The following is a 44,817-nucleotide window of genomic DNA, read 5'->3' on the forward strand; positions in this document are numbered from 1 at the left end:
GTGACGCTCAAAGACGGCGTGGGAACCAGCAACGGACGCGGCGTCGAACAGGTCGTCTTCGCCGACGGAACCGTCTGGTCCCAGGCCGACCTGCGAGGCAAGGTCCTCACGGCGGCCTCGACGAGCGGCAACGACACGATCAGCGGCTTCCTCAACGCCGACACGATCCGGGGCGGTGGTGGCAATGACATGATCAGCGGTGGCGACGGCACCGACACCTACCTCTACGCTCGCGGCGATGGTCACGATACGATCATCGAGGCCATGTCCTACGACAGCACCGTCGACAAGCTCGTGCTCGAAGGCATCAATCCCGACGCCATCAGTCTCACCCGCAGCGGCGAGGCCGTCACACTGGTGATCGCCGAAAGCGCACCAGGCGCCGGAAACGGCGGGTCGGTGACGCTCAAAGACGGCGTGGGAACCAGCAACGGACGCGGCGTCGAACAGGTCGTCTTCGCCGACGGAACCGTCTGGTCCCAGGCCGACCTGCGAATGAAGATCGCAAATGTACCTGTCGATCAAACGCTGCGCGGCACGGCGGGCAGCGACACTCTCAGCGGAACCCTGGGTAACGACGTGTTCGAGACAGGAACCGGCAACGATACCCTTCAAGGCGGAACCGGGTCTGACACCTATGTCTACAGCCGCGGCGACGGAAGCGACTACATCGATGACGCGTCGGGATCGACGACCGAAGTCGACACCCTGCGCTTCAAGAACCTCAACGCGTCCGACATCAGTCTCGCCCGGACCGGCGTCCATCTCTACGTGACCGTTATCGCCACCGGTGAGGTGATCACACTGGATGACCAGTTCTACAGCGCTACCGCCAACTGGGGTATCGACCGGTTCGAGTTCGCAGACGGTTCCAGCTGGAACCGCACCGAGATACAGGCGGCGGTTGGTCGGCAACCTGCTCTTGCAGGAACGGACGGTGACGACACGCTGACGGGCACCAGCGGGGCCGACGTCATCAACGGCCTGGCCGGCAACGACGCCCTGAAGGGTCTGGGCGGGGTAGACACGATCGATGGTGGTGCGGGCACCGACACGGCCGACTACTCCGACAAGACCACGGCGGTCGTGGCGACGCTGAACGGGGCGACCAACGCCAACGTCACCGTCGGAGGCGCCGCCGAAGACACGATCCGCAACATCGAGAACCTCACGGGCGGATCGGCTGCCGATACCCTCGCCGGTGACGGCCTCGCCAACGTCCTCACCGGCAATGCCGGCAACGACAGTCTCTCGGGCGGCTCGGGGAACGACACGCTCCTCGGAGGCGCGGGAGCCGATCGGCTGGATGGCGGCGCGGGAACCGACGTCGTCTCCTATGCCGGCTCCTCTGCTGGCATCACGGTGCGGCTCTGGGACACCGGAGCGGGCGGTCATGCGCAGGGCGACACGTATATCGACGTCGAAGGTGCGATCGGTTCGTCCTACGACGATCTGATCTCGGGTCAGGACCATATCGGCGAGGCGATCAGGGGCGGCGCGGGGAACGACCAGCTCTACGGCTTCGGCGGGAACGACACGCTCGAGGGCGAAGCCGGCGACGACTTCCTGCAGGGTGGCTTCGGCGACGACAGCCTGCTCGGCGGCGACGGAGACGATGCACTGAATGCCTATGACGGCAACGACGTGCAGACCGGCGGTGCGGGCAACGACACGTTCGCGTTCGACCCCGACTTCGGAAAGGACGTCGTCACCGACTTCGTGGCCGGCGCCGGGTCCGTCGACGTCATCCAGTTCGACAGCTCGATCCTCGCGACCTATGCGGCGGTCGCGGCGGCGGCGACGCAGGTCGGATCCGACACGCTGATCACGGTCGACGCGGCCAACACGCTGACCCTGAAGAACGTCGCCCTCGCCAGCCTCCACGCAGACGACTTCCGCTTCGTCTGATCACGACGGCGGAGAGCCGGCACGATGAACCTTTGGATCTGAATCCCCCATGACACCCGCTTCCAACGGCTCGTCGTCCGAGCTCTCCGCTGCCCTTCGCTCCTGCCGCGGCGCCTTCATCGGCGTCGGGGCGATGAGCGGCATGCTGAACGTCCTCGCCCTCACCGGGTCGTTCTACATGCTGCAGGTCTACGACCGCGTCATTCCCAGCCGCAGCGTCTCGACGCTCATCGGCCTGTCGATCATCGTCGGCTTTCTCTTCGTCTTCCAGGGCGTCCTGGATGCGCTGCGCATGCGGGTCCTCAGCTGGAGCGCCGCGGTGGTCGACGAACGCGTCGGTCGCCGCGTCTTCGACATCTCGAGCCAGCTTCCGCTGAAGATGCGCGCCTCCGGCGACGGGTCGCAGGCCCAGCGCGACCTCGACCAGATCCGCGGCTATCTCTCGAGCGTCGGGCCCACCGCCTTCTTCGACATGCCCTGGATGCCCCTCTATCTCGGCATCTGCTTTCTCTTCCATTTCTGGATCGGCATGCTGGCGACCGTCGGCGCCCTCGTCCTCTGCGCCCTGACGTTTCTCACCGAGCGTCTGACCGTCGGTCCGGCCAAGGAGGCCTCGAAGGCCGCGGTGGAGCGCAACATCCTCTCCGAGGCCAGTCGCCGCAATGCCGAGGTCCTTCAGGCGATGGGCTTCGCGGGACGCGTCGCCAACCGCTGGGAGACGGCCAACGCCCGTCTCCTCGGCAGCCAGCGCCGCGTCGGCAACGTCGCGGGCAGCCTCGGCAGCGCCTCGAAGATCTGCCGCATGATCCTCCAGTCCGCCATCCTCGCGCTCGGCGCCTGGCTGGTCATCCACGGCGAGGCCTCCGGCGGCATCATGATCGCCAGCTCGATCATGATGTCTCGCGCCCTTGCCCCCGTGGAACTCGCGATCGGCAGCTGGAAGGGCTTCGTCGGGGCCCGCCAGAGCTGGTCCCGCCTGAACAGGCTGATGGCCGCCATGCCCGAGCGCAGCGAGACGCTCACCCTTCCCGCCCCGAAGGCGAAGCTCACGGTCGAGGCGGTCAGTGTGGCGCCGCCCGGCGAGCAGCGTCTGTCCGTCACCGACGCCACCTTCGAGCTCACCGCCGGCCAGGCGCTCGGCGTCATCGGCCCGAGCGCCTCCGGCAAATCCTCGCTCGCCCGCGCCCTGGTCGGCGTCTGGCCGACCCTGCGCGGCAAGGTGCGCCTCGACGGCGCGCCGCTCGACCGCTGGTCGCCCGAAGCCCTCGGTCCCCATATCGGCTACCTGCCGCAGGACATCGAACTCTTCGCCGGTACGATCTCGGAGAACATCGGGCGCTTCGAGGAGAGCCCGGACGCCTCCGCCATCATCGCGGCGGCCCAGGCCGCCGGCGTCCACGAGATGATCCTGCGTCTTTCCGACGGCTACGAGACGCAGGTCGGCGAGAGCGGCACCGTTCTCTCGGCGGGACAGCGCCAGCGCATCGCGCTCGCGCGCGCCCTCTACCGCGATCCCTTCCTCGTCGTGCTCGACGAGCCGAACTCCAACCTCGATGCCGAGGGCGAGGCGGCGCTGACGGAAGCCATTCTCTCGATCCGGGCCCGGGGCGGCATCGCCGTGGTGGTCGCCCATCGACCAAGTGCGCTCTCGGGCGTCGATCACGTCCTCGCCATGGCCAACGGCCGGGTCCAGGCCTTCGGCCCGAAGGAGGAGGTGCTCGGCAAGGTTCTCCAGCGCCCGGCCGTCGCCGGCGGGCTTCGCGTCATGCCGTCCCTCGAAGGAAAGGCCTCCTGACATGGCGAACCCGTCCCCCGCCCATCGCGCCATCCGCCGCAACCTTCTCGCCGGCCTCACCATGGTCGGTGTCCTCAGCGTCGGTGCCGGCGGCTGGGCCGCCACGACCTCGCTGTCCGGCGCCGTCATCGCCAGCGGCACGCTCGTCGTGAACAGCTACGTGAAGAAGGTCCAGCATCCGACGGGCGGCATCGTCGCCGAGGTCCGCGTCCTCAACGGCAGCCATGTCGAGGCCGGCGACGTCCTCGTGCGTCTCGACGCGACGCAGACACAGGCGAACCTTGCGATCGTCGACAAGCGGCTGAACGAGCTGCAGGCGCGCGAGGCGCGGCTCGTCACCGAGCGCGACGCCGGATCGCAGATCGCCTTCGGACAGAGCTTCACGGCAGGGGCGGCGGATCCGGCGATCGTGAGGATCGTCTCGGGCGAGCGGCGCCTCTTCGAGGCCCGCCGGAGCTTCCGGGCGGGACAGATCGCCCAGCTCGGCGAGCGCGCCGCGCAGCTCTCGCAGGAGATCGAGGGGCTGGAGGCGCAGGTCGTCGGCAAGGACCGCGAGACCACCCTGATCCAGCAGGAGCTCGCCGGCGTCCAGCAGCTTCTGGCGCAGGGCCTGATGCAGGTGACCCGGGTCAACAGCCTCGAGCGCGAGGCGGCGCGCCTCACCAGCGAGCGCGGGGCGCTCATCGCCTCCATCGCACAGGCAAGGGGCCGCATCGCCGAGACGCGGCTGCAGGTGATCCAGGTCGACGAGACCCTGCAGCAGGAGGTCGCCAACGAGCTCCGGGAGGTCGAGGGATCGATCGGCGAGTTCGAGGAACGGCGCGTCGCCGCGCTCGACCAGTTGAAGCGCATCGACATCCGGGCGCCGCAGGCCGGGATCGTGCACGAACTTGCCGTCCACACTGCGGACGCGGTGATCGCGCCCGGCGAGGCGGTCATGCTGATCGTGCCGGCGGCCGACAAGCTGGAGGCCGAGATCCGGATCGCGCCGCAGGACATCGATCAGCTCACGATCGGCCAGGGCGTTCGCCTGCGCTTCTCGGCCTTCGACCAGGGAACGACGCCGGAGGTGACGGGCACCATCGAGCGCATCGGCGCCGATCTCACCCACGAGCCGCAGACCGGCCTGTCCTACTACACGGTGCGCGCCGCGATCGGCGCCGACGAGGCGGCCAGGCTCGGTGCCGTGAAGCTCGTCCCCGGCATGCCGGTCGAGGCCTTCGTCAAGACCGGAGATCGCACGGCCCTGTCCTACGTCATCAAACCGCTTCGCGACCAGTTCGAACGGGCGTTCCGCGAGGGGTGACCCTTCGGCACGAGAGAACGAGGTGATAGGCTGCGGTTGCGTCGAGCGGACCGGCGCGAGAACCGGAGGGCTCGGCGATGGCGTCAGGCGATCCCGAGATCGAGGTGTCGCCCCTGTCGGGGACCGTGACGCGCGATGGGGTGACGGTGGAGCTCGCCATCTACCGGATGGCGGGAGCGAACGAGGGCTGGACGCTCGAGGTCGTCGACGCCACGAACACGTCCACCGTCTGGGACGATCGCTTCGAGACGGACGACGAGGCCTCTGCCGAGTTCCAGCGCTGTCTCGACGAGGAGGGGATCGAGCTGCTTCTCGCCGGCGACGTCGCGCCCTCCTTGCACTGATCGGGCCCCGGACAGGCTAACGATCGCTCAGGGCCGACCCGCGAAGCAGGAAGCCAGCTGCGGTCTCGTCGCCTTCGCGATGGCGTCACGATCGGCAAAGCCCGGCTGCAGAAGGTGGCAACCGCTCGGCGATGCACGTCCCCACGCGACGGCGGCTCAGAACGGCAAGTCCCACTTCCAGCGGTCCTCGAGAGGAAGCTTCCTGCGAAGCGCGAGCCGACGTTCCTGCCAACCCGGAGCCGTCGGGGTTGAACGCGTCGTCGGCGGTTCAGCCACGGACGTGGCAGCACCGGACCGGTGCGTCCCAGCCTTGCTCCCGTCGTCGCCCCGCTCTGCAGTCCCGGCGTTCGAAGCCTTCCTCGATCCCGGTCCGGCAGGGCCCGATGCGCCAGGCTTCGAACGGCCAGACACGCCGGACCGGCTGATCGCGTCCGCAAGTTCGACATCCGGGGAAGCCGCTCTCGGCTCGACGCGTGCCTCGAGGATCCGTCCCCGTAAGCCGCTTTCGGAAACGGTTTCGATCTCGCTGGCACGTGACGGCCCGGCGGTGTGGTTCGCCGGCGCCTCCGCCCGTTCACGGGCCAGGGCGAGCTCTCGCATCTGTCGGCCTGCGGTGCCCGTCCAGATCGAGGGCGGGGTCGCGGTGGATGGCCGCGAGCGGCGCTTGTGCTCGACGACAAAAGTGTTCGGAGGGCGCTTCATGGAGGTCCGTCAGGAAGGGAATGGTACGCAGGCTGCAGCACCGGAGCAATCTCGGGCCAACGCTGCCAGCACTGTGCCACCGCGCCCATGCCCTCGCAACCGCGGTTGCAGGGCCTGACGCAATTGCCGGTTGGCTTCCCCGCATTCCTGTGCGAACCCCGGGCTCAGTTTGAAGCGGAGAGCCATTGAATGAGATCGCAGACGGCCGAGACGGTAGAGATCCTGGAGCAGACGGCGGAGATCACGGCTGCCTATGTCAGCAACAATCATCTGCCCCGCGAGGAGATCGCAGGTCTGATCGCTGTCATCCATGCCACGCTGGGCACGCTCGGGAAGCAGCCCGAGGCGGCGCCCGCACCCGACGAGCCGCTCGTTCCCGCCGTGCCGATCCGCAAATCGGTGACCCCCGACTACTTGATCTGCCTGGAAGACGGAAAGTCGTTCAAGTCGCTGAAGCGCCACCTGATGACGCATTACGACCTGACGCCGGACGCCTATCGCCGGAAATGGGGTCTCCCGGCCGACTATCCGATGGTGGCCGCCAGCTATGCCGCCAGGCGCTCGGAACTCGCACGATCCATCGGCCTTGGCCGCAAGGCAATGACGATCGAGGACGGCTCGACGGACGAAGGCTAGGTAGACGTCACCCAGCTCCGGGACGGCGAGCGCCGCCCGGTTTCGTCCGGATGGTTCACAACGGTTCGGTCTGGCTTGGTTCGTCCGAAACCCCTGACTGCACCAGTGGAAGGGTGGTTTCGAACGGCATACTCAAAACAAACCACACACCGATCGGCTCGACCGGGTGGATTCCGGTTTGTCGGCTTCGGGCTTGGACTTGCGAGAAGCGGACCCTCCTGAACCCTAGTTCGCACTCTCTCGAACTCTGGCAAAAGTGTTGCATCATTCCCTTCACCGAGCGGTCAACGTCCTTCCAACGGCTTCTCGCCAGCGATTGACCCGATCGAGCCGCTCCGTCATCTCCATGGAGGGCTCGAACCTCGTGTCGAGCCGCCATCGCTCGCTGAACTCCCGTTGGCCGGGCCAGACGCCCGCGCGGTAGCCTGCCAGCCACGCCGCGCCCAGGGCCGTCGTCTCCATGACGACGGGACGCTCGACCGTCACGTCGAGGAGGTCCGCCAGCCTCTGCATGGTCCAGTCGCTCGCGACCATTCCACCGTCCACCCTGAGGCTCCGCGGCGCCCCGGATGGCCAGTCCTTGGCTATGGCGTCGATGAGGTCGACAGTCTGGTAGCAGACCGACTCCAGGGCGGCCCGCGCAATCTCGCGTGCCGTCGTGCCGCGCGTGATCCCGAAGATCGCCCCGCGGGCGTCAGGATCCCACCAAGGAGCTCCGAGCCCGGTGAAGGCCGGGACGAAAAAGACGCCCTGGTCCTGATCGGCGGCAGCGGCGAGCGTTCCGGACTGCTCCGAACGGTCGATGATGCCGAGACCGTCCCGAAGCCACTGCACGACGGCGCCCGCGATGAAGATCGATCCTTCGAGCGCGTATGTCGGACGGCCGTCGATCTGGTAGGCGATCGTCGTCAGGAGACGGTTCTGCGAGGCGACGAACCGATCGCCCGTGTTCACCATCGCGAAGCAGCCGGTCCCGTAGGTGGACTTGATCATGCCCGGCTCGAAGCAGGCCTGCCCGACCGTTGCAGCCTGCTGGTCGCCTGCCACCCCGCGGATCGCGATCGGGGCGCCGAACAGGTCGGGATCCGTCTCGCCGAAGTCGGCGGCACTGTCCCTGACCTCGGGCAGGAGCGACCGAGGAACGTCGAAGAGCCGGAGAAGGTCGTCGTCCCACGAACCCTTCCGGATGTCGTAGAGCAGGGTGCGGGAAGCGTTGGTGGCGTCGGTCGCGTGCACGCGACCACCCGTCAGCCGCCACAGCAGGAAAGTGTCGACCGTTCCGAATGCGAGCCTTCCTTCCTTGGCGCGGGCTCGCGCACCCTCGACGTTGTCCAGGATCCACGCGATCTTCGTCGCCGAGAAATAGGGGTCGAGCAACAGGCCGGTCTTCTCCGAGACCATCGGCTCCAGCCCGTCGTCGTTCAGCGCCCGGCACCGTTCGGCGGTCCGGCGGTCCTGCCAGACGATCGCGGCATGGATCGGGACACCGCTCTGCCGGTCCCAGACGATCGTGGTCTCCCGCTGATTGGTGATCCCGATGGCCGCTATGTCCGACGCCGAAAGACCGGACGTTGCAATCGCGTAGCGACAGGCCTCGACCACCGTGCGCCAGAGGTCCTCGGGGTCGTGCTCGACCCATCCGGACTTCGGAAAACTCTGCGCGAACTCCTGCTGGCCGAGTCCGATGACGCCGCACGAAGCGTCGAAGACGACCGCCCGGGACGACGTGGTGCCCTGATCGATGGCGAGGATGTAAGACGACACGCGGCGCCTCCTTTCGAACTCGGGACTAGGGTCGGGGCCGGACGGGAGCCGTCGCGAGATGGGCGACGAGGAAGTCGTCCAAATCGGCGGCGGCGTTCGCGGTGATCCTCAGGCCCATCTTCGTGCGCCGCCACAGGACGTCGTCTGCACTCCGCGCCCACTCGTGATCGGCGAGGTAGCGGACCTCCGCCTCGGTGAGGCCATGACCGAAGTCCCGGCCGAGGTCCTGCTCGATCAAGGCCGAACCGAGGATGGCCCTGGCCCTCGAGCCGTAGAGGCGAACCAGCCGTCTGGCCGCCGGGGCCGGCATGAACGGGTACTCGGAGCGGATCGCCCGCACCAGTTCGTCGAACCCCTCGGGAGGGAAGTCGCCGCCGGGAAGGGACGACGCCGCAGTCCATCGGGGGCCTCGCTTGCCAAGGGCTTCCTCGACTTTCTCCAGAACGCTCTCGGCAAGCCTGCGGTAGGTCGTGATCTTGCCGCCGAAGATGTTGACCACCTTCGCCTCGCCGCTGCCGCCTTCCATCTTGAGGACGTAGTCGCGCGTGGCCTCCTGGGCGCTTGATGCCCCGTCGTCGAAGAGCGGTCTCACGCCCGAGTAGGTCCAGACGATGTCGTCCCTACGGATCGGTCGCTCGAAGTACTCGCCGGCGGCGGAGAGAAGGTATTCGATCTCGTGGTCCGTGACTTTGACGGCGCCGGGATCACCCTCGTAGTCGCGGTCCGTCGTGCCGATGAGGGTGAAGTCATCCTCGTAGGGGATCGCGAAGATGATCCGCCCGTCGGCGTTCTGGAAAATGTAGCAGCGGTCGTGCTCGAAGAGCTTGTGGACGACGATGTGCGAGCCTTGGACGAGACGCACGTTCCGGGCGTCGTTCCGCCCGAGCGGGCCACGGATGACCTCGTCGACCCATGGCCCCGAGGCGTTCACGACCATGCGTGCGCGCACCTCCTCGGTGCTGTCTTCGCCCTTGAGGGTCGCGACCCAGTCGCCGCCGTCGCGGCACAGCGATGCGACGGCCGTCCGGGTGCGGACCTCGGCGCCGCGATCGGCGGCGTCGCGTGCGTTCAGGGCGACCAGGCGGGAGTCCATGACCCAGCAGTCAGAGTACTCGAAGGCCTTCGAGAAGCCTTCCTTCAGGGGTCGTCCCGCCTCATCCGACCGGAGGTCGAGGGTGCGGGTGGGCGGAAGGATCTTCCGGCCTCCGAGATGGTCGTAGAGGAACAGGCCGAGGCGCAGCAGCCACGCCGGGCGAAGGCCCCGATGATGCGGCAGCACGAACCGCAGGGGCCAAATGACGTGCGGGGCCATCCTAAGGAGGACCTCGCGCTCGGCCAAGGATTCGCGCACGAGGCGGAACTCGCGGTGCTCGAGGTACCGGAGCCCGCCGTGGATCAGCTTCGTCGACCACGAGGACGTGCCCGAGGCGAGATCGGCCTTCTCGGCGAGGAGCACCTTGAAGCCGCGGCCAGCGGCGTCGCGGGCAATGCCGCATCCGTTGATGCCGCCGCCCACCACCAGTATGTCGAAGGAGGTCATGTCTGCCTGTTTGCGAAGGCGCGGGGCGGCGCTCCGTCCGGCGCCCGACACCGACAAGCGGGTCGAGCCCTGGGCTCGGCGACAGGTCCCACATGGGAAGGAACGGAAAGAAGGGCGCCGGTTGCGCTGGGAGCCGGACCCCGTGGCTTCGGATCAGCCCCGGGGCAGGATCTCCGAGACCTTTGCGGCCAAGGCGCGCCCAAGGGACGCGTTGTTGTCGGCCGTGAAGTGGATGCCGTCCACGCCCGCCGTCGTGACGACGCTGCCCGCCTCGAAGAAGTCGACCTTCATGAAGTTGGCGAGGGCGCGGTACTGGCTTGCCAACGCTGCCGACTTCTCGTGCCCGCCCTCAAACATGCCTTGGAACCAGGGATCGGGCATGGCGGCGAACGGCGGGGGCGAGACAACGAGGACTTTCGGCGCGGGATAGACGGTCCCGACCCCGCCTCCGGAGGTCAGCACCTGCACAACAAGCTTCTGCATGCCGACCGCGATCTCGTAGGGCGTGCGGTGGTAGAAGCTCTTGGTGTCGTTCGTGCCGAGCATGATGGTCACGAGATCGAGCGGCAGGTGGCTGGCGAGGGCCGCTGGCAGGTAGGCAGAGCCGTTGAGGCGCGGGTCGACGGGATCGTCGATCGACGTGGTGCGGGCGCTGAGGCCCTCCTCGATGATCTCGTAGCCATCGCCGAGCTCAGCGGCCATGACGCCCGTGTAGCGTTCTGCCCAGGGAAAGCGGGTGGTCGGGGCGCCCTCGGGCGTCGCGACCCAACCCCAGGTCAGAGAGTCACCGAAACAAAGGATGCGCTTCTTGTCCATGGATGGATCTCCCTGTCAGTGGGTGCTGCTGCGCACGCCGTAGAAGACGGCGGCGAGAAGGATGATGAGGCCCTGCACGGCAAGCTTGCCGGGTTCCTGGACGCCGAGCGTCGTCAGGACGACGAAGAGGAGGGCGAAGGACAGGACGCCGAAGAACGGCCCCCACACGCCGGCGCCGCGTCCGAAGATCACGCCGCCGAGGATGGTCGCGGCGATCGAGTTCATGACGAGCTCGGGACCGAAGCGCACGCTGCCTACCGCGATCGACGCGGTCTGGACGAGGCCGGCCACGGCCGCGAGGAACCCCGCCATGACGTGCGCGATCACGACCGTGCGCTCGACGGGCACCCCCGCAAAGTGCGCCGAGACCGGATTGCTTCCGATGGAGGCGACGAAGCGGCCGAACACGGTCTTGGCCAGGAGCACGCTCATGCCAACGGCGAGGGCGAACCAGAAGACCAGCGGGGCCGGAACGCCGAGGACGCGGGCGTTGTAGACGTTGCGGAGCACCATGGGCACGTTGCCCGGCGGCTTGCCGTTGGCGAGGTATTCGACGAGGCCGATGAGGACGATGCTGACCGCGAGTGTGACGATCACGGCGGAGGCGCGGCGCTTGCCGATCAGAAGGCCGTTGACCGTGCCGACGACAAGCCCGACGCCGAGGCAGAGGGCGACGAGGAGGAGGGGGTTCCACGCCCCGAACGAGCCGGACGAGATCAGGTAGTTCACGAGGAGGATCACGCCGCCGGCGGACAGGTCGATCGAGCGCGTCGAGATGACGAGGAGCTGCCCGAGGACGACGATGCCGAGCGGCGCGACCTGCCGGGCGAAGGTCGCCAGGATGTTCGGGTTCATCATCGCCGGCTTCAGCACCCAGAGGGTCGCGAGGAGAACGGCGAAGACGACGTAGGAGGGCGGGATCCGGGTCAGGACGCGGAAGGAAGGGCGTGCTCGCGTCGTCATCTCAGAGACCGATGGACTTGCGAGGCTGGATGGAGATGACGGCAAGGAGGATCAGTCCCTTCACTGCGGTCTGGACGAAGGCCGAGAGGTTGAGGAGATTCATGCCGTTGGCGAGGAGCGCCAGGAGAACGGTGCCGATCACGGTGCCCTGGAGGCTGCCGACGCCGCCGGCGAGTTGGGTGCCGCCGAGCGCGACGGCGGTGATCGAGTCGACGGCGTATTGCGTGCCGATGTTCGGATCGCCCGACGCGATGCGTCCCGCGAGGAAGAGGCCGGCCAGCGCGGCGAAGACCGAGCAGGCGACGAAAGCGAGGATCGTGTTGCGGCGGTCCGGAATGCCGAACGAGTGCGCGGTGTCGCCGCCGCCGATGGCGAAGAGATGCAGGCCGAAGCGCGAGCCGTGGAGGAGCTTCCATCCAAGCCCGATCGCCAGCACCACCCAGAAGACGGGCATGGGCACGCCGAAGACCTCTTCCCTGACCAGCGTCGTCACGATCTCCGGGATCGTGCCGCCGGCGACGGGTCGGACGAACAGGGTGATGCCCTGGATGATGCCCGTCACCGACAGGGTCGCGATGATCGGGTGGACGTTCAGGCGAACGACCGTCACCCCGTTCACGAGGCCGACGAGGACGGCCGCGGCGAAGGCCCCGGGGATGGTCGCCCAGGGCGAGGCGTCCAAGGACACGATGGCCGTCGTCAGGCTGATCATCGAGCCGACGGACAGGTCGAGGCCCCTGACGAGCACCACGAGCATCTGACCGATCGAGACGAGGAGGAGCGGCGCGGCCTGGGCGGCCAGGTTGAAGAGGTTCTGGGGCGACAGGAAGTCGTCGGCCATGAGGGCGAGCCCGACGATCCCCGCCAGGCCGACGCCGAGCGGAAGGATCCAAAGGCCGTGGCGGGAGTAGCGTCCGGAGAGCCGGTCGGCGAGATGGGCCAAGGTCGTCGTTCCCTTATCGATCGGTGCGGTGTAGGGCCGCTTCGAGGATCGCGTGCTCGCTGGCCCCGGCCGCCGGCATCTCGCCGACGATCGTCTTGTCGTGGACGACGTAGAGACGGTCGCAGAGGCCGATGAGCTCGAGGGTCTCGCGGGAGAGGACCAGGGCCGCGCCACCCCGGTCGGTGAAGTCGCGCAGGAGCCGATACATCTCTGCCTTCGCGCCGACGTCGACGCCGCGTGTCGGCTCTTCCACGAGGAGGATGTCGGACCCGAGCGCGAGGTAGCGCCCGAACATCGCCTTCTGCTGGTTGCCGCCGGACAGCGAGCCGACGGCAGCCGCGGGCGAGGCGACCTTGATCGCCATCGACCGGATGGTCTCCGCGACCTTGTCCCGGTAGCCCTTCGCGACGTTCAGCCCCGACCTCTGTCCGTGCAGGCCGATCGCCACGTTGTGGGCGACGGACAGGTCGAGGAAGAGACCCTCGTCCTTGCGGTCCTCCGGCACGAAACCGACCCCGAGCGACTGCAAGTGGCGCACGCCCGAGTTCTTCGAGACAGGCAGGTCGATCCGTTGTCCCTTCACCTCGACGGCACCGGCGAACGGATGGTGCTGCCCGATGGTCGAACGGATGAGCTCGCGCTGGCCCTGCCCTTCGAGACCGGCGAGCGCGACGATCTCGCCACGGTGGAGCTTCAGGTTGACCGGCTGGGATGTCTCTGTCAGGCGGATGCCATCCAGCGTGAGGACGACGGTCGGATCCCGGCGCGTGGCCCGAGGCGGGAAGAGTTCGGACAGCTCGCGCCCGACCATCATCGCGATCAACTGCTTGGGCGATACCGACGCGATCGGCACGGTCTCGACGTTGCGGCCGTCCTTGAGGACGGAGACCGTATCGCAGACGCGGAAGATCTCCTCCATGCGGTGCGAGATGTAGACGATGCCTTTGCCCCGTGCCTTCAGGGCAAGGATGTGGCGGTTGAGGATCTTGACGTCGGCGGCGTTCAGGGCGGCCGTCGGCTCGTCGAGGATCACCACGTCGGCGTCGGCGGTGATGCCACGCCCGATCTCGACGAACTGGCGCTCGGCGATCGTCAGGCTGCCGACGAGGCGACGCGGGTCGAGATCGAGGTCAAGCTGCCGGAGCGTCTCGGTGGCCTTGCGCTCCATCAGCTTCTTGTCGACGCCGCCGAGCCTTCCCCGAGGTTCACGACCGAGAAAGAGGTTCTCTGCGATCGTAAGGTTCGGCAGGAGCGAAAGCTCCTGGAACACGGTGGAGATCCCAGCGTCGAGCGCCTCGCGTGGCGAGGCGAAGCTGATCGGAGTGCCGTTCCTCCGGATCTCGCCGGACGTCGGGTGCACCACGCCGGCGAGGATCTTCATGAGGGTCGACTTGCCGGCACCGTTCTCGCCCATCAGGGCGTGGACGGTGCCGGGACGAAGCTCGAACGACACGTCCCGCAGCGCATTGATGCTGCCGTAGGTCTTCGAGATCGACGTCATCGAGACGAGAGGAGCTGCGGTCATCGTGCGCTCGCGACTGTAGGGCAGGTGGTGAAGGGGACGGAGCATCAATGCCCCGTCCCCATGTCCCAGACCCAGGGAGGAACGGATCAGGGGTTGCCGTAGTAGGACTTCAGCTCTTCCTCGGTGAGGCTCGAGGGGAACCAAGCGTTCGCCGACAGATCCTTGCGATAGGCGGCCTTGGCCTTGTCGATGCCCCAGCCTTCCGGCTCGTAGACGTAGCGCTTGTGAAGCGGCTTGCCTTCGAGGAGCGCAACAGCGGCACGGACACCAGCCGCGCCCTGTTCAGGGCCGTACTCTGGAGCGATGGAGTCGATACCGGACTCGATCCACTGGCCGAAGAAGCCGTTGTTGCCCTCGCCGGTGATTGGCGGGATCGGCGTGCCGTACTGGGTGAACACGTCCATGCAGGCGCGGCTCATGTCGGCACCGGACGACCAGATGCCATCCACCTGGGGGTCGTTGAGGTAAAAGGCCTCGCAGACCTGCTTGCCAGTGTCGTACTGCCACTTGCCCGCGTCCTCGGCGACAATCTTGATGTCGGTGCCCTTGAGGGCTTCGAGGAGGCCGGCGTATCGGTTGATGTCCTCAGGATGGGCGGGATAGCCGCGCAGCACCCAGATGTTGCCCTTGCCGCCGAGCTTCTTGACGAGGAAGTCGCCCATCACCTTGCCGAAGTGCTGGCCGCCGCCCTGGATGTCGACGGTGTACTTGTCGGTCTCGGTCAGGCCCGTGTGGACGATGACGGGAATGCCGGCGGCGACCGCCTTGGCGATGCCGGCGTCTGCCGAGGTCGGGGTGACCGGGGTCACGATGATCGCGTCGACCTTCTGCGCGATGAGGTCCTCGATGTCGGCAATCTGCTTGGACTGGCTGAGGTTCGCGTCGAGGAGGATGAACTGTCCGACCCGGGAGTCCTTCTTGGCCGCGGACTCCGCCTCGTGCGACATCTGGACTGTCCAGGTGTTGGCGTTCACCCCGAAGTGGCTCATGCCGATTTTCCAGGGGCCGTCCTTCTTGAACGCATCCGCCGCAACCATCTGGTCGTCGCCCGGACGCGGCGTCACGCCGTTCATCAGGTTGACCTCCTGCGCACTCGCGGAGCTGACGACCGCGGTGGTCGCAAGCAGGAGGCCGAGGCCAAGGTTCATCAGTGTTCTGCGCATAGCTGTCCTCCCGACGGCGCCGCGATGGGTGCCGATGCCAAAAACCCGGTTCGAGACGGTGCAGGTGCAATCGGGCGCGTCTTCGCGGCCCTGCTCCGGCAGGCTCGACGTTTGATGCTGTTGATGTGGAAGACGCCCTCCAGCGCCTTCGAACTCCCAGGTCGGTTGCGTCCGACTTGGCGTGAAACTGCCCGTGAAGAAAAAGCTTGTCAACACTTATTCAGAATGAATGAATGTCTCGGGCTTGCGACGTGTTGTGGAGCGATCCAAAGACTGACGCACCCGGGCCCGGTCGGCTCCCCTACCAACGAGGCCAGCGATGAAGTCGGTACTCTGCTTCGGCGACTCCAACACGCATGCCCAGGTCCCCGGTGCCGGACCCCTCGAGCGCTACGCACGCGAGGCAAGGTGGCCCGGCGTGCTCCAACGTCAGCTCGGCCAGGAATGGTACGTGATCGAGGAGGGTCTGAGCGGACGGACAACCGTGCACGACGACCCCATCGAGGGCGCCCACAAGAACGGACGGACATACCTGAAGCCCTGCTTGCAGAGCCACGCCACGCTCAACCTCGTCATCCTCATGCTCGGGACCAACGACCTGAAGATCCGCTTTAACAAGCCCCCCTCCGAGGTCGCCATGGGCATCGGTTGCCTCGTCTACGACATCAGGGAACTGGCTCCGGGCCCCGGCGGCACTGTGCCTGAGATCATGATCGTAGCGCCGCCGCCCATGCTCGACGACATCGGGGAGTGGCAGCCGATCTTCGACGGCGCGCAGGCGAAGTCGCATCACCTCGCGCTTCAGTTCGAGATCATGGCGGACTCGCTCGGCGTCCACTTCTTCGACGCCGGGTCGGTCTGCGAATGCGATCCCGGAGATGGCTTCCACATCGGCGCCGAGGCACATGAGGCCCTTGGCCTTGCACTTGCCGATGAGGTCAAGGCGATCGGCTGGATCGAATGACACCACTCACGATGCCCATCGGCCGTGTGCCCTACTTCCTGCAATCGATGAGGTCCGACCGTGCCTGACATGAGGTTCGCTCCCCCCAACCCGCTGCGCATCGCCGATCGCGCCAGCGGCCTGAACGCGCCGAGCGTGCGGAGCTACAACGAGCGGCTCGTCCTGTCCCTGCTTCTCCAGAGCGAAGGGACGACGCGGCTCGAGATCGGCCAGAAGACGGGGCTGTCGGCGCAGACGGTCTCGGTGATCGTGCGATCACTCGAGCAGGAGAGCCTCGTCGCGAAGGGCGAGGCGCAGCGCGGGCGGATGGGCCCGCCGACGATCCCGATGATCCTCAACCCCGAAGGCGCTTTCTCAGTGGGCGTCAGCTTCGGGACGAGCGGTGCGGATGTGGTGGTCATCGATTTCGTCGGGAGCGTCCGGTTCCACAAGGCTCATCGCTACGAGGATCTGCGGGGCGAGGACGAGACGCCGATGCGCGCTGCCATCGAGGAAGCGATCCGCTCCGTCGATCCCGCCGTGCGCGGCCGCATCGCAGGCGTCGGACTCGCGGTGCCGGACGAGGCGCTCGTTGGGCCGGGAATCCGCAAGGCTCTTGGTGACGACCTGGCGGATGCGCAGGCTGACCTCGAGAGCGCTCTGGGGTTGCCCGTGTTCATGCAAAACGACGTCACGGCCGCGGCCGGGGGCGAAAGCCTCTTCGGCGTCACCCGGCACATCCCCGACTTCGCTTTCTTCTATCTTGGGTCCCGCCTCCACAGGCGGCTTGTCCTCAACCATCAGATCCACAGCGGCGTCGCCGCCGACGTGGAGGGAGGCCTCCTCGAACTCAGCGACGCGCTGTCTCGGTCGAATGGATCGTCTCCAGCCGACCGCGATGGCATCGAGAAGACTTGGCGAGACAGGTGCCGAAGCCGCATCGTCGACCAGGTCTCGGTGCTCTTGAACTTTGTCAGTGTCCCCTCGCTGGTCCTGTCGACCTACGCTCCGCCGCTGACTACGTCACCCTTGATCCTGGAACTCGCCGAGGCTCTTCCGGGAATCGCGGTTTTGGCGGGAAAGAACGCGGCGGCACCGAAAGCCTGGGGCGCCGCCAGCCTCCCCTATCACTCCCGCTTCATGGTCCAGTGAGGCAGACGAACGGCTGCTTTCAAGAACAACGAAAAATTCTCAGCAACGGCTCAGTTGGGTCGAGGCTGTGTCAAAACGGCTCTGTTGCAAAGTGGCGAAGGCAGTGTGAGCCTACCACGGTGAAGCCGGCAGTCAGCGAGGGCAAGGCATGAGTTTGGCGTTCAAGGGCCGGCACTTCACCCCCGACATCCTCCTCCTCTGCATGCGCTGGTACTGCCGCTACGCCCTGAGCTACCGCGACCTCGAGGAGATGATGGCCGAGCGCGGCCTCTCGGTCGATCACACCACGATCTACCGATGGGTTCAGCACTATGCGCCCGAGCTCGACCGGCGTGTCCAGTGGTGCCGGAACCGTAACGGCGGCAGCTGGTATGTCGACGAAACCTACGTGAAGGTGCGCGGCGAATGGATGTATCTCTACCGGGCCATCGGTGACCAAGGTGAGACGCTCGACTTCCAGCTATCGCAGAAGCGCACGACGAAAGCCGCCAAACGCTTCCTCGTCAAGGCTTTGAACCGGTCGCCGCACAACCGGCCCTCAGTGATCTCGACCGACAAGAACCCGGCCTACAACGAGGCGATCGCCTCGTTGCGGCGAGAGGGGCGGCTCGCCGCGACCTGCCATCACCGGCAGGTGAAATATCTGAACAACCGCCTCGAGTCCGACCATGGCAAGCTGAAGCAGCGGATCCGCCCCGTGCGTGGCTTCCAGTCGCAAAAGACAGCGCACAACGCCATTCGCGGCTTTGAGACGATGCGGATGTTTCGGAAGGGCCAGTTCCGCTCGATGGTCGACAGTCTGGCCGGTGGATCGGAAGCGCGCTTCATCGGACGGCTGTTCCAGGTGTTCGTCGCCTGAAAATGGAACAGAACGGGATCATTACGGCCCGGTCCGCTATTCGCAACGGAGCCCTCTGTGGTCTACCTGTTCCGGCTCATATCGAGGCGGCGGCGAAAATTCATCCCTACAACAAGCGAGTTTTCCTCGCCCCGTATTGGGACGCCATTTTCGCGCAGGACGCTGAGCGCAAGCAGGACCGGCAAGAGGCCGAGGCGACCGGCAGGGTTATGGCTGAAACTTACACCCGGCTTGGCTATCAGATTGTTGAGCTTCCGTTGGCGAGCATCGAGCAGCGCGCTGACTTCATGGCCGACAGCCTGCGAGCGGTGTGAAGCAGACTGGAGTCGTCGCCGAAATCCTAAAATGCACGACGTATCAAAGGGTGCAGACTATTCCTCAAACGCAGTCAGCCATTTTCCAAGCAGTCGATCGAGCTGGCTTCGTTCCGTCTCACTCAGCACTTCTGTCAAATGCTGTTGGTTGGCAACGTGCTCACCGACGATCCTATCAATCAAGGCGAACCCTTCGGCAGTCAGGCCAACGACCGAACCGCGCCCGTCGTCAGGATCACGCGCGCGACCAACGAGCCCGGCCATCTCCAGCCGATCAATCCGGTTGGTCATCGTGCCGGAGGTCACCATTGTCCATTCCATCAAGGCTGAAGGGCTCAGCGCGTAGGGTGGACCGGATCGGCGCAACGTCGCGAGCATGTCGAAACTCGCCGCATTGAGTCCGTGGGTCGTGATGACCTTATCCATGCCGAGGCCGAGATGGGCGGAGAGCCGCTTCAGCCGACCGATCGTGCCCATGGGGGCGACATCGAGGTCCGGGCGCTCGCGGCGCCATTGGTCGAGAATGCGGTCCACCTGATCCATGATGAGAGTCTAGCGTCCAGATATCTTGACATCAAGCTTTAATCAGATACCTTGACGTCAAGATAGATAGGGATGCGTAGCATGTGGAAAGATCGTGTTCTGACAGCCGCCGTGCCGATGATCTGGGGCAGCACCTACATCGTCACCACCGAAATGCTCCAGCCGGGTTACCCGCTCACGGTCGCCATGTTGCGGGCCCTTCCGGCCGGATTGATCCTGCTTCTCGTGGTACGGCGTCTGCCGCCCGCCGAATGGCTCGTGCGCATCGTCATCCTCGGCGGCCTCAACTTCACGCTGTTCTGGGCCGCGCTCTTCGTTGCCGCTTACCGGCTGCCTGGCGGGCTTGCAGCCACCCTCGGCGCATCCCAGCCTCTGATCGTGCTCTTTCTCGCACGATCCATGCTCGGAACACGCTTGCAGACGTCAGCCCTCGTTGCCGCGCTGGCCGGCATTGTCGGTGTCGCTCTCCTGATCCTTGGACAGCAAACCGACCTTGATCCCATCGGCGTCGCGGCTGCCTTGACGGGCGCTATTTCGATGGGTGCGGGCACGGTTCTGACGCGCAAATGGCAGCCGCCAGTCTCGGCGCTGACCTTCGCCGCCTGGCAGTTGACGGCGGGCGGACTGCTCCTTCTGCCGATTGCCCTGTTCTTCGAACCTGGCTTTCCCATGCCCTCCACGCTCAACCTCGCCGGCCTCGTGTGGCTAGGCCTTATCGGGGCGGCACTGACCTACTTCTACTGGTTTCGAGGGATCGCCCGGCTTGGCCCTGCGGCCGTCGCTGCCTTCGGCTTCCTCAGCCCGCTGACGGCCGTCCTGCTCGGCTGGGCCGTTCTCGGGCAGGCCCTGAGTCTGACCCAGATCCTCGGCGCGACAATTGTCATTCTCAGCGTGTGGCTGGCCCAGCGCGCCGGGCGGCACGAGCTGGTCTCTTCAGCACATCAAGCTGCCAGAGCGTGAAACCCATCATCGTCCGATCAACGTTGCTTAAAGCCTGAGCATGAATACGCCGCGAAAATCCTAACATTCGCGACAAAATTGGCGGTGCTGATTTCTCAAGGGAAATTCTGTCGCAAAAATCAGGCGCAAAAGTCAGATTTTTGCGCCTGATTTTTGCGACAAAGCGCGCTGATAGCAAGCGACCGTTACCGTCGCTCATGCACTTGATGGGTGATCACAGAGGTGGCCGCCAGCTTGAGGCGACCGAAGATAACGCTGGCGTGAGAGTTGCGATGTCGATAATTCGACCATGCTCTCCGCTGCCGGCGATATCGACCTTTCCCTCTACGTCCTCGTCGCGGTCGTGTCCTTCTTCGCCTCCTTCATCGGCGGCGTGACCGGATACGGCACGGGGCTGCTCCTGCCTCCCATTCTCCTGCCGATCGTCGGACCTCAATATGTCGTTCCGATCGTCAGCTTGTCGGCTCTTTTGACGAACGGCAGCCGGGTCGCGGCCTTCCGGGCGGATCTGGATGCCGGAAAGGCCGCGCTCGTCACGGCCGTCGCCCTGCCGACCTGCCTCGTCGGAGCCTACGGCTACACGCGCCTATCGGGCGCAGGCGTGTCGGTTCTCCTCGGAACGGTGCTCGTCCTTCTCGTTCCGCTACGGCGATGGCTGAAGCGCCGTCATGGTCATCTCGGCCGAAACGGATTGGCCGCAGTCGGTGCGGGATACGGCCTTCTGACGGGCGGAACGTCCGGCGCAGGCGTCGTCCTCCTCTCGCTGCTTCTGGCGGCGGGGTTGCAGGGCTCGGCCGTGATCGCGACGGATGCCGGCATCTCCCTCCTGCTCGGCATTGCCAAGGTGCTGGTGTTCCAATCCGCCGGAGCTTTGCCTCTCTCCGCCTGGCTCATGGCAGGCCTGATCGGGTTTGCCGCGCTGCCCGGACCCTTCCTTGCCAAGCGCATGACGCGGACACTGACCCATCGAACCCATGCCGTCATTCTCGATGGTGTCGTCGTCTTCGGAGGCGGCCTGCTCCTTCTCCAGGGGCTACGGTCGTTGCACTGACGGTATTGCCCCTTTATCGCCTCGACGCCCGGCACCGAAGTGGATTCAGGACCTCAATTGAAGATTGTGAGAGGCCCACAATCCCCATCGGCGACGAAGGTGGCGAGAAGGTTGGCGCTCTGCGTGGAACTGGCGTTCTCCGCAAAGTCGTGGACGATACCGGGCGGCTCGAACCATGTTTGTCCAGCCGAGTAGGTCTCAACTTTTGCTCCCGCGAGTTGCGAGCGGATGGCTCCGCTGAGAACATAGGCCGTCACCGAACCGGGATGCCGATGCTCAGGTGTGAAAGCACTCGGTGGGAAGTAGACGAGTGCCGTGGTAATCGACTTCCCCGCGACATCGGGCAGAGGGGTGCAGGCAACCGGCGTCACGACGGTCGCAGGACGCGCAAGCGGCCCCATCTCGGCGTGTTCCATCATTCGCACGGGTTCAGCCAACCAAGCGCGCAGCGGCATGCGAACCATTGCCGCGCCTGCCAGGAGAGCAACGCCGATCAATGCCCCCGCGACCAACGGAAGGCTCTGCGAGGCGCGTGCGCCAAGGCAAAACGGAGAGTTCATGTCCTCGTCTCCGCGGAGCGCCATGCGGCCGACCAACCCCATTGCCGTTTCGCCCTCTCGCTCGAAACAGCGCCGTCGTCCTCCGCAATATTGTAAAGGCCGTTCTCGCCCATCTCTGCGGCGAGGACAGCCGCATAGGCCGCGGCATCGACATGAACGGGAGCAGCCCCGGCTGCGGTATCGAACCCTGTTCCCGGTCCGTAGAGCCGGCCGTAGCGGAGCACTAAGCCTTCGAGCGGCCCGCCTAGAATCTGACGCTCCAGGCTCGCCACGCCACGAGCGGAAACGCCGGCACGTCCTGGTGCGTCAAGAGCGAGAGCGTCGTCTTCGCGATGTGGCAACGAACCATCGGCGTAGGCGAAAGCCACGCTCTGCGCGACGATCCGCCGGGCGCCAGCCTCAATCGCCGCGGCGATGAGGTTGCGTGTGCCCTCATGGCGGATGCGGGCGTTGCGAGCCGTCGCATTCTCCATGAGCGTCGGATCAAGACCCGGGGGAAGGTCGGTCAGTTGGTGGATGACGACGGTCGGCTTCGCAGCGACAGTGACCCTGCAAAGCTCCTCAGCATCGAAGACATCGGCGACCACAGGCTCAGCACCAAGGGCAGCCAGTGCCTCGCGCCTTCCGGCCTTGCGCGTAAGCCCGACGACACGCCACCCCTTCGATCGAAGCATCGGTACGAGCCGATGTCCCAGAACGCCGGACGCACCTGCCAGAAAGACCGTCCTTTGCATATCGCTCTCTTTCCTGATCGGCTATGAAGAGTCTCATAGCACTGACAACATATAAGAGCACTGACAATGAGCGCAAGCGAAGGACCTGAAACGCCTCCTGCAGCCGGAGTCGGAAAACGAGGTGACGACGGATATCTCGGCTATCTGCTGCGCCAGGCAGCGGCAGCTTACAGGCTCCGACTGGATCGCGCATTCGCCGACCTTGGCGTTACGCCCCCTCAGTTCGCCGTGATGACGATGTTGAAGGCTTATCCTGGCCAGTCGAACGCCGACATCGCCCGTGTGGCTCTACTGACGCCACAGACCACCAGCGTCATCATCGCCAACCTAGAACGCGCCGGCCATATCGAGCGGCGCGCTCACGAGGTACATGGGCGTATTCTTCAGATCGACCTGACGCCATCGGGGCACAGTCTCCTCCAAGCCTGCCGCGCTCGCGTCCAAGCGGTGGAGACGGAACTCGCCGAGAGTTTCAATGAGAACGATATGGATGCACTGCGCCGGTCGCTTGTCGCCATCGCAAAAATGAACACGACTTAGCATCCGCTTTGTCCCTCGTCAGTTCTGAACCAAACAGCTTCCAAACCACCCATTTGAGCCCTCGACGTTTTCGCGAAGATCAGGATTTTCGCTACAAGACCCCTATCCGGACGAAGCCGCTTCAGTTTCGTCATGGTGCGGCGGACGAAGGGCAACGATCGCAATTGCGATCAACCCTGCGCCGACGGCGGCAACCCATGCCGGACTGGCAGGGTAAACGCCCGCAACAAGCGCGGAAGCTCCGGCGACGCCGAGGTTCATGGTGCTCCCGGCCAGCGCCATCAGCGCGCCCCTGCGGGAAGGTGAAAGCTGTGCGATATGGGTTTGCAGACCAGGGGCACCTAAGCCGCCGAGAACTGCCCAGATTGCCAGAGCCAGCAGAATGGGAACCGGCCCGAGTGCGTCGAAGACATAGGTGACAACGATCGCCGCCAGCACGAACACCAGCGCGATCCGCATCAGGGCGCGGCCGCTTCCGATCCGCGCCAGCGCAACCGGCATGGCAAAGTTGCCGGCCAGTGTGAGAATGCCGAAGGCGGCATAGATCATGCCGACCGTCGCCGTATCCCAGTCATAGAGGGAGCGAAGCCGCTCACCGACGAGGGCGAAGCAGCCGATGGCACCGCCGAGACCGGCTGCCATGGCGATCAGGCTTCCCAACGCGCCAGGCACGAAGAGCGGTCCTGCCGCTTCGGCGATATCCATGTTCGGCTGACTGTTCGGCCTGCGAGCCGCCCGCAGCGACGGAAGGCCGATCAGCATCACGATCAAAGCGAGCCCCCCGATCGCGCCGAACGCAAAGCGCCACGACCAGAACTCTGCCGAGATCGAGCCGATTCCGGGGCTGAGGATGATGCCGAACGTCAGGCCGGATGTGACGAAGGCGATGGCTTTGGCCGCTCCCCTCTCGCCAAGGTCGCCGGCCATCGCCATGGCGATGCCAAGCATCCCGCCACTGGCAGCACCGGTCAGGATGCGTGTTGCAATTCCGATCTCGAAGCTGGGAACGAGGGACGTGGCAAACGATGCCAGGCCGAACACAAGGGTTGCAGGCACGAGCACGGCGAGACGGCCGTATCGATCGGAGATCCCGCCAAGGATCGGAGCCATGAAGGCCAACGGCAAGCTGTAGGCGGTGATGAAGAGGGCAATGCGCTCGGGAGGAACCGAAAGGTCAGCGCCGATCGGTGTGAGAATCGGTCCCAGCAGAAATTCGTCCGCTCCGACGAGGAAGGCGATCAGAAAGAGAAATATCAGGCGTAGCATGGTTTGGGTCGTTCCTTTCGTGATGGAGCGAAAGGGACTCCCTGAACATGGCGAGGCGGCCGAGGACCGCCTCTCGCCGTGCATCGAGATCGGCACGCAGCCGGTCGATATGCTCCAGTTTCTCCAGCAGTTGAGGAATGCCGCCCTCGCACGGGCCTGCCCCCTCATCGGAGAGGCAGGCTGCCATGGCGCGGACCTCGCGTGTGGAAAATCCAGTCGCGATGAGATCGCGAATACGGCCCGCCCGGCGCAGGTCGGCTTCGCTATAGCTGCGATAGCCGTTCTCCGAGCGGCGAGCGTCCATGAGGCGCGCCTTCTCGTAGTGCCGCAACATACGCTCCGAAATTCCGAGCTTGTTGGCCGCTTCCTTGATCTGCATCTCGATCCCTTTCCACACCGGCCTAACACCTTGACATTAGTGTCAATGTCAAGGACAGCCTTCAAGGAGGATTGGCGGTCGCGAAAGTCCCAAGTTTTCTTGATATGTTCCCCAACTTCTGCAATGCAGCAAAATCCGGAAACTTACGACAAGACCTCATTCGAGATGGTTTGCCGGTTATGGAAGACACGGATCGCCAGAACGACGCCAGCGATCAGGACGGCAACCCCGGCGGCTTCCATTTCGGTCGGCCATCGAGCATGGACGATAAGCCCGCCGATGACGCCGAAGGCGGTTTCCGAGACGATCAGCTGCGCGCCCAGCGCCACCGGCAGGTTTCGGGAGGCGACATTCCATGCCCATACGCCGCAGACGGTCGCCATCAGCGCGAGCGAGACACCCCAAAGATAGAGGGAGCCGGCTGCATCCCATCCGAACCCGAGCTTGGGAAGCTGAAAGAGCCCCAACGCTGCCCCGATCGGGAAGAAAGCGAGCATCTGGACACCTCCTCCGACCAGGATAAGCCCGGACCACACGCCCGAGGGCATGTCAGGCCGGATGGCGAGCGCCGCCTGATTGGCGACCGCAAACCAGACCCATAGCGCCACGGCACCAAGCGCCAGTGGAATGCCGATCCAAAGCGAGCGGACGGAAGCCAGATTTTCGGCCGTGAAGGCCGTACCATTCACCAGGGCTAGGCCGACCACCACCAGCATAAGCGGCAGCATCAGGAATCGCCATGGGAGCGAATCCTGACGCCGGTTGCCGACGATCGGGACCAGGCCGAGAAAAGCCGGGGCGATGACCGGCCCGCAAAAGATTGCGGCTCCCGTTACCGTCAGAAAATAGCCGACATATCCGATGAAGGCCAAGCCGAGTGCCGCTCGCCAGTTCGGCACCGTAAGATATTGCCTAACGTCTCTTGCTGAAAACAGAATGCCGAGACCGACCAGACCGGAGACGACATGGCGGATGAGAGCAAAATCGAAGGTGGAATAGTCACCAATGATGAAGGGGACGATGAAGTTGAGCGAGAAGGCGAAGGCCGCAAAGAGTGCGGCGAAGACGCCAATGGTGAATTGCTTGTTCATGCGAGGGCGGACCTGACAGTTTTAACGAAAGAGCTGTTGCCGATGCCTCGTTCCCAAGCTCCATTTCATCGATCTTCGGTAAGCTTAATCCTTCCATTCCGTCTCTTCGACGCCTAAGTCTGGGAACCGGCTTTCGGAAAATAGAAACATGAACTGGAATGATGTCCGATATTTCCTCGCCGTTACGCGCCATGGTGGCCTGACCGGCGCGGCACGAGAGATGAAGGCCAGTCCTTCCACGGTGGCGCGCAGGGTCGAAACCTTGGAGGCGGCGCTACGAACCCGGCTGTTCGAACGCAAGCCCGATGGCTACGAATTGACGGAAGCGGGCAGAGCCATGGTCGAAAAGGCTACGGCGATAGAAGCCGCCATGCATGAGTTGGAAGATGGTTTCTGCGGACAGGACGGCCACGTTTCGGGAACAGTGCGGATCGTCACCGTCGATACCCTCGCGCACCATCTCCTGATGCCGAACTTGCCCGTTCTTCAAGAAGCTTATCCCGATCTCGCGTTGGGAATTGCGGTCAACGCAACGTCCTTCGCCCAGCTTCCCTACAGAGAGTCGGACATCGGCCTTCGTCTCTGCCGGCCCGAGCAGGGAAATTTCGTGGTGCGGCGGATCGGAACGATCGGCTTCGGCCTCTATGCGTCGAAGGACTACCTTGCTCGCCACCCTGTTCGGGAAGATCAATTGCCGATCGCGGGTCATCGCCTCATTACATGGGGCGACCCGCTGTCTTTCCTTGCCTTGCCAAAAACGCTGCGGTCATGGGTCGAAAGCGGCATTGCTAATCTGACCGTCGATTCCATGCAGGCGCAGTTGCTCGCCATGAAAGCGGGCAACGGCCTCGGCGTGTTGCCGTGTATTCTTGCGGATGAAGAGGAACAGCTTGTAAGGCTCAGGCCCGATCTTTGCCAACAGGAAGAAGCGATCTGGCTTGTCGTTTCCGAAGCGGTTCGGGACATGAGGCGCATTCGCGTCGTCTGCGATTTCCTCGAAACCATCGTGAAACAGGGACAGCTCGCCCTTTCTGGACAAGCTAGGTGATTCGATGGATTCGCAAATATCCCGATTTTTGTTCGATATGTTATCTCGATTTTTGCAGTGCTGCAAAATCAGGACATTCGCGACAGACAGTCCCGTTTTCGGTAGCTAGAGGAGCTGCCCCTTCCCCTGCTCAATGATCAATTGCGGTTCACCATCCGAGGTCTGGCGATGTGAGCGGCCGTGTTCGTTGATCGTCGCTTTGATCTGGCGGCGCAGGTTCGAGAAGCTCTCGAACTTGACCACATCGACCGGCGTATCGAAGCGAATTGAAATCTGTCGGTGATTGGCCGGGCCGGAAAGGCCGATGATCCGCCCGGTGAAAGGCTGACCAAGATAGCGGCCCCGCACCCGATCGCTCAGGGCCAGTTCGGGAGATGCGTTGCGCAGAACCAACCGGGCGTGGAGCGTGTTCCAATCCTTTGCGCCGTGCTGTCTGGCTATCAGTTCCAACGCCTGCGCATGGCTCGTCGCAGTTCCTTGCGCCTGAAGCGCCGCGCGCAGGGCTTTGGCCTGCGCTTTTGCATCATCAATGGTCATCTGCCTTTCTCCGCATCGACGTCCGGCGCGTCAGCGGGGTGCAGGACATGGCGCCCGATCATCACGGCGAGCATGAGAATGCTCGCGTCCGCCATCGGAAAGGCCAGCCAGATGGCCGACACCCCGAAACCGACAGAAAGTGTCAGTATGAGCAAGGGTGTCAGAAACCAAGGCTTCACCAGAGTTAATGCCGCAGTCCGCCCCGGTTGACCAAGAGCTTGGAAATAGAGCGCCAAGACAAGGACCGGGCCAGATGATGAGTAAAGTAGCATCACAGGCCGCAGTATCTCCGCGACGGCGGCGATCACGGCGGGGTCATCGCTGAACCAACTGCCGAGGGTGGTTCCCGCAAAGACGCCGACCAACATCACCGACAGGCACCAAAGGAAAGCGGCCCCCATCGCCAGCCGTAACGTGGCCAGCGCCCGGTCATTCCTTCCCGCACCAGCATTGTTGCCGGCAATGCTTTGTGTGGCCAGCGCAATTGCCATCTGCGGCATAAAGGAAAATCCTAAAAGCCGCGTCACTACGCCATAAGCGGCAATCAAGGCGTCATATTCTGGGCCGGCAGAAGACCGCAGGGACAGAATCACGATACTGGCGACCACGGCGATGCCGATGAAACTGAGGCACAGCGGCAGGCCCAGCCGAACGATCTGTGACCACGCCCCTAGCCAGCTTTGCGAGCGCAGAACGGACAGTGGCAGCAGCCCCTTTGTATGTCCCCTCACGCCGACCACCAGCGCCAACCCGAGGGCTTGGGCCGCGACCGTGCCGAGGGCCGAACCCGAAATCCCCAGGCCAAGCACCACGATCCCCAACCAGTTCGCGCCGATATTGAACAGGTTGACCAGCACGGACAGGGCGGCAATCAAGCTAGCCCTCCCCTCGTTGCGCAGGGCATCGGCATGGACGCCAAGCATCAACTGTGCTGGCGCGCCGAGAATGATGATCCGCAGATAATCCTGCGCCAATCCGGCGAGCTTGGGATTACTTGCAGCCATAGAATCGACAAGCGCAGGGCCGACCACCGCCCATAGTGCCACAAGACCAACCGAAATCGCCAGCACCAGCCCATGCGCCTCGGCAAAGACGCGCCCGGCGGCTACGCGATCCCCGGCACCCAGATACCGAGCCATCAGGCTCGACATGCCGCCGCCCGCCAAGGTCGTCAGCGCCGAAAGCACCATGGCCGCCGGAAAGGCCAAGCTCACCGCCGCGAGCGCGTCGGACCCGATGAAGTGGCCGACGAAAATCCCATCGACAACATTAAGAACTCCGCCCATCGACATGACCACGGCCATAGGAAGGGCGTTTGACAGAAACAGTCGCCCGATAGGGGCGGCCAGAAAAGGGTTAACCTTTTGGACAGCGTGCCGCGCAGACATCGCTCACTCCTCTTGAGACGCATTTCAAGGTGGAATGGGGGCCTGCATTGCCCACCGCGCGAAATGCTTCGAGGGTGAGGTGTCTTGTCTATCCGGGCTTCACCGTGGCTTGCGCCGCAGGCGGCAGGTGCCGGAACCTTGGTCGCCAGACATAGGGGATGGGAGTTACCCGGTCAATTGAGCTGCTGTCGCAAATGTCCCGATTTTTGTTCGATATGTTATCTCGATTTTTGCAGTGCTGCAAAATCAGGATATTCGCTACAGCGGCGCGGTATCTTTCGACCCGTCGCGGTCATTCTTCGGCAAAGCTTATGTGCCGGGAAGCAGACATTCGCTCCTGTAGTAGTTTCGGCGCATTGCCCCTCTGAACGAGCATGAGGTGTTCCTTGCTCGATTTGGTAAGAATTTGCGAACTAGGGTCGCCGTAGCGCGACACCATTAGCTCTGGGTGCCTCTATGATCGCTATAAAATCAATGGCTGCACTCACGGTAGTCGCCCTTACGATCGGCGTAGCCGCATACATCCGCAAAGAGGAACCGCCTCAGGATCGCATCCAGCGACATGCAGAAGCGATCATAGCGAGCCCACGCTGGGCACGCGCGCAGATAGAGGCATCGTTGTCGGTATGTATCAATTACAGTCCAGAGGCATCAGCATCAGTTAAGAGCGCTGTTGCCGATATGCTTGAAGTTGTCGTTACCGCATACGCTGCTGGTGATGATATGAACGATATAACAGCCCGTGCAAAAGAAACGAGTTCGGTGGTCCGAGGCAAGCTCACCCACCAGCAAGGAGAGCAAGTCCTGCTATACATGCGTTCTGCCAACGATGCCGAGGTATCAAGCTGTTTGTACGACCAGCTAGAGGCAAGGCTCCGCGAGGCGCAAAGCTGATAGGCGGCGCTTATAGGAAACGGGCTGCTATCGATCCAATAAGGTCATTTCACAACCGCCAAGAATGCCCCTTAACCGGACATTGAGTAGGCTATTGTCTGACGCGGTGCGGGATAGGTGGGCTGTAAAACCGCTTGCAATGATGGCCCCCTTGGCGGGGTTTGACGCTTGGAATGCTGACCCCTGCTGAGCTGTTTTAGGCTCCCTCCGATGGCCCTGCTGGGCGTGCCGGAGGTTCGAGTGGGGAATGATCGACGTGGACTTGATAGGACGGATCCGGCGGGCCTTTCACGAGGAGCGTAGCGGCATCAAGACGATTGCCCGTGAGTTCGGGGTATCGCGCACGACGGTGCGCAAGGTGGTTCGCTCGAACGAGACGGAGTTCCGCTACGAGCGATCGGTGCAGCCGGCGCCCCGGCTCGGAGCTTTTGTCGGGGAGCTGACGGCGATCCTGGAAGCGGAGGCGGCGCTTCCGCGGCGCGAGCGGCGCTCGACGCAGCGCTTGTTCGAGGAGCTTCGCGGCCGCGGCTACGAGGGAGCGCACGACAGCGTGCATCGGTTTGCTCGGGCTTGGCGGCAGGAACGGGCCCGGCTTCCGGCCAAGGCCTATGTGCCGATGAGCTTTGCGCCGGGCGAGGCGTACCAGTTCGACTGGAGCCACGAGACGATCACGCTTCAGGGTCTGCCGCTGACGGTGAAGGTGGCGCACATGCGTTTGGCGCACAGCCGGATGCCGTTCGTACGGGCCTACTTCCGCGAGACGCAGGAACTGGTGTTCGACGCGCACGACCAGGCCTTCACCTTTTATGGCGGGGTCTGCCGACGCGGGATCTACGACAACATGAAGACGGCGGTGGAGACGATCTTCGTGGGCAAGGCGCGCCAGTACAACCGGCGCTTTTTGCAGATGTGCTCGCACCACCTGATCGAGCCGGTGGCCTGCACGCCGGCGGCGGGCTGGGAGAAGGGACAGGTCGAGAACCAGGTGGGGAACCTTCGCGACCATCTGTTCCGGCCCAAGCCGAAGGTGGCCAGCCTTGAGGAGCTGAACCGCTGGCTGGCCGATCAGTGCGTCGCCCATGCCCGGCGCACCCGGCATCCCGAACAGAAGGAGCGCAGCGTCTGGGAAGTGTTCCAGGCGGAGAAGGCGTCGCTGATGGCGCTGCGCGCGCCCTTTGACGGCTTCGTCGAGAAGGCAGTGCGCGCCAGCACGACCTGCCTCGTGATGGCGGACCACAACCGCTACAGCGTGGATGCTCGGGCCGCGGGACAAACGGTTCTGGTGCGCAGCTACGCCGAGCGGATCGTGGTGCTGTTCGACAACGAGATCGTGGCCGAGCATCCGCGGCAGTACCGTCGCAACCAGGTCGTCTACGACCCTTGGCACTACCTGCCGGTGCTGGTGCGCAAGCCGGGCGCGCTTCGGAATGGCGCGCCCTTCAAGAACTGGGACCTGCCGCCGGCGCTGGCCGGGGTCCGCGTCGGCCTGAAGCGTCACGAAGATGGCGACCGGCAGTTCGTGAAGGTGCTCGGGGCGGTGCTGGACCATGGGCTGGAGGCCGTGGAAGCGGCCTGTGCCGAGGCGCTGGAGGCCGGGCTCTGCCACGGTGATGTGATTCTGACGGTTCTGGCCCGCCAACGTCAGGAGCCGACACGCCTTTCGATCGAGATCCCGGAGGCTTTGACGCTCAAGGCGCCGCCGGTCGCCGATTGCGCCCGTTACGACAGCTTGCGGAGGGTTGCGTGATGGAGCGTCATGACCTTCTGGACGCGATGGAGGAGTTGAAGCTGCACGGCATGCGGGCCAGCTTCGACGAGATCACCGGAAAGGGCTTGGCCCGACGCGACGAACTGTATCCGCTGCTTGCCAGCCTTCTGCGCGCTGAGCAGAACCATCGTCACGCTCGCTCCATCGTTTACCGGATCTCGAGCGCCAAGTTCCCGGTGTTGAAGGATCTCGACGCCTTTCGCTTTGCTGAGACCCCGGTCGACGAGCCCAAAGTGCGCGAGATCGCCAGCGGCGCCTTTCTGGAAGCCAAGCGCAACGCCATCTTCATCGGTGGCACGGGCACCGGCAAAACCCATCTGGCGATCGCGGTCGCCAGCGCCGTGGTGCGCTCGCATGCTCGAGGCCGGTTCTACAACCTCGTCGACTTGGTGAACCAGCTTGAGCGCGAGAAGGCGGCGGGACGGGGCGGACGACTGGCCGAGACGCTTCTGCGCTACGACCTCGTGGTGATCGACGAACTGGGCTACCTGCCGTTCAGCCAGGCTGGGGGCCAGTTGCTCTTCCACCTGATCTCCAAGCTCTACGAGCACACCTCGCTGGTGATCACCACGAACTTGGCCTTCGCCGATTGGCCGCAGGTGTTTGGCGACGCCAAGATGACCACGGCCATGCTCGACCGTCTCACCCACCACTGCGACATCGTCGAGACCGGCAACACGAGCTGGCGCTTCAAGAACCGAAGCTGACCCCGCCCGACGTCCCCGACAACCGCACCGCGACATGCTGAGGGCCCCGATCGGGGCCCTCGGCATGTCGCGGCCAACCTTCAACGAAAGGGGCCAGCATTCGGCGCGAAAAGGGGGCCAGCATTCCAAGCGATTTGACACCCACAACGCCATTCGGGGCTTCGAGACGATGCGAATGTTCCGGAAGGGGCAGTTCCGCTCGATGGTCGACAGCCTCGCCGACGGATCGGAGGCCCGCTTCATCGGACGGCTGTTCCAGGTGTTCGTCGCCTGAAAATGGAACAGAAAGGGATCAGCGCGGCCGGATCGGATATTCGCAACGGAGCCCGGCGAAGGCACAGGATCAAGAGACGCCGTAGCGGGCTACAAGTGGGGCTGGACTGAGTTCAACCGCTGCAAGCGACCCTTCCAAGTCCTCCATCGCGATGCACGCCGCGGTCGAAAGCGGTCGTTCGAGCCATGCCCTATTCCGGCAGGGCCGACCGGATGGCCGATCCGGCCAGCCGCGCGCTCGCCAGGAGTTGGTCGTGGGTGTGGCCGTTGCGAGCCTTGGCGGACAGGCCGAACATGGTCGTCGCCACGAAGTCCGTCATGACCGCCGCTTCCTCAAGATGGCGCTGCGCGACGTGGTCCTGGATCTGCGCTTCCACGGCCATGTTGTAGGCAAGGGCTGCCTCCCGGGCGTCCGCATCGTTGCAACGTGTCCCTTCGACGACGAGACAACCAGTGGCCTTTGGGTCGTCGGAATAGTAACGGGCTGCCGCCTCCAACAGCGCCGCAAGGTTGTCGGCCACGGAGCGGTCCTGCCTCAGGATATCCGCAAGGGGGATCGCTCCAGCACCCGCGTACCGCTCGAGGACCCTCGCGTAGAGACCCTGCTTGCTGCCGAAGGCCGAATAGAAGCTCGGCGGATTGATGCCGAGAGCGTCGGTCACATCCGCCACGCTGACGGCGTCGTAGCCTCGGGAATGGAACAGACCCTCGGCCGTCGCGACAGCCTGTTCCGGATCGAAGCGGCGTGGGCGACCGCGCGGGCGAGGTCTTTTTGTATCAGACACTACGTAATCCGTTGACTGATCAAGATTTCCAATTTATGTATCACACACTACATTAAGTCTCAAGGATGCGAACATGACGACGTTTGAAGGCAAGACGGTCCTGGTTCTGGGTGGAAGCCGGGGAATCGGCGCCGCCATCGTTCGGCGCTTCGCAGCCGATGGTGCGGCCGTCACCTTCACATATGCCGGATCGCAGGAGGCGGCCGAGAGCTTGGCCGCAGAGACCGGGAGCAAGAGCGTCCGCACCGACAGTGCCGACCGGGACGCAGTGATCGCGACCGTGCGCGCGAGCGGACCGCTCGACGTTCTCGTCGTGAACTCCGGCTTTGCGATCTTCGGCGACGCGCTCGATCAGGACCCTGACGAAATCGATCGGCTCTTCCGGGTCAACGTGCATGCGCCCTACCACGCCTCGGTCGAAGCCGCGAGGCAGATGCCGGAGGGTGGACGGATTGTCGTGATCGGTTCGGTGAACGGCGACCGTATGCCGGTACCCGGCATGGCATCCTATGCGCTGAGCAAATCGGCTCTCCAAGGTCTGGCACGCGGACTGGCACGAGACTTCGGTCCGCGCGGCATCACCATCAACGTCGTGCAGCCCAGACCCATCGACACCGACGCCAATCCGGCGGACGGGCCGATGCGGGATCTGATGCACAGCTTCATGGCCCTCAAGCGTCACGGACGGCCCGAAGAGGTCGCCGCCATGGTGGCATGGCTTTCGGGACCGGAAGCGGGCTTCGTGACGGGAGCCATGCACACGATCGATGGCGCATTCGGCGCCTGAATCGAGCGGATTGCCCCTTCCGGAACATCCGCATCGTCTCGAAGCCGCGCATGGGCGTTGTGGGCGGTTTTCTCAGACTGGAACCCGCGCACAGGCCGGATCCGCTGCTTCAGCTTGCCGTGGTCGAACTCGGAGCCGATTGTTTAGGTATTTGGCCTGCCGGTGCTGGCATGTCGCAGCGAGCCGCTCTTGTCGTCGCAACAAGGCGATCGCTTGGTTGTAGGCCGGGTTCTTGCCCGTCGAGATCACTGATGGCCGGTTGTGCGGCGAACGGTTCAAAGCCTTTATGAGAAGGCGTTTGGCTGCTTCTGTCGTACGCTTCTGCGACAACTGGAAGTCGAGCGTCTCGCCTTGATCGCCGATCGCGCGGTATAGCTACATCCATTCGCCACGGACCTTCCGTAAAGTCTCGTCGACATGCCAGCTGCGGTTGTTGCGATCCCTGCACCACTGGAAGCGACGGTCGAGCTTGGGAGCGTAGAGCTGGACCCAGCGGAGATGATGGTGTGGTCCACCGAGAGACCGCGTCCGGCCATCATTTTTTCAAGGGCGCGATAGCTCAGGGCGTAGAGGCAGTACCAGCGCATGCAAAGCAGGATGATGTCGGGGCTAAGTGTCGGCTTTTGAACGCTGCGCTTACGCATCACCTCATTTGCAGCTGTCAAGGCCAAAGCGTGCACCCTCATCGGCGACCTGCAACGGAGCGGTCGAGGTGGTACCACGGCATAGGCGTGCACCAGTCCTTGTGTGCCGGAACGAGTCGCCGTTCGAGAGGTGCCCTCTCGACGCAGTCTGGAGACGAATTGGCCAGCCGGCTCTGTTGCAGACCGCCGATCAGGCCTCAGTTTTGCAACGACGACATTCAGCCTTTGGTTGGTTTAGATACCGCAGCCAGGCGCCTTTGCAGCGTGCCTCGTGAAGGTGACAGAATGACAGCGACGCCTCCGAGCGCCAGGACCGATCCGGCGAGCATCTTGATGTCGACTTGGTCGCCCGTGAAGACGATCCCAAGGCCGACCGTCATGATCGGCATAAGCAGCGTCAGCGGAGCAACGAGGTTGACGTCGTAGAGTTGTAGCAGACGATAATAGCCCGTATGCGCCACGATCGTTACGACGACCGCCGAGAAGGCGATGGCTGCCGCGACAGGCCACCCGCCGTTCGCGATATGGGTCACCGGCGCAGCCTCTGTCAGACCCGAAATGATCGCCAAGGGCAGGAGGGAGATCAGGCTGACCCATGCCTGCAACTGCAGGGGTGCGATCCTCGGCATTCCCTTCATCAACACCGAACCCAGGGACAGCGCGAATGCCGATGCCAGGACGAAGCTGGCGCCCAGGGAAGGGACGAGTCCTCCTGGTGTCCACATCACCGTGATCACGCCGGCGAATGCGATCGCAGTCCCCAGGACGCGTCGTCGCGACATGCGTTCTTTCAACAGCCACACCGAGAGAACGGCGGTCGCGGGGATGCCAAACTGCACGACGATCGCCGCCGTGGAGGGCGATGCATATTGCAGGCCTAGAAACAGAAGGCCGAAATGACCGGCTCCCATCAAACCCCCGACGGCGACCATGCGACCGAACGGTCTGGGAATGGGCACGAGGAACCGATGCAGGAGGATCGCCACGACGGCAAACCGAAGGAATGCGTACAACAACGGCGGGGTGCCGAGATCGGCGATGACGATCCGTCCCACGACGACGTTCACGGCCCAGATGAAGCAGATGCCGATCAAGGTGATCAAATCGAGAGGTGACATCGGCCCCATCAAACCAGTTGCGCAGCGTCACTTGATATATCATATTTCCATCGACCTTCAACGAAGAGCGATGCCGATGACGATCAATGTTCGAGAGCACAGGGATGTCGAGCTTCGACGCCGCGCGGAGCGCGTCATTCCCGGCGGGATGTCGGGGCACCTGAACGTCAAGGGCCTGCCTGAGGGCTACCCGCAGTACTTTCGAAGCGGCGACGGCTGTCGCCTGACCGACGTCGATGGCCGGATCTATCTCGACTTCATGTGCAGCTGGGGGCCGAACATCCTCGGTCACCGTCATCCCGAGGTGGAAGCTGCCGTCCGCACGCAACTGGATCTTGGCGACTGTCTGAATGGGCCGACGCCGCATCTGGTCGATCTGGCGGAGTGTTTCGTCGATCTCTTGCCGGGCGCGCACTGGGCCATGTTCCAAAAGAACGGCACGGACGCGACGACGACCTGCGTGACCCTTGCACGAGCTCGCACCAAGCGCCGCAAGGTTCTCGTCGCCGCCGGCGCCTACCACGGCGCCGTTCCATGGTGTTCGCCCTCTCTGATCGGCGTGACGGCCGAAGATCGCGCCCATATCGACACCTACGTCTACAACGACATCGAAAGCCTGGAGGCGGCGGCGAAAGCTGCGAGCGGCGACCTTGCCGCCGTCATCGTCTCACCGTTCAGGCATGATTTCGGGGTCGAGCAGGAACTGCCGACACCGGAGTTCGCGTCCCGCGTCCGCAGCCTCTGCGACGAAGCGGATGCCGCCCTGATCCTCGACGAGGTACGATGCGGTTTTCGCCTTTCGATGAAGGGAAGCTGGAGCGTGCTCGGCATCGAGCCGGACCTCTCCTCCTGGAGCAAGGCCATCGCGAACGGCTATCCACTTGCAGCCGTCACCGGCACGGACGCCTATCGCGAGGCGGCGTCGCAGATCTACGTGACGGGCTCCTTCTGGTGCGGGGGCGCAGCCATGGCAGCAGCCGTCGCGACACTTCGCATCCTCAAGCGAGAGGACGGACCGGAGAAGATGCGTTCGGTCGGCCAGCGGTTCCGCGACGGGATCGACGCGCAGGCCGAACGGCATGGTGTGATACTGCGCAACAGCGGCCCTCCGCAGATGCCGCTCATCCTGTTCCAGGACGATCCGGACTATGCCAAAGGCGCACGCTTCACGCAGGAAACGCTCGCCCGTGGCGTCTACCTCCATTACAAGCACAACATGTTCCTCAGCCTTGCCCACACCGAAGCCGACATCGATGAGGCGTTGAGGGCAACCGACGCGGCTCTCGGCGTGGTGGCACGGGAGTTCGGCTGAACGTTGCGGCCGTCCCACCCACGGCGTCGATGTGCCCCCTGCCGTAGCCAGCCGCTCTGGCGCATTGTAGAGCGGCAACGGGCGGGGAGTCGTGACACGCAATGCCGGACGTAGAAATGATGGGTCTCGCGCCTGTGGGAGGCGCGAGCCTGAGCGACCAGATCTATCAGCAGATCCGCTCTCAATTGATGAGCGGTCAACTCCCACCGCATCAACGCCTGCGAATACGTGACCTCGCTGCAGGGCTCGGGACCAGCGAGACGCCGGTTCGGGAAGCCATCTTCCAACTCGTGCGAGACGGCGCTCTCGAACTGAAGGCGCGCCACTACATTCGCGTCAGGGGTCTCACCCTTCCCGAATATATCGAGAACCGAGACATTCGCCTCCTTCTCGAGCCGTTGGCAGGCGAGCGTGCCCTCGCCCATGTAGATGGCGCAGCCCTCGAAGCCCTGACCGAAACGCACGCTCATCTGACCGCGGCAGAAGCCGAGGGTAAATGGCGCGAGGCCATCAACGCGAACTACGAGTTCCATTTCGGTTTATATCGGCTTTCCGGAATGCCGCACCTCATCGAAGTGCTGGAAAGGCTTTGGTTGCGACTGGGGCCGATGCTGAACCATCTCTATCCTCACGGAAAACCGACCTATGCAGGCCGGCATCAGCATGAAAACATCCTGGATGCGCTCCGGCGAGGCGATCGAACCGATCTGGCCGCTTCGATACGCGACGACATGCTGGAGGGCGGACGCGGTTTTGTCATTCGGCTGGAGGAGCTGTCGCGAGCCGGCCTCCTCAACACCGACGGCGACTGAAGACGGCACCAGCATAGAATTTAAGCAGATAATCTTTGCGATTGATTTAGCGGCATTATTGTCTTGACAATTGCCCAGCAGCAGATTTGATATATCGTGTATCAAACAGGATAGGTGCTCGCGATGTCGATCGGAACGTTCCTGAAATCAAACCTCTCTGCTCTCGCCATTTGTGCGGCGACGCTGGCATCCCCCAGCGTCGCCGGGTCGGCGCAAGCGGCCGAAGGGGCCCTGGTCGTTGCCCGAAACATGGATATCAACTCGCTCGATCCCGCCCGTGCGTTCTGCGACACCTGTCAGATCTACCTATCGGCCGTCTATGAGACCCTTCTGACGCTGGGAGACGACAACAAGACCTTGGTGCCGAAGCTGGCGACGGCATGGTCCGCCAATGCCGACCAGACGGAATTTACCTTCGATCTCTCTCCGAACGCAGTCTTCGCCGACGGCTCTCCCGTAACGTCGGCGGACGTCGCCTGGTCCTTACAGAGATTGAAGAACATCAAGGGTGATCCGTCCTTCCTCATGGATTCCGTTGCGTCGATCGACACACCGAGCGCGAAGAAGGTCGTCATCTCGACCAAGGAGCCCAACTCAGAATTTCTTGGTATCCTCGCGGCGTCCTACGCCGGCATTCTGAACAAGAGACTCGCCGAAGCGAACGGAGCGAGCGCAGGCGAGGACGCGGCGACGGTGGACACGGCCGACAACTGGTTCTTCGCCAACTCCGCCGGAAGCGGCCCCTACACGCTCAGCTCTTATCGGGCCGACGACGAACTCCGCTTCGCCGCCAATCCGAACTACTGGGGCACCAAGCCGGCCATGCCGGAAGTGATCATCAAGCAGACCGCCGACGCCGTCGCACAGGCGCAGATGCTGGAATCGGGTGCGGCCGACGTCGCCATGCAGATCGATCCCGATACGGCCGCGTCGTACTCGAACGCCGAGATCGTGATCTCGGCCGTCCCGTCCTTCAACTTTCTCTACCTCGCCCTCAGCCCCGCCGCGAAAGCCAACACGACCCCGCTGACCAAGCCGATCCGCCAAGCCATCGCCGCAGCCATCGACTATTCCGCGATGATCGACTTCACCGTCGGCGGCAAGGGCAAGTTCCAGCCCGCCCCCATTCCGAACGGTTTCCCCGGGACCATGGATCTGCCGGAACCAAAGGAAGATATCGCCAAGGCCAAGGCCCTCCTGGCCGAAGCCGGCGTACCCGACGGGTTCACCATCGAGGCGCACTATCCCGCCGTGAACGCCTATGGCGTCGACATCTCGTTGATGATGCAGAAGGTCCAGCAGGATCTTGCCCGCATCGGCGTGACGCTCAATCTCACCCCTACGACCTTTGCCGTCTGGCGCGAGGAAGTGTCGGGCGACGGCATTCCTCTCACGGCCGTCTACTACGCGCCGGACTATTTCGGCTCCGCTCAGTACGTGCAGTATTTCGCCATGATCGAAGGTCAGCCCTGGGGCAAGCGCGCCGGCGCCGGTGCCGTCGATGGCGTCGCCAATCCGAAGGAAGCCGAACTGCTGAAGGAGGCTATGTCGTCGTCCGGGGAAAAGAACGAGGCCGCCTTCAGGGCGATCGCGCTGGAGATGATCGAGGACAAGGTCATCATTCCCCTCGTCAGCCCCGATCTCGTTCTGGCGGCTCGCAAGGGCGTCGAAGGCGTGCGCTACAGCGCTTGCTGCAACCTGGCCCTCGACAAGCTGAGGCGCGAGTAAGGGCGGTCGGCGACAGCGAGGACGACGCCCATGTCCGGAACCATCCTTCGACGACTGCTGATGATGCCGCTCCTCGTCTTCGGCATCATCACCGTCGCATTCCTCCTGTCGCAGTTCACCAAGGGCGATCCGCTCGCCTCTCTCATCGGCGAGCGCCAGATGAACAATCCGGTGATCGTTGCTGCAGCCAAGGCGAAATGGGGTCTCGATCGATCACTGCCCGAGCGTTACGCCATCTATGTCGGCCGTCTTCTGACGGGCGACATGGGCACCTCGTTCCGCACGAGGCAGCCCGTGGCGAGCGATCTCGCGCAGCGCCTGCCGGCAACGGTGGAACTCGTCATCGCAGCGGTGATCGTCGGCGCCGTGTCGGGGATCGGGCTCGGTGTTCTCGCCGCCAAGCACCGCGACACGTGGATCGACACGCTGATCCGAACCTTTGCGTTGGCGGGATCGTCGGTTCCGATGTTCTGGCTCGGCCTCCTCGCGCTCTTTGTCTTCTCGTCGAAGCTCGGTCTCCTGCCGGGGCCTGGCCGCCTCGATACACGCAGCGTCGCACCTCACTTCGTCACCGGTTTCTTCACGATCGATGCCCTTCTGGAGCGCGACCTCGCGAAGTTCCGCGAAGCGCTGGCCCATCTCGTACTCCCGGCCTGCGTCCTCGGCTGGACCGTCACCGGCATCGTCGCCCGTCTGGTCCGTGCCGCCATGCTCGACGTGATGCACCAGGACTTCATCCTGGCCGCGCGAGCCAAGGGTGCCGGAGAATGGCGTGTCCTGCTCAACCACGGCCTGCGCAACGCCTTGATCCCGACGCTGACGATCCTCGGCTTCACCTTCGCCTATCTCATCACCGGAGCCGTCCTCACGGAAACGATCTTCGCCTGGCCTGGGATCGGCTCCTACGCCGTCGACGCCGCACGCTCGCTCGACCATCCCGCGATCATCGGCGTCACCATCGTCGGCGGCCTCTCGTTCCTGATCGCCAATCTCGTGACCGACATCGCTTATGCGGCCGTCGATCCTCGCGTGCGGATCGGTGGGCGATGACCGTCCTCCCGACCCTGACGGTCCGTTCCGTCGACGCGCCCCCCGCCTCGAACCGCTCATGGCGCCCGATCTGGCTGCGCGGTCCGGTGCTTGTCGGCCTGCTGGTCCTGGTGTCGTGGATCATCGTCGCGATCACCATCGATCTGTGGTCGCCCTATGATCCCGTAGCCCTGGCCGGGCGTCGCTTGCAGGCCCCGAGCCTGCAACACTGGCTGGGTACGGACGCGCTTGGCCGTGACGTGCTGATCCGGACTCTCTACGGCGCAAGGTTCTCCCTGCCGATCGCGGTCTGCGTGCTGGTGATCGCCGTCGCGATCGGTTGCTGCCTCGGAGCGATCGCCGGCTTCTTCGGGGGCATCGTCGACGGGATGATCATGCGGCTCGCCGACATCACCCTGTCGTTTCCCCCGATGCTGCTCGCCATGGCGATCGCCGCCTCGCTCGGCCCCGGCCTCCTGAACGCCGGGCTGGCAATGGTCATCGTGTGGTGGCCCGTCTACTCGCGTCTGATGCGGGCGCAGGTGATCTCGGTCCGCGAACTCGACCACGTCGAAGCTGCGGTCGCCGGAGGCGCTTCGCCAGCCCGCGTTCTCACCAAGCATATCGTCCCGCTCTGCTGGAGCCCCATCCTCGTCAATGCAACGATCGACGTCGGGCAGGTCATCCTCCTCGTTGCCGGCCTCAGCTTCATCGGCCTCGGCGCCAAGCCGCCGACGCCCGAATGGGGCCAAATGATCTCGGAAGGCGCCTCGAGCTTCTACAGCTGGTGGATCGCGACCGGTCCGGGCGTCGCCATCCTCTCACTGTCGCTTGCCTTCAGCTTCATCGGCGACGGTATTCGCGATCTCTTGGATCCTCGGAGCAACGCATCGTGACCGATCCCATGCTTCTCGACGTTCGCGGCCTTCGGATCGTGCTGCGGCAGAGGGACCGCGACGTCGTCGCCGTCAGCAACGTCGATCTGGAGGTCGGCCGGGGAGAGATCCTCGGCCTCGTGGGCGAGTCCGGCTCCGGCAAGAGTCTCTCTATGCTGGCTGCCCTCGGATTGCTTCCCCGTTCGGCCAAGGTCGATGGATCGGTGCGTCTCGCCGGGCAGGAACTCATCGGCCTCCGCGAGCGGGACATGCGGCGGATCCGCGGCAAGCGCATCGGCATGATCTTCCAAGATCCGATGACGGCGCTCGATCCCGTCATGACGGTCGGTGCGCAGATCGTCGAGACGATCCGGCTTCACGAACCGGATCTCTCGCGCCGTGCCGCGCGGCGCCGGGCCGTCGACCTTCTCGGACAGGTGGCCATCGCTTCCCCCGAGCAGCGGCTCGACCAATACCCGCACGAGTTTTCCGGCGGCATGCGTCAGCGCGTGGTGATCGCCATGGCCATCGCCAACGACCCGGAGCTTCTGATCGCCGACGAGCCGACGACGGCGCTCGACGTCACCATTCAGGCGCAGATCGTCGAGCTTCTCGACCGTCTGCGGCACGAGCGCCGCCTCGGCCTCGTCCTCATCACACACGATCTCGGCCTCGTCGCGGGTCTGGCCGACCGCGTGACGATCCTCTACTCCGGACGCATCGTCGAACGCGGTCCGGTATTGGACGTCTTCGCGGAGCCTCGGCATCCCTACACGCGAGGGCTTCTCAAGGCGATGCCGTCCTCGGACGAGACGCTGGATCGGCTCGTCGCCATCGAGGGAACACCTCCATCGCCTGCCGGGAGGCCGAGCGGATGCGCCTTCCATCCCCGTTGCCCGATGGCGATCGATCCCTGCGTCTCGGATGAACCAAGCTTCCGCTGGTTTGGCGCCGGCATGGCAGCTTGCCATCGCGCCCATGAACTCGAACCTCATCGGCAAGAGGTCGTCCATGCTCGCTGATCCCCGGCATCGCGATCCGGCTGCGATCGGGACCGAACCGGTCCTATCGGTCAGCCACCTCACCGTCGCCTTCCCGATCCGGAAGGGACTGATCGTCCGGCGGGAGGTCGGCGCCGTACAGGCCGTGTCCGACGTGTCGTTTCGACTCGAACGAGGCGAGACGCTCGGTCTGGTCGGCGAATCCGGATGCGGAAAGTCGACGCTGGCGCGGACCGTCATTCGGCTTCTCGCGCCGACATCCGGTGACATCCGGTTCAAGGGGTGCAACATCGCGGCCCTTTCGGCAGCCGAGATGCGCCCCTATCGGCAGCATCTCCAGATCGTCTTCCAGAACCCCTATGCTTCGCTCCATCCGCGCATGACCGCGGGCGAGATCGTCGCAGAGCCGCTTCGGGGACTCGGGATCGAGGTCGCCGAGCAACATCGTCGTATCGACGAAGCGTTTCAGCGTGTCGGACTGGCGAAGGAGCATCGAGATCGATTCCCCTTCGCGTTCTCCGGTGGCCAGAGGCAGCGGATCGGAATCGCACGCGCCCTTGTTCTCAAACCGGATGTGATCATCCTCGACGAGCCGGTCTCGGCGCTCGACGTTTCGATCCAGGCTGGCGTCCTCAACCTCCTGAAGGATCTGCAGGAGGAACTCGGACTTTCCTATCTCTTCATCGCGCACAATCTGTCGGTCGTGCGCCACATCTCCGACCGTGTGGCTGTGATGTATCTGGGAAAGATCGTCGAGTCGGCCCGGCGAGACGACCTCTATGCCCGCCCGCTGCATCCCTACACTGCGGCACTGCTTTCCGCAGCGCCGCTCGGCGATCCGGTGCGCGAACGCAAGCGATCCCGCATCGTGCTTCAGGGCGACGTTCCGAGCCCGGCGTCGCCGCCGTCCGGCTGCCGGTTCAGGACGCGTTGTCCCCGTGCGAAAGCGCTCTGTGCCGAAGCCGAGCCGCCAGAGGTGGAACGGGCACCGGGACATCTCGTCGCATGCCATTTTCCGCTCGAGACTTGAGATGCGGACGCGTCTAACACGTCATGGCCGCGCTGCCCGCTGTCGATACCGATGGTTCCGCCGCATATGTGGAACGGCCTGGTTTGAAGGATGATCGCCGCAACCGCTCCGACACGCCGGACTTCATCACGGCGTGGTCGATGCATTGGCAACGCCGGGGGGCTCACCAGTCTCTCAGATCGCGCCTTCCTTCGGGATCAACTCCTCCAGGGTCAGATCGGAGATAGCCTTGCGCAGCCGCTCATTCTCCTTCTCCAGATCCTTCAGGCGGCAGGCTTCCACAACGTCGCCGCCTTCGATCGAGATGGCGAACTCGTCGCCGCCGAGGCGCCCCACCAGCACGTTGCTGGCGTCGCAGTGCAGGCGCAGCCGATCCGCCACGCGCCGCAGCAGCTTGTCTCCCAGAAGGTGACCGTTGGAATCGTTGACGAACTTGAAGCCGTCGAGATCGATGAACAGGAGTGCGACCTGGGCGGCGGGTTTCAGAAGGCTCGCTTCCAGACGTTCGCGGAAGGTGTTGCGGTTGGCAAGGCCGGTCAGCGTGTCGAAATGGGCGAGCTGGTGGATGCGCGCTTCGGCCGCCACCTGCTGCGTGATGACCGACCACGTCAGCATCGGTCCGAGATAGCTGCCGTCCGTTCCCGTCACCGGCGAGACCTGGAGATCAAGCACTTCGGGACCGGGCTTGATCTTGGCCCGATGCGGCAGGTTGGCGGGATCGGAGAGCAGCCCGCGCTGGTGCGCCGGGCTCTTGTGGAAGACGTCGATCGAGGCGCCGAGCAGTTCGCTCGGCTTGATCGGAAGAAGGGTCTCGATCTGCCCGAGCGTGCGCTTGGAGGTCTCGTTCAGATAGGTGATGGCGAAGGAAACCGGATCGACCGTCATCACGGCGACAGGCATGTTGTCGATCATGCGCAGGAGCCGATACTCCTCGCGCGCCTTGGCGACCTCGGCCGTGGCGATGGCCCAGACGAGAAGCGCCCGGCTGATCCGCCCGGTGGAATCGGGAAGCGGGTGGATGTGGTGGTCCAGCCATTCCTCCCCGAACCGGATCCGCGCCTTGTGCGGGAGGTTTTCGGACTTGGCGAGGAGCGAGCGCTGATGGAGCGGGTTCTTGTTCAGCGCTGGCACGGGAGTTCGCAGTCAGCCGACTGACGATCCAGCGAGCGCGAGACCGAGCCGCACCTACTGGTCTGCCCCCTGAAAAGTGGCCCTCCCTGAAGTAGGCTTTCGAGCCTTTGGAGGATGCCAGGAATGCCGCAAAAGAAGCACAAGCCTGAAGAG

General features: G+C 64.2%; 41 protein-coding genes and 3 pseudogenes. 24 read left to right on the forward strand and 20 right to left on the reverse strand.

Annotated elements, in window-relative coordinates:
• The 5 genes from GGR04_RS20620 to GGR04_RS20640 form a co-directional block, all read left to right on the forward strand.
• Positions 1-1,908 (forward strand): calcium-binding protein (locus GGR04_RS20620; protein ID WP_281383143.1); only part of this gene is annotated, 1,908 nt, incomplete at its 5' end.
• A gap of 49 nt (positions 1,909-1,957) precedes the next feature.
• Positions 1,958-3,703, forward strand: coding sequence for a type I secretion system permease/ATPase (locus GGR04_RS20625; protein WP_183202061.1), 1,746 nt, complete (start codon positions 1,958-1,960; stop codon positions 3,701-3,703).
• Position 3,704: 1 nt separating this feature from the next.
• Entirely contained in the window at positions 3,705-5,009 is a 1,305-nt protein-coding gene (locus tag GGR04_RS20630; RefSeq protein ID WP_183202063.1) for an HlyD family type I secretion periplasmic adaptor subunit, read from the forward strand.
• 77 nt (positions 5,010-5,086) lie between these two features.
• Complete coding sequence (locus GGR04_RS20635) at positions 5,087-5,353, forward strand: hypothetical protein (RefSeq protein WP_183202065.1); 267 nt, start codon at positions 5,087-5,089, stop codon at positions 5,351-5,353.
• 891 nt (positions 5,354-6,244) lie between these two features.
• Positions 6,245-6,691 carry a Ros/MucR family transcriptional regulator gene (locus tag GGR04_RS20640; protein ID WP_183202067.1) on the forward strand — a complete coding sequence of 149 codons (447 nt, stop codon included), beginning with the start codon at positions 6,245-6,247 and terminating at the stop codon, positions 6,689-6,691.
• Positions 6,692-6,964: 273 nt separating this feature from the next.
• Here the strand turns inward: GGR04_RS20640 and glpK are convergent, their stop codons facing one another.
• From glpK to GGR04_RS20675, 7 genes are all read right to left on the reverse strand, one after another.
• Positions 6,965-8,455, reverse strand: coding sequence for a glycerol kinase GlpK (glpK, locus tag GGR04_RS20645; RefSeq protein WP_183202069.1), 1,491 nt, complete (start codon positions 8,453-8,455; stop codon positions 6,965-6,967).
• Positions 8,456-8,480: 25 nt separating this feature from the next.
• Positions 8,481-9,995 (reverse strand): glycerol-3-phosphate dehydrogenase, encoded by a 1,515-nt coding sequence (glpD, locus tag GGR04_RS20650; protein WP_183202070.1) that lies wholly within the window; start codon positions 9,993-9,995, stop codon positions 8,481-8,483.
• A 153-nt stretch (positions 9,996-10,148) separates the two neighbouring features.
• Positions 10,149-10,811, reverse strand: a complete 663-nt coding sequence (locus tag GGR04_RS20655) for an SGNH/GDSL hydrolase family protein (protein WP_183202072.1) — start codon at positions 10,809-10,811, stop codon at positions 10,149-10,151.
• 15 nt (positions 10,812-10,826) lie between these two features.
• Positions 10,827-11,774, reverse strand: a complete 948-nt coding sequence (locus GGR04_RS20660; protein WP_183202075.1) for an ABC transporter permease — start codon at positions 11,772-11,774, stop codon at positions 10,827-10,829.
• A 1-nt stretch (position 11,775) separates the two neighbouring features.
• A complete protein-coding gene (locus GGR04_RS20665) occupies positions 11,776-12,717 on the reverse strand; it encodes an ABC transporter permease (protein ID WP_246393476.1) in 942 nt (313 codons plus the stop codon).
• A gap of 13 nt (positions 12,718-12,730) precedes the next feature.
• Positions 12,731-14,287, reverse strand: a complete 1,557-nt coding sequence (locus GGR04_RS20670; RefSeq protein ID WP_246393477.1) for a sugar ABC transporter ATP-binding protein — start codon at positions 14,285-14,287, stop codon at positions 12,731-12,733.
• 41 nt (positions 14,288-14,328) lie between these two features.
• Positions 14,329-15,618: a substrate-binding domain-containing protein gene (locus GGR04_RS20675; RefSeq protein ID WP_246393479.1), complete on the reverse strand. Its 1,290-nt coding sequence runs from the start codon at positions 15,616-15,618 to the stop codon at positions 14,329-14,331.
• Between the two features lie 106 nt (positions 15,619-15,724).
• Between GGR04_RS20675 and GGR04_RS20680 the strand changes: the two genes are divergently transcribed.
• The 4 genes from GGR04_RS20680 to GGR04_RS20695 all read left to right on the forward strand — a co-directional run bounded on the left by GGR04_RS20680 (position 15,725) and on the right by GGR04_RS20695 (position 18,673).
• Entirely contained in the window at positions 15,725-16,369 is a 645-nt protein-coding gene (locus tag GGR04_RS20680) for an SGNH/GDSL hydrolase family protein (protein ID WP_183202077.1), read from the forward strand.
• A 69-nt stretch (positions 16,370-16,438) separates the two neighbouring features.
• Entirely contained in the window at positions 16,439-17,500 is a 1,062-nt protein-coding gene (locus tag GGR04_RS20685) for an ROK family transcriptional regulator (RefSeq protein ID WP_183202080.1), read from the forward strand.
• Between the two features lie 148 nt (positions 17,501-17,648).
• On the forward strand, positions 17,649-18,359 hold the full coding sequence (locus GGR04_RS20690; RefSeq protein ID WP_183202082.1) for an IS6 family transposase: 711 nt from the start codon (positions 17,649-17,651) through the stop codon (positions 18,357-18,359).
• Between the two features lie 2 nt (positions 18,360-18,361).
• Complete coding sequence (locus GGR04_RS20695) at positions 18,362-18,673, forward strand: AAA family ATPase (protein ID WP_183202083.1); 312 nt, start codon at positions 18,362-18,364, stop codon at positions 18,671-18,673.
• A gap of 57 nt (positions 18,674-18,730) precedes the next feature.
• Here GGR04_RS20695 and GGR04_RS20700 read toward each other — a convergent pair whose 3' ends face one another.
• A complete protein-coding gene (locus GGR04_RS20700) occupies positions 18,731-19,216 on the reverse strand; it encodes a MarR family winged helix-turn-helix transcriptional regulator (protein ID WP_183202085.1) in 486 nt (161 codons plus the stop codon).
• A gap of 72 nt (positions 19,217-19,288) precedes the next feature.
• Here GGR04_RS20700 and GGR04_RS20705 point away from each other — a divergent pair, with 72 nt between their 5' ends.
• Both GGR04_RS20705 and GGR04_RS20710 read left to right on the forward strand, forming a co-directional pair.
• A complete protein-coding gene (locus tag GGR04_RS20705) occupies positions 19,289-20,176 on the forward strand; it encodes an EamA family transporter (RefSeq protein WP_376769881.1) in 888 nt (295 codons plus the stop codon).
• Positions 20,177-20,465: 289 nt separating this feature from the next.
• Entirely contained in the window at positions 20,466-21,227 is a 762-nt protein-coding gene (locus GGR04_RS20710) for a TSUP family transporter (RefSeq protein WP_183202087.1), read from the forward strand.
• A gap of 53 nt (positions 21,228-21,280) precedes the next feature.
• Here GGR04_RS20710 and GGR04_RS20715 read toward each other — a convergent pair whose 3' ends face one another.
• Both GGR04_RS20715 and GGR04_RS20720 read right to left on the reverse strand, forming a co-directional pair.
• The gene (locus GGR04_RS20715) at positions 21,281-21,787 is read right to left on the reverse strand and encodes a cupin domain-containing protein (protein ID WP_183202088.1); all 507 of its coding nucleotides are present in this window, start codon (positions 21,785-21,787) and stop codon (positions 21,281-21,283) included.
• Positions 21,784-22,521, reverse strand: coding sequence for an NAD-dependent epimerase/dehydratase family protein (locus GGR04_RS20720; RefSeq protein WP_183202089.1), 738 nt, complete (start codon positions 22,519-22,521; stop codon positions 21,784-21,786). The genes GGR04_RS20715 and GGR04_RS20720 overlap by 4 nt, the downstream gene beginning before the upstream one ends.
• 66 nt (positions 22,522-22,587) lie before the next feature.
• Here GGR04_RS20720 and GGR04_RS20725 point away from each other — a divergent pair, with 66 nt between their 5' ends.
• The gene (locus GGR04_RS20725) at positions 22,588-23,061 is read left to right on the forward strand and encodes a MarR family winged helix-turn-helix transcriptional regulator (RefSeq protein WP_183202090.1); all 474 of its coding nucleotides are present in this window, start codon (positions 22,588-22,590) and stop codon (positions 23,059-23,061) included.
• Between the two features lie 102 nt (positions 23,062-23,163).
• Here the strand turns inward: GGR04_RS20725 and GGR04_RS20730 are convergent, their stop codons facing one another.
• From GGR04_RS20730 to GGR04_RS20740, 3 genes are all read right to left on the reverse strand, one after another.
• Positions 23,164-24,327 carry an MFS transporter gene (locus GGR04_RS20730; protein WP_183202091.1) on the reverse strand — a complete coding sequence of 388 codons (1,164 nt, stop codon included), beginning with the start codon at positions 24,325-24,327 and terminating at the stop codon, positions 23,164-23,166.
• Complete coding sequence (locus tag GGR04_RS20735) at positions 24,236-24,706, reverse strand: MerR family transcriptional regulator (protein ID WP_183202092.1); 471 nt, start codon at positions 24,704-24,706, stop codon at positions 24,236-24,238. The genes GGR04_RS20730 and GGR04_RS20735 overlap by 92 nt, the downstream gene beginning before the upstream one ends.
• Before the next feature lie 143 nt (positions 24,707-24,849).
• Positions 24,850-25,797, reverse strand: a complete 948-nt coding sequence (locus GGR04_RS20740) for a DMT family transporter (protein WP_183202094.1) — start codon at positions 25,795-25,797, stop codon at positions 24,850-24,852.
• Positions 25,798-25,945: 148 nt separating this feature from the next.
• Between GGR04_RS20740 and GGR04_RS20745 the strand changes: the two genes are divergently transcribed.
• Entirely contained in the window at positions 25,946-26,845 is a 900-nt protein-coding gene (locus tag GGR04_RS20745; protein WP_183202096.1) for a LysR family transcriptional regulator, read from the forward strand.
• 105 nt (positions 26,846-26,950) lie between these two features.
• Here GGR04_RS20745 and GGR04_RS20750 read toward each other — a convergent pair whose 3' ends face one another.
• Together GGR04_RS20750 and GGR04_RS20755 are read right to left on the reverse strand one after the other, a co-directional pair.
• Entirely contained in the window at positions 26,951-27,382 is a 432-nt protein-coding gene (locus tag GGR04_RS20750) for a glyoxalase superfamily protein (RefSeq protein WP_183202098.1), read from the reverse strand.
• Positions 27,379-28,686, reverse strand: a complete 1,308-nt coding sequence (locus GGR04_RS20755; RefSeq protein ID WP_210291908.1) for an MATE family efflux transporter — start codon at positions 28,684-28,686, stop codon at positions 27,379-27,381. Before GGR04_RS20755 ends, GGR04_RS20750 begins: the two co-directional genes overlap by 4 nt.
• 558 nt (positions 28,687-29,244) lie before the next feature.
• Between GGR04_RS20755 and GGR04_RS20760 the strand changes: the two genes are divergently transcribed.
• The 3 genes and pseudogenes from GGR04_RS20760 to istB all read left to right on the forward strand — a co-directional run bounded on the left by GGR04_RS20760 (position 29,245) and on the right by istB (position 32,139).
• Positions 29,245-29,664 (forward strand): hypothetical protein, encoded by a 420-nt coding sequence (locus GGR04_RS20760; protein ID WP_183202102.1) that lies wholly within the window; start codon positions 29,245-29,247, stop codon positions 29,662-29,664.
• Positions 29,665-29,911: 247 nt separating this feature from the next.
• Positions 29,912-31,424, forward strand: a pseudogene (gene istA, locus GGR04_RS20765) (IS21 family transposase).
• A complete protein-coding gene (istB, locus tag GGR04_RS20770; protein ID WP_183202106.1) occupies positions 31,411-32,139 on the forward strand; it encodes an IS21-like element helper ATPase IstB in 729 nt (242 codons plus the stop codon). Before istA ends, istB begins: the two are co-directional and overlap by 14 nt.
• Positions 32,140-32,603: 464 nt before the next feature.
• Here istB and GGR04_RS20775 read toward each other — a convergent pair whose 3' ends face one another.
• Positions 32,604-33,197, reverse strand: coding sequence for a TetR/AcrR family transcriptional regulator (locus GGR04_RS20775; RefSeq protein WP_183202108.1), 594 nt, complete (start codon positions 33,195-33,197; stop codon positions 32,604-32,606).
• Between the two features lie 73 nt (positions 33,198-33,270).
• On the opposite strand from GGR04_RS20775, the gene bdcA reads away from it, so the two are divergent.
• The gene (gene bdcA / locus GGR04_RS20780) at positions 33,271-33,984 is read left to right on the forward strand and encodes an SDR family oxidoreductase (protein WP_183202110.1); all 714 of its coding nucleotides are present in this window, start codon (positions 33,271-33,273) and stop codon (positions 33,982-33,984) included.
• 72 nt (positions 33,985-34,056) lie between these two features.
• Here the strand turns inward: bdcA and GGR04_RS24095 are convergent, their stop codons facing one another.
• Entirely contained in the window at positions 34,057-34,347 is a 291-nt protein-coding gene (locus GGR04_RS24095; protein ID WP_446680287.1) for a DDE-type integrase/transposase/recombinase, read from the reverse strand.
• A 499-nt stretch (positions 34,348-34,846) separates the two neighbouring features.
• A complete protein-coding gene (locus GGR04_RS20790; protein WP_183202112.1) occupies positions 34,847-35,746 on the reverse strand; it encodes a DMT family transporter in 900 nt (299 codons plus the stop codon).
• 70 nt (positions 35,747-35,816) lie between these two features.
• Here GGR04_RS20790 and GGR04_RS20795 point away from each other — a divergent pair, with 70 nt between their 5' ends.
• The 7 genes from GGR04_RS20795 (at position 35,817) to GGR04_RS20825 (ending at position 43,533) form a co-directional block, all read left to right on the forward strand.
• Entirely contained in the window at positions 35,817-37,058 is a 1,242-nt protein-coding gene (locus GGR04_RS20795; RefSeq protein WP_183202123.1) for an aminotransferase class III-fold pyridoxal phosphate-dependent enzyme, read from the forward strand.
• 116 nt (positions 37,059-37,174) lie between these two features.
• Positions 37,175-37,870 carry a GntR family transcriptional regulator gene (locus tag GGR04_RS20800; protein ID WP_183202114.1) on the forward strand — a complete coding sequence of 232 codons (696 nt, stop codon included), beginning with the start codon at positions 37,175-37,177 and terminating at the stop codon, positions 37,868-37,870.
• Positions 37,871-37,984: 114 nt separating this feature from the next.
• On the forward strand, positions 37,985-39,598 hold the full coding sequence (locus GGR04_RS20805) for an ABC transporter substrate-binding protein (protein ID WP_376769882.1): 1,614 nt from the start codon (positions 37,985-37,987) through the stop codon (positions 39,596-39,598).
• A 30-nt stretch (positions 39,599-39,628) separates the two neighbouring features.
• Positions 39,629-40,648 carry an ABC transporter permease gene (locus tag GGR04_RS20810; protein WP_210291910.1) on the forward strand — a complete coding sequence of 340 codons (1,020 nt, stop codon included), beginning with the start codon at positions 39,629-39,631 and terminating at the stop codon, positions 40,646-40,648.
• A complete protein-coding gene (locus GGR04_RS20815) occupies positions 40,645-41,523 on the forward strand; it encodes an ABC transporter permease (protein WP_183202116.1) in 879 nt (292 codons plus the stop codon). The genes GGR04_RS20810 and GGR04_RS20815 overlap by 4 nt, the downstream gene beginning before the upstream one ends.
• Before the next feature lie 8 nt (positions 41,524-41,531).
• Positions 41,532-42,524 carry an ABC transporter ATP-binding protein gene (locus tag GGR04_RS20820; RefSeq protein ID WP_183202127.1) on the forward strand — a complete coding sequence of 331 codons (993 nt, stop codon included), beginning with the start codon at positions 41,532-41,534 and terminating at the stop codon, positions 42,522-42,524.
• A complete protein-coding gene (locus GGR04_RS20825; protein ID WP_183202118.1) occupies positions 42,514-43,533 on the forward strand; it encodes an ABC transporter ATP-binding protein in 1,020 nt (339 codons plus the stop codon). The genes GGR04_RS20820 and GGR04_RS20825 overlap by 11 nt, the downstream gene beginning before the upstream one ends.
• A 180-nt stretch (positions 43,534-43,713) precedes the next feature.
• On the opposite strand, the pseudogene GGR04_RS24635 reads toward GGR04_RS20825, so the two are convergent.
• Both GGR04_RS24635 and GGR04_RS24640 read right to left on the reverse strand, forming a co-directional pair.
• Positions 43,714-44,148, reverse strand: a pseudogene (locus GGR04_RS24635) (diguanylate cyclase domain-containing protein); the annotation flags it as partial.
• A 204-nt stretch (positions 44,149-44,352) separates the two neighbouring features.
• Positions 44,353-44,445 (reverse strand): annotated as a pseudogene (locus GGR04_RS24640) (hypothetical protein); the annotation flags it as partial.
• Positions 44,446-44,817 lie beyond the last annotated feature (372 nt).

The organism is Aureimonas pseudogalii (assembly GCF_014196835.1).
In the GTDB taxonomy this organism is placed as follows: domain Bacteria; phylum Pseudomonadota; class Alphaproteobacteria; order Rhizobiales; family Rhizobiaceae; genus Aureimonas; species Aureimonas pseudogalii.

Bases quoted from the DNA above. Each gene is read 5' to 3' on its own strand.
- GGR04_RS20625 (WP_183202061.1), top strand. From the start codon at position 1,958: ATGACACCCGCTTCCAACGGCTCGTCGTCCGAGCTCTCCGCTGCCCTT.
- GGR04_RS20630 (WP_183202063.1), top strand. From the start codon at position 3,705: ATGGCGAACCCGTCCCCCGCCCATCGCGCCATCCGCCGCAACCTTCTC.
- GGR04_RS20635 (WP_183202065.1), top strand. From the start codon at position 5,087: ATGGCGTCAGGCGATCCCGAGATCGAGGTGTCGCCCCTGTCGGGGACC.
- GGR04_RS20640 (WP_183202067.1), top strand. From the start codon at position 6,245: ATGAGATCGCAGACGGCCGAGACGGTAGAGATCCTGGAGCAGACGGCG.
- glpD (WP_183202070.1), bottom strand. From the start codon at position 9,995: ATGACCTCCTTCGACATACTGGTGGTGGGCGGCGGCATCAACGGATGC.
- GGR04_RS20655 (WP_183202072.1), bottom strand. From the start codon at position 10,811: ATGGACAAGAAGCGCATCCTTTGTTTCGGTGACTCTCTGACCTGGGGT.
- GGR04_RS20660 (WP_183202075.1), bottom strand. From the start codon at position 11,774: ATGACGACGCGAGCACGCCCTTCCTTCCGCGTCCTGACCCGGATCCCG.
- GGR04_RS20670 (WP_246393477.1), bottom strand. From the start codon at position 14,287: ATGCTCCGTCCCCTTCACCACCTGCCCTACAGTCGCGAGCGCACGATG.
- GGR04_RS20680 (WP_183202077.1), top strand. From the start codon at position 15,725: ATGAAGTCGGTACTCTGCTTCGGCGACTCCAACACGCATGCCCAGGTC.
- GGR04_RS20685 (WP_183202080.1), top strand. From the start codon at position 16,439: ATGAGGTTCGCTCCCCCCAACCCGCTGCGCATCGCCGATCGCGCCAGC.
- GGR04_RS20690 (WP_183202082.1), top strand. From the start codon at position 17,649: ATGAGTTTGGCGTTCAAGGGCCGGCACTTCACCCCCGACATCCTCCTC.
- GGR04_RS20695 (WP_183202083.1), top strand. From the start codon at position 18,362: ATGGAACAGAACGGGATCATTACGGCCCGGTCCGCTATTCGCAACGGA.
- GGR04_RS20700 (WP_183202085.1), bottom strand. From the start codon at position 19,216: ATGGATCAGGTGGACCGCATTCTCGACCAATGGCGCCGCGAGCGCCCG.
- GGR04_RS20705 (WP_376769881.1), top strand. From the start codon at position 19,289: ATGCGTAGCATGTGGAAAGATCGTGTTCTGACAGCCGCCGTGCCGATG.
- GGR04_RS20710 (WP_183202087.1), top strand. From the start codon at position 20,466: ATGCTCTCCGCTGCCGGCGATATCGACCTTTCCCTCTACGTCCTCGTC.
- GGR04_RS20715 (WP_183202088.1), bottom strand. From the start codon at position 21,787: ATGAACTCTCCGTTTTGCCTTGGCGCACGCGCCTCGCAGAGCCTTCCG.
- GGR04_RS20720 (WP_183202089.1), bottom strand. From the start codon at position 22,521: ATGCAAAGGACGGTCTTTCTGGCAGGTGCGTCCGGCGTTCTGGGACAT.
- GGR04_RS20725 (WP_183202090.1), top strand. From the start codon at position 22,588: ATGAGCGCAAGCGAAGGACCTGAAACGCCTCCTGCAGCCGGAGTCGGA.
- GGR04_RS20730 (WP_183202091.1), bottom strand. From the start codon at position 24,327: ATGCTACGCCTGATATTTCTCTTTCTGATCGCCTTCCTCGTCGGAGCG.
- GGR04_RS20735 (WP_183202092.1), bottom strand. From the start codon at position 24,706: ATGCAGATCAAGGAAGCGGCCAACAAGCTCGGAATTTCGGAGCGTATG.
- GGR04_RS20740 (WP_183202094.1), bottom strand. From the start codon at position 25,797: ATGAACAAGCAATTCACCATTGGCGTCTTCGCCGCACTCTTTGCGGCC.
- GGR04_RS20745 (WP_183202096.1), top strand. From the start codon at position 25,946: ATGAACTGGAATGATGTCCGATATTTCCTCGCCGTTACGCGCCATGGT.
- GGR04_RS20750 (WP_183202098.1), bottom strand. From the start codon at position 27,382: ATGACCATTGATGATGCAAAAGCGCAGGCCAAAGCCCTGCGCGCGGCG.
- GGR04_RS20755 (WP_210291908.1), bottom strand. From the start codon at position 28,686: ATGGCCGTGGTCATGTCGATGGGCGGAGTTCTTAATGTTGTCGATGGG.
- GGR04_RS20760 (WP_183202102.1), top strand. From the start codon at position 29,245: ATGGCTGCACTCACGGTAGTCGCCCTTACGATCGGCGTAGCCGCATAC.
- istB (WP_183202106.1), top strand. From the start codon at position 31,411: ATGGAGCGTCATGACCTTCTGGACGCGATGGAGGAGTTGAAGCTGCAC.
- bdcA (WP_183202110.1), top strand. From the start codon at position 33,271: ATGACGACGTTTGAAGGCAAGACGGTCCTGGTTCTGGGTGGAAGCCGG.
- GGR04_RS20790 (WP_183202112.1), bottom strand. From the start codon at position 35,746: ATGTCACCTCTCGATTTGATCACCTTGATCGGCATCTGCTTCATCTGG.
- GGR04_RS20795 (WP_183202123.1), top strand. From the start codon at position 35,817: ATGCCGATGACGATCAATGTTCGAGAGCACAGGGATGTCGAGCTTCGA.
- GGR04_RS20800 (WP_183202114.1), top strand. From the start codon at position 37,175: ATGATGGGTCTCGCGCCTGTGGGAGGCGCGAGCCTGAGCGACCAGATC.
- GGR04_RS20810 (WP_210291910.1), top strand. From the start codon at position 39,629: ATGTCCGGAACCATCCTTCGACGACTGCTGATGATGCCGCTCCTCGTC.
- GGR04_RS20815 (WP_183202116.1), top strand. From the start codon at position 40,645: ATGACCGTCCTCCCGACCCTGACGGTCCGTTCCGTCGACGCGCCCCCC.
- GGR04_RS20820 (WP_183202127.1), top strand. From the start codon at position 41,532: ATGCTTCTCGACGTTCGCGGCCTTCGGATCGTGCTGCGGCAGAGGGAC.
- GGR04_RS20825 (WP_183202118.1), top strand. From the start codon at position 42,514: ATGCTCGCTGATCCCCGGCATCGCGATCCGGCTGCGATCGGGACCGAA.